The organism is Burkholderia cepacia (genome assembly GCF_001718835.1).
In the GTDB taxonomy this organism is placed as follows: Bacteria; Pseudomonadota; Gammaproteobacteria; order Burkholderiales; family Burkholderiaceae; genus Burkholderia; species Burkholderia cepacia_F.
This window is the reverse complement of record NZ_CP013444.1, coordinates 1,554,728-1,611,896: the sequence shown is the minus strand read 5'-3', so window position 1 is coordinate 1,611,896 and position 57,169 is coordinate 1,554,728. Positions and strand designations below refer to the sequence as shown.

The 57,169-nt window shown below is 66.3% G+C and carries 53 protein-coding genes (2 of these 53 cut by a window edge); 20 read left to right on the top strand and 33 right to left on the bottom strand.

The genetic code is table 11. The features are described from left to right. The 4 genes in view from tssM to tssJ are tightly spaced (at most 15 nt apart) and all read right to left on the bottom strand, a layout consistent with a single transcriptional unit that may run on beyond the window. Positions 1-514, bottom strand: partial view of a type VI secretion system membrane subunit TssM gene (gene tssM, locus WT26_RS27350; protein ID WP_059522070.1) — the start only. Its footprint begins 3,116 nt before the window's first position; only the first 514 of its 3,630 coding nucleotides appear in the window; it begins with the start codon at positions 512-514; its stop codon lies beyond the left edge, outside the window. A gap of 1 nt (position 515) precedes the next feature. Then, the gene (locus WT26_RS27345; RefSeq protein WP_059666863.1) at positions 516-1,838 is read right to left on the bottom strand and encodes a DotU family type VI secretion system protein; all 1,323 of its coding nucleotides are present in this window, start codon (positions 1,836-1,838) and stop codon (positions 516-518) included. Positions 1,839-1,853: 15 nt separating this feature from the next. Next, positions 1,854-3,269, bottom strand: coding sequence for a type VI secretion system baseplate subunit TssK (tssK, locus tag WT26_RS27340; RefSeq protein ID WP_059522072.1), 1,416 nt, complete (start codon positions 3,267-3,269; stop codon positions 1,854-1,856). Beyond that, positions 3,266-3,784, bottom strand: a complete 519-nt coding sequence (gene tssJ / locus WT26_RS27335; RefSeq protein WP_069274388.1) for a type VI secretion system lipoprotein TssJ — start codon at positions 3,782-3,784, stop codon at positions 3,266-3,268. Before tssJ ends, tssK begins: the two co-directional genes overlap by 4 nt. Positions 3,785-3,993: 209 nt before the next feature. Here tssJ and WT26_RS37665 point away from each other — a divergent pair, with 209 nt between their 5' ends. From WT26_RS37665 to WT26_RS27320, 4 genes are all read left to right on the top strand, one after another. After that, positions 3,994-4,350, top strand: coding sequence for a hypothetical protein (locus tag WT26_RS37665; protein WP_155774698.1), 357 nt, complete (start codon positions 3,994-3,996; stop codon positions 4,348-4,350). A gap of 56 nt (positions 4,351-4,406) precedes the next feature. Further along, positions 4,407-4,808, top strand: coding sequence for a TssQ family T6SS-associated lipoprotein (locus WT26_RS27330; RefSeq protein WP_069274387.1), 402 nt, complete (start codon positions 4,407-4,409; stop codon positions 4,806-4,808). A gap of 44 nt (positions 4,809-4,852) precedes the next feature. Beyond that, positions 4,853-6,250, top strand: coding sequence for a type VI secretion system-associated FHA domain protein TagH (gene tagH / locus WT26_RS27325; RefSeq protein WP_069274386.1), 1,398 nt, complete (start codon positions 4,853-4,855; stop codon positions 6,248-6,250). Positions 6,251-6,617: 367 nt separating this feature from the next. Next, complete coding sequence (locus WT26_RS27320) at positions 6,618-6,953, top strand: response regulator transcription factor (RefSeq protein ID WP_069271241.1); 336 nt, start codon at positions 6,618-6,620, stop codon at positions 6,951-6,953. A gap of 48 nt (positions 6,954-7,001) precedes the next feature. Here WT26_RS27320 and WT26_RS27315 read toward each other — a convergent pair whose 3' ends face one another. Next, positions 7,002-7,382 (bottom strand): hypothetical protein, encoded by a 381-nt coding sequence (locus WT26_RS27315; RefSeq protein ID WP_059893641.1) that lies wholly within the window; start codon positions 7,380-7,382, stop codon positions 7,002-7,004. A 585-nt stretch (positions 7,383-7,967) separates the two neighbouring features. Between WT26_RS27315 and WT26_RS27310 the strand changes: the two genes are divergently transcribed. Continuing rightward, positions 7,968-9,020, top strand: a complete 1,053-nt coding sequence (locus WT26_RS27310; protein ID WP_069271240.1) for a hypothetical protein — start codon at positions 7,968-7,970, stop codon at positions 9,018-9,020. Between the two features lie 81 nt (positions 9,021-9,101). On the opposite strand, the gene WT26_RS27305 is transcribed toward WT26_RS27310, so the two are convergent. From WT26_RS27305 to WT26_RS27215, 19 genes are all read right to left on the bottom strand, one after another. Next, entirely contained in the window at positions 9,102-10,547 is a 1,446-nt protein-coding gene (locus WT26_RS27305) for an NAD-dependent succinate-semialdehyde dehydrogenase (RefSeq protein WP_059666865.1), read from the bottom strand. Between the two features lie 85 nt (positions 10,548-10,632). After that, positions 10,633-11,949 (bottom strand): c-type cytochrome, encoded by a 1,317-nt coding sequence (locus WT26_RS27300; protein ID WP_069274385.1) that lies wholly within the window; start codon positions 11,947-11,949, stop codon positions 10,633-10,635. A gap of 14 nt (positions 11,950-11,963) precedes the next feature. Then, complete coding sequence (locus WT26_RS27295) at positions 11,964-14,183, bottom strand: xanthine dehydrogenase family protein molybdopterin-binding subunit (RefSeq protein ID WP_069274384.1); 2,220 nt, start codon at positions 14,181-14,183, stop codon at positions 11,964-11,966. Between the two features lies 1 nt (position 14,184). Further along, positions 14,185-14,640: a (2Fe-2S)-binding protein gene (locus WT26_RS27290; RefSeq protein ID WP_069274383.1), complete on the bottom strand. Its 456-nt coding sequence runs from the start codon at positions 14,638-14,640 to the stop codon at positions 14,185-14,187. A gap of 61 nt (positions 14,641-14,701) precedes the next feature. Then, a complete protein-coding gene (locus tag WT26_RS27285) occupies positions 14,702-15,004 on the bottom strand; it encodes a putative quinol monooxygenase (protein ID WP_069274382.1) in 303 nt (100 codons plus the stop codon). Positions 15,005-15,090: 86 nt separating this feature from the next. Then, entirely contained in the window at positions 15,091-16,134 is a 1,044-nt protein-coding gene (locus WT26_RS27280) for an NADP-dependent oxidoreductase (protein WP_069274381.1), read from the bottom strand. A 154-nt stretch (positions 16,135-16,288) separates the two neighbouring features. Further along, entirely contained in the window at positions 16,289-16,912 is a 624-nt protein-coding gene (locus WT26_RS27275) for a TetR/AcrR family transcriptional regulator (protein WP_069274380.1), read from the bottom strand. 126 nt (positions 16,913-17,038) lie between these two features. Continuing rightward, positions 17,039-17,476: an Lrp/AsnC family transcriptional regulator gene (locus WT26_RS27270; protein WP_045565477.1), complete on the bottom strand. Its 438-nt coding sequence runs from the start codon at positions 17,474-17,476 to the stop codon at positions 17,039-17,041. Continuing rightward, positions 17,476-18,402 (bottom strand): homocysteine S-methyltransferase family protein, encoded by a 927-nt coding sequence (locus WT26_RS27265; protein WP_069271237.1) that lies wholly within the window; start codon positions 18,400-18,402, stop codon positions 17,476-17,478. Before WT26_RS27265 ends, WT26_RS27270 begins: the two co-directional genes overlap by 1 nt. 104 nt (positions 18,403-18,506) lie before the next feature. Further along, positions 18,507-19,676 (bottom strand): trans-sulfuration enzyme family protein, encoded by a 1,170-nt coding sequence (locus WT26_RS27260; protein ID WP_042587928.1) that lies wholly within the window; start codon positions 19,674-19,676, stop codon positions 18,507-18,509. A gap of 44 nt (positions 19,677-19,720) precedes the next feature. Then, a complete protein-coding gene (locus tag WT26_RS27255; RefSeq protein ID WP_080485746.1) occupies positions 19,721-20,416 on the bottom strand; it encodes an ABC transporter permease in 696 nt (231 codons plus the stop codon). Between the two features lie 13 nt (positions 20,417-20,429). After that, on the bottom strand, positions 20,430-21,107 hold the full coding sequence (locus tag WT26_RS27250; RefSeq protein ID WP_059884897.1) for an ABC transporter permease: 678 nt from the start codon (positions 21,105-21,107) through the stop codon (positions 20,430-20,432). A 72-nt stretch (positions 21,108-21,179) separates the two neighbouring features. Then, positions 21,180-21,959, bottom strand: a complete 780-nt coding sequence (locus WT26_RS27245; protein WP_045564997.1) for a transporter substrate-binding domain-containing protein — start codon at positions 21,957-21,959, stop codon at positions 21,180-21,182. Positions 21,960-21,990: 31 nt separating this feature from the next. Continuing rightward, complete coding sequence (locus tag WT26_RS27240; protein WP_059714304.1) at positions 21,991-22,788, bottom strand: ABC transporter ATP-binding protein; 798 nt, start codon at positions 22,786-22,788, stop codon at positions 21,991-21,993. An 80-nt stretch (positions 22,789-22,868) separates the two neighbouring features. Beyond that, complete coding sequence (locus WT26_RS27235; protein WP_069274379.1) at positions 22,869-24,299, bottom strand: aldehyde dehydrogenase family protein; 1,431 nt, start codon at positions 24,297-24,299, stop codon at positions 22,869-22,871. Further along, entirely contained in the window at positions 24,296-25,375 is a 1,080-nt protein-coding gene (locus WT26_RS27230) for a homoserine dehydrogenase (protein ID WP_059954905.1), read from the bottom strand. The genes WT26_RS27235 and WT26_RS27230 overlap by 4 nt, the downstream gene beginning before the upstream one ends. A gap of 151 nt (positions 25,376-25,526) precedes the next feature. After that, positions 25,527-26,024, bottom strand: a complete 498-nt coding sequence (locus WT26_RS27225) for an Lrp/AsnC family transcriptional regulator (protein WP_042587934.1) — start codon at positions 26,022-26,024, stop codon at positions 25,527-25,529. 31 nt (positions 26,025-26,055) lie between these two features. Continuing rightward, positions 26,056-26,736: a hypothetical protein gene (locus tag WT26_RS27220; protein WP_059640343.1), complete on the bottom strand. Its 681-nt coding sequence runs from the start codon at positions 26,734-26,736 to the stop codon at positions 26,056-26,058. Positions 26,737-26,963: 227 nt separating this feature from the next. Continuing rightward, on the bottom strand, positions 26,964-27,884 hold the full coding sequence (locus tag WT26_RS27215) for a LysR family transcriptional regulator (protein ID WP_069274378.1): 921 nt from the start codon (positions 27,882-27,884) through the stop codon (positions 26,964-26,966). An 81-nt stretch (positions 27,885-27,965) separates the two neighbouring features. On the opposite strand from WT26_RS27215, the gene WT26_RS27210 reads away from it, so the two are divergent. The 8 genes from WT26_RS27210 to WT26_RS27175 all read left to right on the top strand — a co-directional run bounded on the left by WT26_RS27210 (position 27,966) and on the right by WT26_RS27175 (position 35,135). Then, on the top strand, positions 27,966-28,916 hold the full coding sequence (locus WT26_RS27210) for a ketopantoate reductase family protein (RefSeq protein WP_059727429.1): 951 nt from the start codon (positions 27,966-27,968) through the stop codon (positions 28,914-28,916). Then, the gene (locus WT26_RS27205; RefSeq protein WP_059727428.1) at positions 28,913-29,305 is read left to right on the top strand and encodes a VOC family protein; all 393 of its coding nucleotides are present in this window, start codon (positions 28,913-28,915) and stop codon (positions 29,303-29,305) included. The genes WT26_RS27210 and WT26_RS27205 overlap by 4 nt, the downstream gene beginning before the upstream one ends. A 2-nt stretch (positions 29,306-29,307) precedes the next feature. Beyond that, a complete protein-coding gene (locus WT26_RS27200) occupies positions 29,308-29,766 on the top strand; it encodes a MaoC family dehydratase (RefSeq protein ID WP_059524040.1) in 459 nt (152 codons plus the stop codon). Beyond that, complete coding sequence (locus tag WT26_RS27195) at positions 29,766-30,986, top strand: CaiB/BaiF CoA transferase family protein (RefSeq protein ID WP_069274377.1); 1,221 nt, start codon at positions 29,766-29,768, stop codon at positions 30,984-30,986. Before WT26_RS27200 ends, WT26_RS27195 begins: the two co-directional genes overlap by 1 nt. After that, positions 30,986-31,819 (top strand): shikimate dehydrogenase, encoded by an 834-nt coding sequence (gene aroE, locus WT26_RS27190; RefSeq protein WP_059666805.1) that lies wholly within the window; start codon positions 30,986-30,988, stop codon positions 31,817-31,819. The genes WT26_RS27195 and aroE overlap by 1 nt, the downstream gene beginning before the upstream one ends. Before the next feature lie 19 nt (positions 31,820-31,838). Continuing rightward, positions 31,839-32,282, top strand: coding sequence for a type II 3-dehydroquinate dehydratase (gene aroQ / locus WT26_RS27185; protein WP_069274376.1), 444 nt, complete (start codon positions 31,839-31,841; stop codon positions 32,280-32,282). A 46-nt stretch (positions 32,283-32,328) separates the two neighbouring features. Continuing rightward, positions 32,329-33,756: an MFS transporter gene (locus tag WT26_RS27180; RefSeq protein WP_069274375.1), complete on the top strand. Its 1,428-nt coding sequence runs from the start codon at positions 32,329-32,331 to the stop codon at positions 33,754-33,756. Between the two features lie 128 nt (positions 33,757-33,884). Further along, on the top strand, positions 33,885-35,135 hold the full coding sequence (locus tag WT26_RS27175; RefSeq protein ID WP_069274374.1) for an MFS transporter: 1,251 nt from the start codon (positions 33,885-33,887) through the stop codon (positions 35,133-35,135). An 8-nt stretch (positions 35,136-35,143) separates the two neighbouring features. Here WT26_RS27175 and WT26_RS27170 read toward each other — a convergent pair whose 3' ends face one another. From WT26_RS27170 to WT26_RS27155, 4 genes are all read right to left on the bottom strand, one after another. Then, positions 35,144-36,172 carry a DNA-binding protein gene (locus tag WT26_RS27170; RefSeq protein ID WP_069274373.1) on the bottom strand — a complete coding sequence of 343 codons (1,029 nt, stop codon included), beginning with the start codon at positions 36,170-36,172 and terminating at the stop codon, positions 35,144-35,146. A gap of 173 nt (positions 36,173-36,345) precedes the next feature. Then, positions 36,346-37,530 carry a porin gene (locus tag WT26_RS27165; protein WP_069274372.1) on the bottom strand — a complete coding sequence of 395 codons (1,185 nt, stop codon included), beginning with the start codon at positions 37,528-37,530 and terminating at the stop codon, positions 36,346-36,348. Positions 37,531-37,587: 57 nt separating this feature from the next. After that, complete coding sequence (locus WT26_RS27160) at positions 37,588-40,002, bottom strand: TIM-barrel domain-containing protein (protein WP_069274371.1); 2,415 nt, start codon at positions 40,000-40,002, stop codon at positions 37,588-37,590. A gap of 19 nt (positions 40,003-40,021) precedes the next feature. Continuing rightward, positions 40,022-41,317, bottom strand: a complete 1,296-nt coding sequence (locus WT26_RS27155) for an MFS transporter (protein ID WP_069275157.1) — start codon at positions 41,315-41,317, stop codon at positions 40,022-40,024. A 472-nt stretch (positions 41,318-41,789) separates the two neighbouring features. Between WT26_RS27155 and WT26_RS27150 the strand changes: the two genes are divergently transcribed. Then, complete coding sequence (locus tag WT26_RS27150; RefSeq protein WP_059948218.1) at positions 41,790-43,298, top strand: sensor domain-containing diguanylate cyclase; 1,509 nt, start codon at positions 41,790-41,792, stop codon at positions 43,296-43,298. 22 nt (positions 43,299-43,320) lie between these two features. Here WT26_RS27150 and WT26_RS27145 read toward each other — a convergent pair whose 3' ends face one another. Continuing rightward, on the bottom strand, positions 43,321-43,989 hold the full coding sequence (locus tag WT26_RS27145) for a nitroreductase (protein ID WP_069274370.1): 669 nt from the start codon (positions 43,987-43,989) through the stop codon (positions 43,321-43,323). A 379-nt stretch (positions 43,990-44,368) separates the two neighbouring features. Between WT26_RS27145 and WT26_RS27140 the strand changes: the two genes are divergently transcribed. After that, positions 44,369-44,824, top strand: a complete 456-nt coding sequence (locus tag WT26_RS27140) for a CHRD domain-containing protein (protein ID WP_060016705.1) — start codon at positions 44,369-44,371, stop codon at positions 44,822-44,824. 99 nt (positions 44,825-44,923) lie between these two features. Here WT26_RS27140 and WT26_RS27135 read toward each other — a convergent pair whose 3' ends face one another. After that, positions 44,924-47,677: a UPF0182 family protein gene (locus WT26_RS27135; protein WP_069271228.1), complete on the bottom strand. Its 2,754-nt coding sequence runs from the start codon at positions 47,675-47,677 to the stop codon at positions 44,924-44,926. A gap of 215 nt (positions 47,678-47,892) precedes the next feature. On the opposite strand from WT26_RS27135, the gene WT26_RS27130 reads away from it, so the two are divergent. After that, positions 47,893-48,312, top strand: a complete 420-nt coding sequence (locus tag WT26_RS27130; protein WP_069271862.1) for a DUF1810 domain-containing protein — start codon at positions 47,893-47,895, stop codon at positions 48,310-48,312. Positions 48,313-48,324: 12 nt separating this feature from the next. Here the strand turns inward: WT26_RS27130 and WT26_RS27125 are convergent, their stop codons facing one another. Both WT26_RS27125 and WT26_RS27120 read right to left on the bottom strand, forming a co-directional pair. Next, positions 48,325-48,777 (bottom strand): hypothetical protein, encoded by a 453-nt coding sequence (locus WT26_RS27125; protein ID WP_069271227.1) that lies wholly within the window; start codon positions 48,775-48,777, stop codon positions 48,325-48,327. 238 nt (positions 48,778-49,015) lie between these two features. Further along, the gene (locus WT26_RS27120; protein ID WP_059633440.1) at positions 49,016-49,594 is read right to left on the bottom strand and encodes a class I SAM-dependent methyltransferase; all 579 of its coding nucleotides are present in this window, start codon (positions 49,592-49,594) and stop codon (positions 49,016-49,018) included. 432 nt (positions 49,595-50,026) lie between these two features. On the opposite strand from WT26_RS27120, the gene mdtD reads away from it, so the two are divergent. From mdtD to WT26_RS27105, 3 genes are all read left to right on the top strand, one after another. Next, entirely contained in the window at positions 50,027-51,430 is a 1,404-nt protein-coding gene (gene mdtD / locus WT26_RS27115; protein WP_069274369.1) for a multidrug transporter subunit MdtD, read from the top strand. Positions 51,431-51,441: 11 nt separating this feature from the next. Next, positions 51,442-52,635 carry a tyrosine-type recombinase/integrase gene (locus WT26_RS27110; protein ID WP_069274368.1) on the top strand — a complete coding sequence of 398 codons (1,194 nt, stop codon included), beginning with the start codon at positions 51,442-51,444 and terminating at the stop codon, positions 52,633-52,635. Positions 52,636-53,151: 516 nt separating this feature from the next. After that, positions 53,152-54,213 carry a PHA-depolymerase-like protein gene (locus WT26_RS27105; RefSeq protein WP_230461754.1) on the top strand — a complete coding sequence of 354 codons (1,062 nt, stop codon included), beginning with the start codon at positions 53,152-53,154 and terminating at the stop codon, positions 54,211-54,213. A 111-nt stretch (positions 54,214-54,324) separates the two neighbouring features. Here WT26_RS27105 and WT26_RS27100 read toward each other — a convergent pair whose 3' ends face one another. Next, a complete protein-coding gene (locus tag WT26_RS27100) occupies positions 54,325-55,911 on the bottom strand; it encodes an isocitrate lyase (protein WP_069274367.1) in 1,587 nt (528 codons plus the stop codon). A 442-nt stretch (positions 55,912-56,353) separates the two neighbouring features. Between WT26_RS27100 and WT26_RS27095 the strand changes: the two genes are divergently transcribed. Further along, positions 56,354-57,169, top strand: the beginning of a protein-coding gene (locus WT26_RS27095) for a purple acid phosphatase family protein (protein WP_069274366.1). 870 nt of this gene lie beyond the right edge of the window; the window shows 816 of its 1,686 coding nt (coding positions 1-816); it begins with the start codon at positions 56,354-56,356; its stop codon lies beyond the right edge, outside the window.

Genomic DNA, 57,169 nt, shown 5'->3' with positions numbered 1-57,169 from the left:
GCGGAAAGCTGAGCCCGGAATTCACGAGCGCGGTGGTCTTGCCCGAACCCGGCGCGCCGATGAACACGTACCACGGCAACTGGTACAGGTACTGGCGCGACATCCGGTCGAACCAGCGCGGCAGGCCCTTGCGTACGGTGTCGGCCTGCCCGAAGCGGACTTTCTTCAGCAGCGTCGCGGCTTCGTCGAAGCGGCTGCGCAACTCGTCGAGCTGCGCTTTCGCCGGATCGTCGGCGGTGGCCGGCCCCGGCGCCGCTTCGCGCAGCTGGTTCAGCAACTGCGCGTTGAGCTGCCCGGCGCGCCAGCTGCGCCACACGACGCGCGCGCCCCACGCGACGAACAGCACCGCGATCGTCAGCCCGCGCGCCCAGCCGCTTTCGAGCGGGCGGACCTCGGCGAACGCGAACAGCGGGCCGGCGAGCCACACGAAGCACGCGAGCACGACGAGACCGGCGAAGGTCCAGATCTCCCGCGACGGCAACGGCCGGACGAAACGCGCGACAGCCTGGTTCATGTCAGTGGGCCCCCTGCGTCGCGCTCGCGCCGACGGCGGCGCTGCCGGGCGCCGGCAGCAGCGTGATCTCGACGCGCCGGTTCAGCGCGCGATTCGCGGGCGTATCGTTCGGCGCGACCGGGTCGAGCGTGCCGCGCCCTTCCGCCGCGAGCCGTTCCGGACGGTCGAGCCGCGCGGCGATCATGCCGCGCACGGCTTCCGCGCGTTCGCGCGACAGATCCCAGTTCGACGCGAAGCGCGCGGTATGCACGGGCGTGTCGTCCGTATAACCGGTCACGCGCACGTTGCCGGGCACCTTGTCCAGCGCATCGGCCACACGGGCGAGCACCGGCACGTAGCGGTCGATCACCGACGTCGAGCCCGACTTGAACAACCCGTCGCCGCGCAGCACGATCACGCTGCGATCGGCGGCGTCGCGCACCGACACGAGGCCGGCCGCGATTTCCGGTTCCAGGAACTTCGCGATGCGCGGGGCCGGTGCCGGGCGCGGCGGCGCTTGCGCGGGCTGCAGCTTCGGCACGTGCAGCGCGTCGATCGACGCGAACAGCCGGTCGGAATGCCCGGCGAGCGCGATCCGCAGCCCGACGAACACGCCGAAGCCGATCAGCAGCGCGAGCGCCACGCACACCCACAGCGGCACGGCGAAGCGGCGCGCGACGTCGCGCGTGACGACGTCGCGCCAGTGCGGCGACAGCGCCGGCTCGAATTCGCCGCGCACCGAGCGGATCGTGAGCGCGAGCTGGTGGCGCAGCGCGTCGAGCTGCGCATGGCCGTTGTCGAGCACGCGATAACGGCCCTCGAAGCCGAGCGCGAGGCAGAAATACAGCAGCTCGAGCAGGTCGAGATGCTGGCGCGGCTGCTGCGACAGGCGTTCGAGCAGGTGGAAGAATTTCTCGCCGCCCCAGGTTTCGTTGTGGAACGACACGAGCAGGCTGTGCGACGACCACACGCTGCCGCCCCACGGCGTCAGCGCGGCCGCCTCGTCGAGCGCCGTGCACAGGCAGTAGCGCGCGCCGATGATCGCTTCCGACGGCACGCCCGCCTCCTGCGCGCGCGCCTCGAACTGCCGGATCTCGACGACGAGATGCTCGCGCAGCCACGCGGGATTCGGGTGATGGACGGTCGACCGGATCTGCGGCACGAGGTTGAGCAACGGATTCGCGGCCGCGACGAGCGGGTTCGTGCCGCTCGCGGCCCAGCGCCCGGGGCGCGGCTGCGTGGCGGTCGGGCCGGCCGCTCCCGCCGCGGCCGGATGCATGCCGCCCGGATTCGGCGGCACGAATCCGCCTGCGCCGGGGGAGATCGAATCGGAGGAAGAATTCATCGCGTCGCCCCGCCCTCACCCGCGTATCGCCCAGAACTCCATCGAGAGTCCAGGGAATTCGCCGGCGAAATGAAAAGCGAGACCGCCGGAGCGCGCCAGCTGCTTCCACAGGTCGCTGCCCTTGTCGATCTCGAAGTACGTATGGCCCGCGTGATACGGAATCTGCCGCGGCGCGACCGGCAACTGGCGCATCGTGATGCCCGGCAGCTGCAGCTGCACGAGATCGCGGATCCGCTCGACCGGCCCGAGCTTGGCCTGCGCGGGAAAACGCGCGCGCAGGCTGTCGGCCGGCACGTCCGCGCGCACCGCGAGCACGAAGCCGGCCGTGTCGCGCAGCGCCGGGTCGGCCAGCGTCGCGACGCGGATGCCGTTGCCCGCATCGCGCAGCTCGATCTGGATCGCGTTTTGCTCGAGCACCGTCGACAGCGACCGCCGCAGTTCGGTCATCAGCGCCGCGAAGCTCGTGCGCAGGTCGTCGTGCACGTAGACGGCGAGCGACTGCGGGCGCCGGCCGGCCGCCGTGAACGTGCTCAGGTCGCACGCGAGCTTCAGCCAGTCGCAGAACAGCGTCTCCGGATGCGTCGACACGTGCTGCTGCGCGTGCCAGGTCAGCGCGAGATAGCGGTTCACGAGCTGCAGCAGCAGGAAGTCCGCGACTTCCGACACGCCGCCGCGCCCGGGCTCCGACAGCCGTTCCGCGAGCGCTTCGCTGCGTTGCGTGAGCAGCCCGTGCAGTTCGCGCGTGTAGGCCAGCAGCACGGCGTCGTGCTGCGCGACGAGGCGCGGCGGGATGTAGCCGTCGTCGACGAGCAGCCGCGCATCGGTGCGCCGCTCGACGATCCGTGCGACGCCGAGTGCGTGCCAGTCGCCGGTCAGCTCGGCTTCGAGCATCAGCCGCACGTTCAGGCGCCCCGTCTGCAGCAGGGCGGGACCGAGCGCGACCGCGTTCGCGTCGGCCACTTCGTATTCGCGCACGACGTAGCGCGCGACATCGGCGCCGCTGTTCGTGCCGTTCGTACCGTTCGCGCCGTGCGCGGCATGGCCGCCGCCCGCACCGAACGACACCTCCTCGCCGCCGCCGCGCCACAGCGGCAGCGCGAGTACGACGAGCTGGTCCTTCGCGTCGGCCGGCACGTCGAGCGGTTCGGGAAGATCGTCCGGATGGGACAGGTCGAACGGCGTGCCGTCGCGCATCACGCCCGACGCGGTGCGCAGCGCGACCTTGCCGAGCGCCAGTTGCTCGCGATCGAGCTCCAGCGTGTCGAAGCCCCAGAAGAAGCCTTGCAGCGGCAGGCAGCGCAGCGCGACGTAGCGTTCCCAGTGCCGTTCGAGCTGCTGGAAATGCTGCGGCCGCAGGAACATCCCCTCGGTCCACACCACCCGCTGGCGGAGCGCCGCGACCGGTGTCGCGGACATCGTCGGTTCGGTCATGGGCGCCCCCGTGCATCGCCGCCGAGCCCTATCCCGCCGTTGCGCACCGCGATCGACAGCTTCAGCTCGCCCGGCGACGTCTGCCAGAACTTGTAGAGATTGAGCTGCTTCGCGCGCGGCAGCGGCACTGTCAGCCGCCAGCGGTTCCTTTCGAGCATCCGGTATTCGGCGACCACGCCGATCGCGCCGGCTTCGACGTTGCCGCGATAGTGCAGCGTGCGCGACTCGCCCGGCCGCAGGATCACGCGATCGGTGCCGAGCAGGTCCGTGCCGAGCACGTTCTCCGGCTTGTCCTGCAGCGAGAAGAAATCCGCGCTGTCGAACGACGATGCCGCGCGGAGCTGGAACACCTTCAGCACGATCGGCGCAGGCTTGCGGTTCGGGTCAGGGTTGACGTCGGGCGCAACGTCGACCGTGATCGCATACGGCACCGCCGCGGCGTGCTCCGTCGCGCCGCACCCCGGGAGCAGCAGCACGCACCCCAGGACGATGAAACCACCGGACCGCCGTCGCATATTCGATCCTCGCAGCGCAATCAGTCTCCACCGGTTTCCCGACGACGGAAACCGGCCCGATCGGTGAATCAGGCGCAATGATTCATTCGGTAATTATGTAATTCCGTTTTCCTTTCATCGCGATCCAATTCGGCAATTTATTCATTTGAAAAGCCGGGTCGAATCATCCTCGCTCTCCGAAAAATCCTGAATCGAAAAACGGAAATCAATTGGAATCGATTCCCGACCGATTCCCGGATGCGTTGCTTGCCGACGCGGCACGAATCTCGTACGCGAACACCCATCAGACGGACGCGCGGCGCCGTCCTCCGGCCTGGAAGCCGGCGGCGGCATGCGACTCGGGTGACGTGCCAAGCTGTTCACGCCGCCGGAATAAACGGCCCGCTTTTACGCACTGGGATGAGCGCTGCAAAAAACTGACGAAACCAAAAAGCACACCGAACTATAGGTTCGATTTTCCGGATTCACAAGGCGCATTCCGGATCAAATCAGGCGCCCGCCCGGGATTATTGTTTCAAGATGAAACAAAACGTAACAAGCGATTCGGTGCCGATGATTGGCACTAGAATCCAACAGCACCGCGCGTCACCCGTCCAATCACCGGAACTCGTCCATACAAAGAATGAAAGGCCGTCCGTCGCTGGTTGCCTGCGTTGGCCTCGTGTTGCTGGGCATGAGCGGCTGCAGCAGCACGTCCACGAGCACATCGCCGACCCAGTCGGCCGCGCGTGCCGCGGTCGACGGCGCGCGCGCCGCGTACGCCGCGGGCGACTACGGCCGCACGATTTCGATCCTCGGCCGTGCGCGCGAAATCGACGGCGCCGACCCCGACACGCAGGTTGCCGCGCACAAGCTCCTCGCGTTCAGCTATTGCGTGACGAACCGCATCACGCCGTGCCGCGCCGAGTTCTCGAAAATTCTCGACCTCAACCCGCGCTTCGACCTGTCCCCTGCGGAGAAGGGACATCCGATCTGGGGGCCCGCGTTCGAATTCGCGCGCCGCAGGCATGCGTCGTCGTCCTGAACGAACCGGCCTGCGCGCGCGCACTTCACCGAGCGACGTATGACATGCAACTGATCGTGATCGAACATGCCGGCGAGCCGGTCGAAAACGACTCCTACGACGCCGTCGTGTTTCATCCGCCGGGCGGCACCATCGGCCGGGCCAGCGACAACCATCTCGTGTTGCGCGACGACACGCGGCAGATTTCGCGGCTGCAGGCGCTGCTGCAGGTGGGCGACGACGCCTGCCTGCTGAAGAACCTGAGCAGCGTATCGACGATCGAGGTGAACCGCGAGCCGGTCGGCTATGCGCAGGAGCGCACGCTCAACACCGGCGACATCATCCGCATCGGGCCGTACGTGCTGCGCGCGGAGCGCGAGGATGCGGCCGGGCGCAACGATGCGGCCCCGGCGCGCACGGTCGATATGACCGACGGTGCACACGATCCGGCTGCGCCGCACGACGATGCGAAAGCGACCGGCAACCGCCTATGGGGCCGGCTGCACGACCGCTTCGCACGCGGCAAGACGTCGGACGAAGCCGCGCCGCGTGCGCCTGCCGGCCAGGACGTCGAGCCTGCCGTGCACTCCGCAGCAGCGCCGTCGTCCACGCCGCAGCGCGACCTGCATCAGCTGTCGACCGATCCGCTCGACCTGTTCGCGCAACCGTCGGGGGGCGCCGGCCCCGACGATGCGCACCATGCGGCCGAAGGCTCGCAAAGCTCATTTACACAGGCCGACCATGCGCCCGAGTGGACGCAGCACGTGCGCGTGCAACCGGCGGCCGAAGCCGCCGAAGCGCCCGATGTCGACGCCGATGCCGACGCCCCGCCGCCCGCGGCACCCGCACCGGAACCCGCGACGCCGGACGCGCTGCTGAGCGCGTTCTTCGAAGGCGCGGGGCTCGACACGGCCGCCGAATCGCATCAGTGGTCGGCCGAGCAGCTGTACATCGCGGGCCAGTTGCTGGCGCTGTTTGCGAACGGCACGGTCGAGCTGCTGTCGTCGCGCAGCATCCTGAAGCGCGAGGTGAAGGCGCACATGACGATGCTGCTCGATCGCGAGAACAACCCGCTGAAGCTGCTGCCCGACGGCGGCGCCGTGCTGCGGCAGATGTTCGGGCTGCCGCTGCCGGGCTTCATGTCGCCGCAGAGCGCGGTCAGCGACGCGTTCCAGGATCTGCACGCGCACCAGATCGGCATGGTCGCCGGCATGCGCGCCGCGTTGATGGACCTGCTGACGCGCTTCTCGCCGCAACGCCTGCGCGAGCGCGACGACGCGATGCGCTGGTACGAGAAGCGCGTGCCCGTGCTGTACAAGGCGAGGATGTGGGATCGCTACGCGGCGACCCATCGCGACACGGTGTTCGCGATCGAGGACGATTTCGCGTCGGTGTTCGGCAAGGCGTTTCTGGCGGCGTACGACGCGGAAGTGGAAAGCTATCGCGGCAGCGGCCGGCATTGAATGGACGGATTTTTTGCGATTTTATTTCGCTCCCCTGCTACAGTTTCCGGCATGACTGCGGCATTAGAAAATATCTGATCCGCTCAGATGCTTTCACATTTCACGACGAATCTGGGCGATCCATCCAAAACAACGCCGCAACCATGGAAGCCGCCCCATGACGCGCCGCGGTCACGATCAGTTATTCCTTTGCAATTTTAAAACAATATCGTTAATTGAAAACGGAATATCCATTGCATGCGCACCCACATTTTTCGCTGATCGTCAGCGATATTGCCTATGATATATTTCTGAAGTCGCCATGTAGATTGATAATTTACGCCGCTCTTTATTAAAGAATGAATTGTTGCTACGGGGGCACAACTTCATGCAAACGCATGATGACGAGGCGTTCACAACCGCCACCTCTGAGCCGGGCGCGGGGAGCTCACGCTCTCGCGCGGTGGATCTGTCACCGCGCGAGAGCGAAGTGCTTGCCCTTATCTCGAAGGGATTCTCACTCAAAGAGTCTGCAAAACTGATGGAGGTCTCGCGCAACACAGTCGCGACCTTCATGCGACGGCTGTACGTCAAGCTGGACGTCCATTCGAAATCCGAAGCGGTCTTCGAGGCACACCAGCTCGGGCTGCTTGACCTGAAACGCATTGACCCCGCCGCTCGCGCGAGCGCTACGCCCCCGATATCCGCGGGGCCAACGCGATGACGTAATTGCATCGAGCACGCGCTCGCGGCGATCACGTCCTTGCCGTCATCAACAGGCGTGGCTCAGGCGCTTCCAGACGCTGGTCGTGTAGTAGCCGCCGCTTAGATTGTTCGAATACCAGCTCTCGTTGAAACCCGTCATTAGATCATCGCTCACGATGGTGGCGAAGTCCGCTCCCGTCCCCACCCCCGCCGTATATGTTTCTCGCGCCATCATGTTGCTCCCTGATTGCGATAGCGCCCAATAGCCGCTCCAGTTGGTCTGGTGAAAAGTGCCGTCGGCGTTCAGGCAGACTTCCACGGTATTGATGAGCGTGCCCTTGACGAAGTCGTAGTGCGTGACCTGCCAATTGCCGACAGGGGTAGCGAGTGCGCTGCCGCCGGCGGCAAGACTCAAGACAGCAGCAATCAGCGGGATGGCCTTTTTCATGCTGTTTCTCCTCGGTTGGTCAGTTGGGTGTCGAAGCGCCCGGCGCGGCGTGCAGCCCCGTCGCCGCGCCGCCGCGGGCGCCGGAGTGATCTTTCCGCGCAGCGCGCTCACCGTCTGTCGCATAAATGTGCGACGCCGGCAACTTGTCGGAGGTGAAGTGGCGCGCGCGTCGGCACGGCCATGCAGCACGTCACGGCGCACGTTCGTATCGACGGCTGCAGTCAATTTTTGAAGCCGCCGCCACGCCATTCGCCGCGGAAATTGCCCATCGTCGTGCCCCCCGGTTTCCTGACCGACGAATCCGGCGGTTCGTTGTTGAACACGTCCGCTTCGAGCAGCACGTCGGCCAACACCGTCGGGAGATGCACACCTGCCCCGTGTTGCGGAATTTCGCGCCGCCAGCCCCCTCCGCTCCCCGCGCAGGTCACAACTGCTCGCCCCGAGCGTCCCTTCCTCCTGTGTCCTTCATCCCATGACGTCGGGCAGCGCTTTCGGCCCATAGGCCGTCTGCGTGCGCCTGCTTATCGTTGACGCAAGCCCGCTCGTGGGGCCTCCTCCCATCCACGAAATCACTGGAGCCCGTTCATGGATATCGATCGTCACCGTATCGGCGGCACCCTGGGGATCGCCGCATGTTCGTTTGCCGCCGCACTTTCTTTCGCCACGCAGGCGCAGGGGGCGACCGACTGCTATGCCGTCGACATGCGCGGAGCGCCGCTCTACGTGACGTCGAACGTGTTGCGCGAAGCCGCGCTCAAGATCGCAAACGATCGAGTCGCCTCCGCCCGGACTATGGGGTTGGACCGGGCAGATCCCCCGCCCGCCCCGAAACGTTGCGACGGCGCGAACGATCACCTTCCTGCGGCGGGCCCCAACAAACACAACTACTTCGGCAACGTCGTGAGCCCGTTGAAGTTCCTGCGTCTCGCGGCCTATCAATGCGCGGGGGCAGACGGCCAGAGCCAGTTCTTCTCGATGAACCAGGCCATTTATTATCGCCAGTGTGGCGGCGGGCAATACTCGAACTACATTCACTTCTGGGGACGCGCGAACGGGAACCCGAGCACGTGTTTCGCCAGCGACTACCCGACGATGTTTGCCAAGGCCACCAAAGACAGGAAGAAGCCGGCGGACCTGCTCAACGCAATGAAGACGGTTTACTCGGGCGGCCTGAGCGGAACCGCCGCAAACGATCAGGCGCTCGGCAACGCGATGGCGGCGATCCTGATCGCCGAAAGCAATCGCGATTATCTCGTCAATCTCGAGAACTACATGCTGATGGACCTGGCCGACGTGAAGAAAGCCACGCCGGAGCAAATCATCGGGGGCCACTGCGTGCCGAATGCCGGCTCCTGCCAAAACCGCGGCGAGTCGCAGAACGGCAAGCACCCGATCGCGTGGGGCGGCGCGCAGGAAACCATGATGGTGAACGGCTGGGGCCAGGCGGCAGGCGCCAATAGCCCCTTCGGCATGACGTTCGAAGGCAATCTGTCGTCCGAGTGGGCAGTCGCGAAAGGAAAGGCCACAAGCGCGAAGGTCGCCCAATGCGGCGCGGTTCCGCCAACCTACGGAAATCTGCCCCCCGACCAGCAGAGCGCAGTGAGAGCCGTCTTCGAGGGCATTCTGCCGGCCCGCTGAGGTTCGCCGCCGGTCGACGCGCCACGAACACGCCGCCGCCCCCTACGCGGAAGCGGCGGCGTCACCACGCTCTACCGGTTGTCAAACCGCCATCACCGTCACCGACTTCGTGACGAGGTACGGTTCGAGCGCTTCCGGCCCGCCTTCCGATCCGTAGCCCGAGTCCTTCACGCCGCCGAACGGCATTTCCGGCCACGGCGTCGCGGGCTGGTTGATCCACAGCATCCCGACTTCGAGGCGCTGCGTGAGCAGGTGCACGTTCGCGAACGAACGGGTGAACGCGTAGCCGGCGAGACCGAACGGCAGACGGTTCGCTTCCGCGATCGCGTCGTCGAGCTTGTCGAAACCGCGGATCGCCGCGACCGGGCCGAACGGCTCGTTGTTGAACACGTCCGCTTCGAGCGGCACGTCCGCGATCACGGTCGGCGCGAAGAAGTTGCCTTCCGAGCCGATCCGTTCGCCGCCGGTTTCGATGCGCGCGCCGACCTTGCGCGCGTTGTCGACGACGGATGCCATCGCGGTGAGCCGGCGCGGGTTCGCGAGCGCACCGAGCGTCGTGCCTTCCTCGAGGCCGTTGCCGACCTTCAGCCCTTCGGCATGCTTGACCAGCGCGCGCGTGAATTCGTCGCGGATGCTGTTGTGCACGAGAAAGCGCGTCGGCGAAATGCAGACCTGCCCCGCGTTGCGGAACTTCGCGCCGCCGGCGGCCTTCACCGCGAGCGCGACGTCGGCGTCCTCGGCGACGATCACCGGCGCGTGACCGCCGAGCTCCATCGTCGCGCGCTTCATGTGCTGGCCGGCCATCGCGGCGAGCTGCTTGCCGACCGGCGTCGAACCCGTGAACGTGACCTTGCGGATCACCGGGTGCGGGATCAGGTACGACGAGATTTCCGCCGGATCGCCGTACACGAGGCCGATCACGCCGGACGGTACGCCCGCGTCGACGAAGGCACGCAGCAGCGCGGCCGGCGACGCCGGGGTTTCTTCCGGCGCTTTCACGAGGAACGAGCAGCCGGTTGCGAGCGCGGCGCTCAGCTTGCGCACGACCTGGTTGACCGGGAAATTCCACGGCGTGAACGCGGCGACCGGGCCGACCGGCTCCTTCACGACGGTCTGCTGCGCGCCGAGGTTGCGCGGCGGCACGATCCGGCCGTACACGCGGCGGCCTTCGTCCGCGAACCATTCGATGATGTCCGCCGCCGACAGCACTTCGACGCGCGCCTCGGTGAGCGGCTTGCCCTGTTCCTGCGTCATCAGCTGCGCGATCGCGTCGGCACGTTCGCGCACCAGCGCGGCCGCCTTGCGCATCGTCGCCGCGCGCTCGTGCGCGGGCACCTTGCGCCAGGCCTCGAAGCCGCGTTGCGCGGCGGCGAGCGCACGGTCGAGATCGGCGATGCCCGCATGGGCCACCTTGCCGATCGGCCGGCCGGTCGCCGGGTTCACGACGTCGATCGTCTTGCCGCTCGCGGCGTCGACCCACTCGCCGTCGATCAGCAGTTGCGTATCCGTATAAGTCACGTTAGCCATCCAGACACCCCTACGTTTGCGTCGAAAAAGGTGCGCCGCCTCGCGAACGAGCGCGCACCGGTTAAGCGAAATCCGACCCGCGCGCTCAACGCGCCGCCTGGGTCGCCTTGCGGAGTTTCGCGACGTCCGCCGCCTGCACGGCCGGCGCGCCGTTGTTCCAGCCAGCGCGCATGAAGGTCAGCACGTCGGCGATCTGCCGGTCGTTCAACTGGTTCGAGAACGCCGGCATCGGATACGCGGACGGCACGCCATCGATCACGAGCGTCTCGCTGCCGTTCAGCGTCACGTTGATCAGCGACGCGGCATCGCCTTCGAGCACGTTCGGGTTGCCGGCGAGCGGCGCGAGCAGCGGCGCGTAGCCGCGCCCGTCCGCGCCGTGGCAATGCAGGCAGTAAGCGTTATACACCTTCGCGCCCGGATCGGCTGCCGGCCGGCCCAGTGCGACCTGCGTCGCCTTCGGATCGTAGCGGTACGGCGGCGCGCCCGTGCCGCCCGCCGCCGGCAGCGATTTCAGGTAACGGGAGATCGCCGCCAGATCGTCGTCCGTGAGCGCCTGCGTGCTGTGGTTGATCACGCTGACCATCGAACCGAACGCGGTCGCATGGCGGTTCGCGCCGGTCTTCAGGAACTGCGCGACCTCGGCCTCGTTCCAGCGGCCGAGCCCCGTGTTGGGCTCGCCGGTCAGGTTCGATGCGAACCAGTTGTCGATCGGCGCACCCGACAGGAACGCCGCGCCGCCTTCGTCGAGCGCCTTCTCCTGGAAGCCGACGCCGCGCGGCGTGTGGCACGACCCGCAGTGCCCGAGCCCCTGCACGAGATACGCGCCGCGGTTCCACATCGCGTCCTTGGCCGGCTTGTCCGCATAGGCGGCCGTGTCGAGGAACACCATGTTCCACAACGCGAGCGGCCAGCGCATGTTGAGCGGCCACGGGATGTCGGACGGCCGGTTCGCCTGCTTCACCGGTTCGACGCCGTGCATGAAGTACGCGTACAGCGCCTTCACGTCGTCGTCCTTCAGCTTGGCGTACGACGGATACGGCATCGCAGGATACAGGTTGTGACCGTCCTTCGCGACGCCCTTGCGCAGCGCGCCGGCGAACTCGGCTTCCGTATAGCCGCCGATACCCGTGTCCGGGTCGGGCGTGATGTTGGTCGTGTAGATCGCGCCCATCGGCGTGACCATCTTCAGGCCGCCGGCGAACGGCGTGCCGCGCGGCGCGGTATGGCACGCGACGCAGTCGCCCGCTTTCGCGAGGTATGCGCCGCGCGCGACGAGCGCCGCGTCGGGCGCCGCGGCCGGTGCGGCCTGTGCTGCGGTGGCGGCCGCCAGCGCGACGGCGACTGTGACGGCGGCCGCACCGAACGCCTTCGCGGCGCGCGCCAGGGGTGTGATTCGAATCATCCGGGTCCTCGATGTCAGGCGGTTTTCAGCTGGTCGCCGACCGGCAGCTTGCGCAGCCGCTTGCCGGTCGCCGCGAAGATCGCGTTCGCCAGCGCGGCCGCGAGCGCCGCGGTGCCGGGCTCGCCGATCCCGCCCGGCGCTTCGGCGCTCTTCACCAGATGCACCTCGATCGGCGGCGTCTCGTTGATCCGCAGCATCCGGTAGTCGGTGAAATTGCTCTGCACGACACGGCCGTCCTCGATCGTGATCTCGCCGTACAGCGCGCCCGTGATCCCGAAGATGATGCCGCCCTGCACTTGCGCCTCGATCGTGTTCGGATTGACGAACATGCCGCAATCGACCGCGCACACGACGCGCTTGACCTGCACTTCGCCGTCATCCACCGCGACGTCGATGACGATCGAGAAGAAGCTGCCGAACGCATGCATCACCGATACGCCGCGCCCTTGCCCTTTCGGCAGCGACGGGCCCCAGCCGGCCGCCTTCGTCGCGACGTCGAGCACGTTGAGCGCGCGCGGCGTCTTGCCGAGCAGCGCCCGGCGGTATTGCACGGGGTCGGTCTTGGTCTGCGCGGCCAGTTCGTCGATGAAGCTCTCGACGACGAACGTGCTGCGTGTCGGCCCCACGCCGCGCCAGAACGCGGTCGGCACGTGGCGCGGCTCCTGCCGCACGTAGTCGATCAGCTGGTTCGGCAGGTCGTACGGCAGGTCGGTGGCCACCTCGACCGCGTCGGGATCGACGCCGTGCTGGAACGCGGGCGGCGCGAAGCGTGCGAGGATCGACGAGCCGACGATCCGGTGCTGCCACGCGATCGGCTTGCCGTTCGCGTCGAGCCCGGCCGAGATCCGGTCGTAGTAGTACGGGCGGTACATGTCGTGCTGGATGTCTTCCTCGCGCGTCCAGATCACCTTCACCGGCGCGTTGACCTGCTTCGCGATCTTCACCGCCTGGCCGATCATGTCCGTCTCGAGGCGCCGGCCGAAGCCGCCGCCGAGCAGGTGGTTGTGCACGACGATCTTCTCCGGCGGAAAGCTCGTGAGCTGCTGCACGGTATCGCGCGCCCGCGTCGGCACCTGCGTGCCGACCCAGATCTCGCACCCGTCGGCGCGCATGTGCACCGTGCAGTTCACCGGCTCCATCGTCGCGTGCGCGAGGAACGGCTGCTCGTACACGGCGTCGATGCGCGTCTTCGCATCCGCGAAACCCTTGCCGACGTCGCCGTCCTTGCGTGCGACGGCGCCCTTGCCGTTCGCCGCGGCCTGCGCGAGATCGGCGACGATGTCCTTCGTCGACACCTTCGCGTCCGCGCCTTCGTTCCATTTCACGACGAGCGCCGATGCACCGCGCTTCGCGGCCCACGTGTGATCGCCGACGACCGCGACCGCGTTGTCCGCTCGCACGACCTGGCGCACGCCGGGAATCTTCTTCGCGGCGGTATCGTCGACGCTCGCGACCGTGCCGCCGAACACCGGGCTGTTCACGATCACCGCGTACAGCATGCCGGGCAGCCGCACGTCGAGCCCGAACTGCGCGGTGCCGTCGACCTTCTCCGGCGAATCGAGCCGCTTCGCGGGCGTGCCGATCAGCTTGAAATCCGCCGGCTTCTTCAGCGCGACGTCCTTCGGCACCGGCAGCTTCGCGGCGGCGTCGGCGAGCTGGCCGTACGACGCGCGCCGGCCGCTCGGCGGATGCTGCACTTCGCCGTTCGACGCACGGCAGGATGCCGGATCGACGTTCCATTGCTTCGCGGCGGCCGCGACCAGCAGCGTGCGCGCGGTCGCGCCCGCGCGACGCAGCGGCTCCCATGCGTAGCGTACCGACGTCGAGCCGCCGGTGAGCTGGCCGCCGAGCAGCGGATCGAGAAAGAGCTTCTCGTTCGGCGGCGCATGGTCGAGCGTCACGTTCGACAGCGGCACTTCGAGTTCCTCGGCGATCAGCATCGGCAGCGCCGTGTAGACGCCCTGCCCCATCTCGACCTTCGGCATCACCAGCGTGACCTTGCCGGCGCGGTCGATCTGCACGAACGCGTTCGGTGCGAACACGCCTGCGCGCGCGGTTTCATCGCCGTCGCCGCCGATCACCGAACGGCGCGCATCGTCGCCTGCCGCCGGCAGGCTGAAACCGAGCAGCAGGCCGCCGCCCGCCGCCGCGCCCAGCGACATGCCGAGCTTGAGGAACGAACGGCGCGACACGCCCGCGCCTGCCTGGCCTGCTTCGATCAGTCCTCGAGACATGTCAGGCCTCCTTCGCGGCTTGCCTGACCGCCGCGCGAATCCGGTTGTACGTGCCGCAGCGGCAGATGTTGCCGGCCATCGCCGCGTCGATGTCGGCATCGCTCGGGTTCGGGTTCGATGCGATCAGCGCGGTGGCGGCCATCACCTGCCCGGACTGGCAATAGCCGCACTGGACGACGTCGAGCTCGCGCCACGCCTGCTGAACCTTGCGGCCGGCCGGCGTCGCGCCGACGGCTTCGATCGTCGTGATCTTGCGGCCCGCGACGGCCGCGACCGGCAGCACGCACGAGCGCGCGGCGACGCCGTCGAGATGCACGGTACACGCGCCGCATTGCGCGATCCCGCAGCCGAACTTCGTGCCGGTGAGGCCGACGACGTCGCGCAGCACCCAGAGCAAGGGCATGTCGTCGGGGGCGTCGACCGTACGGGTTTCGCCGTTGATGTTGAGGGTGACCATTCAGCCTCCGGGCTGGCGTAGTGTGGGGACGGCGCGACGCGCGCGCCGGGGGGCGGACCGCTTACGACTGCACGGCGTCGAGCGCCGCCAGCACCTTCACGACCGGCCGCTGCGCGAGCCACTCGCCGGCCTTGGCGCGATAGGCGATGTAGTGCGGGCTCGCGCGGTGCGCTTCGAGCGCCGCCGCGTCCTCATAGACCTCGAACAGGTCGAAGCCCGGCGAACCGTCCGCCTGGCGGAACAGGTCGTAGCGGCGGTTGCCCGGCTCGGTGCGCGTCGCGGCGACGAGGCCGCGCAATTCGGTCTCGACCGTCTGCGCATGTTCGGGTTTCGGGATCAGGCTGGCGATGACGTAGACAGGCATGTTGTTTCCTTCTTTCCTTCGTTGAATCGGGATGAACGATGCCGCGCGCCGGAGCCGGCGCACGGCGTGGGACATGGGGCGCGGGCTCAGGCCAGTTCGTCCGGGCCCACGCGCACGACGACCTTGCCGAAGTTCTTGCCGGCCAGCAAGCCGATCAGCGCTTCCGGCGCGTCCGCCAGATCGGGGACGACGTCCTCGAGCGTCTTCACCTTGCCGGCGGCGACCCACTCGCCCATGTCCTTCAGGAACGCGGCATAGCCCTCCGCAAAATGATCGAGGATGATGAACCCCTGCATCCGGATGCGCTTCGCGAGCAGCGCGTACGTCAGCAGCGGCAGGCGATCCGGGCCCGCCGACAGCGCGGTGTCGTTGTAATGCGCGATCAGTCCGCACACCGGCACACGCGCGCCGATGTTGAGCAGCGGCCACACCGCGTCGAACACGGCCCCGCCGACGTTCTCGAAATAGACGTCGATGCCGTTCGGGCAGGCGTCCTTCAGCTTCGCGGCGAATGCCGGGTCGCGGTGATCGACGCACGCGTCGAAACCGAGCGTATCGGTCACGTACGCGCACTTGTCGGCGCCGCCCGCGACGCCGATCACGCGGCAGCCCTTGAGCTTGGCGATCTGGCCGACCACCGCGCCGACCGCGCCGCTCGCCGCCGCGACGACCACGGTTTCGCCGGCCTTCGGCTCGCCGATTTTCAGCAGCCCCGTATAGGCGGTGAAGCCCGGCATGCCGAGCACGCCGAGTGCGTACGACGGATGCGCGACGTCGCGGCCGAGCGGAATCAGGTCGCGGCCGTCGGACAGCGCATAGTCCTGCCAGCCGCCCATGTCGACGACGAGATCGCCCGCGCGATACGCCGGCAGGTTCGACGAGACGACCTGGCTGACGGTGCCGCCGACCATCACGTCGCCGAGCGCCACGGGCGGCGCATAGGACGGTGCGTCGCTCATCCGGCCGCGCATGTACGGGTCGAGTGACAACCAGACCGTGCGCAGCAGCACCTGGCCGGCGCCGGGCGTCGGCACGGCACCGGTTTCGGTGCGGAAATTACCCGGCGTCGGCGCGCCGACCGGGCGCGAATTCAGGACGATCTGGCGATTTGCGGTCTTGCTTTGCGACATGAAACCTCCGTCAATGGGGATGCGTGCTCTCGCACGATCCGGTCAGGAAAGGAACCCGGCGACACAGCAGGCGACGCCCGCGCGCCGATTCGAGTAAAGTAGACCAGTCGTCTATTATCGGGACATAAAACAAGGCGCGCAACGCGCGCCTCGCTTACTGCCACGCTCCGTTGCCGGCCGACTGCGGCAGGTTCAGCATGCGCCGCGTTTCGACCATCGCTCTTTCGAGCGGCTTGCGGTCGCGGTGAATCTTTTCCAGCAGCGTCGCGCCCAGCCACAGCTCATACAGCGTCGCGGCGGTGTGAGACGGATCGTCGATCCCGTGCAGCGAACCGTCGGCGAGCCCCGTTTCGATGCCGCCCGCGAGCCGCTCGATGATCTGGCTCGTGCCCTGCCGCAGCACCGCGCGCATCGCTTCCGACAGGTCCGACACTTCCGCGCCGAGCTTCACCGCGAGGCACTTGCCTTGCGGATCGTCCGCGCATTGCGTGTGCAGCCAGTTGCGCCAGTACGTCATCAGGCGCTCGGCGCCCGTGCCGGCCGGCTGCCGGACCAGCAGGTTGTCGAGATGCGCGTGATAGCTGTCGAAGTACGCTTCGAGCAGCGCTTCGCCGAATGCCTCTTTCGAGCCGAAGTAATGGTAGAACGAGCCCTTCGGGATGCCCGCCGCAGCGAGAATCTCGTTCAGGCCGACCGCCGAAAACCCCTTGTGGAGCATGATCGGCTTGGCGATATTCAGGATGTGCTGGCGGACTTCGGCGCCCGAAGATGCATTCATGGTGGCGTATGTTAGCAACGATTAGACCGGTCGTCTAGCAATGTGCGACCGGCATTTTGAGTCGCACTTTACCTGATCCCCGATTGGTTCCCAATGCCCCGCGCCGTTCTTATTGCGCCGGTTTAGTCACCGCTTGTGGACAACCGGGTCGAGCACGAAGCTAGTCGTCATGTTTTGCACACCGTCCATCGCACTGATCGTCGCCCAGATGTCGCTGATGCGCTCGTGTGTGGCCGCCTCTATCTGCACCAGCAAATCGACCTCGCCGCTGAGGACCGCGCAGTCGCGCACCTCGGCGATCCGCTCGAGTGCGGCAAGCACGTCCGCGCCGCGCATCCGGTCCTTGCGATAAACGAGCATCACGGCACGCACGGGCACGATATCGTCGGGCAACGCGAGCCGCACCGTATAGCCTGCAATGATCTTCAGCGCTTCGAGCCGGTCGATCCGGTTCCGGACCGCCTGCCGGGACAGACCGATCCTGTCGGCCAGCACCGCGAGCGGAATCCGCGCATCGGCACACAATGCGTCGATTATTTTCTGGTCCAGACCGTCGATCTTCATCAGCCGCACCCGGTGTGCCCGGCGCCGCGCGCGTCGACCGCGTCGCGCAATGCCGCGATGTGGTCGGGGCCAATTCCGCAACACCCGCCGACAACCCACGCGCCCAGCGCAAGCCACTGCTCTGCCCATCTTGCATAACCGGGCGGATCGATGTCGCCGCGCAAACCGTGGAGCTCCTCGTTCGCGCGCGCGTCGGCGCGCTGAGGCGGAAACGCGTTCGCATATGCGCCGATCACGAGCGACGTTCCCGTTCGCGCGAGCATGCGCTGCACCGTCCCCATCGCCGCACCCATCGCTTCCGGCTGGCTGCAATTGAACAGCAGCGCGGTCGCGCGCGCGGACACGGCGGCGTCGATCGCTTCGTCGAGCGTCTGTCCCGATCGCAGTACCGGCGTGGCGCCCGCGTCGACGTCGTCGCGCAGCGTGAACGAGACCCAGAGCGGCTTCGGATTTTCACCTAGCGCGCGCCGGACCGCGCCGATCTCGTCGGTCAGGCTCTGCGTCTCGGCCAGCCAAAGGTCAACGTAGGGATCGAGCCCATCGACGAGCGTCGCCAGGATCGCCTCCGCGCGCGCCGCGTCGAACAGGTCGGGCCGGTAGGAGCCGCCGGTCGGCGGAAGCGATCCTGCGACGCGCACGGGCCGTCCCGCGCGATCGGCGGCTTGCCGCGCGAGTTGCCCGGCAAGTGCCGCGAGCGCGACACCGTCGCAACGGAACCGCTCCTCGCCGATATGGAACGGCACGACCGCATAGCTGTTCGCGGTGATCACGTCGGCACCCGCCGCGACGAATGCGTCATGTGCAAGGCTGACGTAATGCGGCGCTTCCATCAGCGCGAGCGCTGACCATTCCGGCTGTCTGAACGGCGCGCCCATCCGCGCCAGTTCGCGCCCCATGCCGCCGTCGAGTACTGTGATGTCATGCATAGTCCGTGCTCCGTCGTTGCAATCCGCGCATCTCGCGCCCGAATCGATTCAAAGGCCGACGCGCCGCGCGTGGGGCGTCGATCGAGCGTGCGCGCGGGTCCGTGTCAGATCTGCTCCAGTGCTTGCGCGATATCGCCAATCAGGTCGTCGATGTGCTCGATGCCGACCGAATAGCGGATGAAATTGAGCGGGATGTCGGCCGCGCGCATCTGCTCCGCCGACATCGTGCCCGCCCACATGGATGCCGTATGGATCGCGAGCGAATCGACGCCGCCGAGATTGCCTGCATTCAGCGGCAAGCGCAGCGCCTCGACAAAGCGCTGCGCTTCGTCATAGCCCCCCCGCACGCCGAACGCAACCACGCCGCCGAAACCACGCATCTGCCGGCAGGCGAGCCCATGCTGCGGATGGCTGCGCAGGCCCGGATAGAACACGCGCTCGATCTTCGCGTGCGCTTCGAGGAATTCGGCGAGCGCCTGAGCATTCGCGTTGATTCGCTCGATGCGCATCGGCAGCGTGCGCAGCCCGCGCAGCAGCAGCCACGCGTCCATCGGGGACAGCACCGAGCCGAGCGTAATGTGCGTATGCCAGATCTGGTCGGCGAGCACGCGGCTCGTGCAGATCACGCCGCCGGTCAGGTCGTGATGGCCGCCTAGATACTTGGTCGCGCTGTGCACGACGATGTCGACACCGAGCCGGTGCGGCTGCTGGTTGACCGGCGACGCGAACGTGTTGTCCGCGAGTGTCAGGATGCCGCGCGCCCTTGCGATTTCAGTCACCGCGGCGATGTCGGTCACGAACAGCAGCGGATTGACCGGCGACTCGAGCACGATCAGCCGCGTGTTCGGCCGAATCGCCCGATCGAACGCGGCCGCATCGGTCTGGTCGACGAACGTCACCTCGACGCCGAACCGGCGCAGCATGTCGTCGAGCATTTTCGTCGTGCTCATGTAATGACGCGTCTGCCCGACGACGTGATCGCCGGCCTTCACGACACTGAGGATCGCGGTCGCGATCGCGCCCATGCCGGATGCCGTGACGAGCGCGGTCTCGGTGCCCTCGAGCTCCGCCATGACCGCCTTCACGCGCTCGTGAACCGGATTGCCGTAGCGGGTGTAGTTGCGCGGATGCTGCGGCACGCTCGACATCTCCGCGAATTCCTCGCTGCCGGCTGCCTTGAACACCGCCGAATAGTGGATCGCCGGCGCGACCGACTTCTCGTCGGTCACGTCGCGGTCCGCAGCCAGAGCCAGCGTTTCAAGCCTGTATCCCATTTCGTCCTCGGATCGTTCGTTGTGTCGCGTTCATGCGGCGCCCGTCAAGCACGCACGCTGCCCAGATGGCGATTCAGCCGACCTTCGACGCGTTTGAGCACGGTCGAAAGCACAGCCGTGATACCGACGTACACGATGCCGGCCAGTATCAGCGCGTCGGTCGTGTAGGTTTCGATGGAGATGCGTCGCGCGACACCGGTCAGGTCGAGCACGGTGATCGTGCTGGCGAGCGCAGTCGACTTCAGCTGCAGCACGATCTCGTTGCCGAGCGTCGGTGCGACAATGCCGATCGCGCGCGGGACGATCACGAACCAGGTGAGCATGAAGCGGCTCATCCCGAACGCGAGCGCGGCTTCCTTCTCGCCGGCGGGGACGCCGGCGATCCCGCCCCGGATGTCTTCCGCCATGTAAGCCGCGAGGTTGAGCGTCAGCGCGCACAACGCACACGAGAACGATCCGCCGACCAGCAGCCACAGAGGCGATGCACGCACGAAAGAGAACTGCGCAAGCCCGTAATACAGCACGAAAATCTGCACCAGCAGCGGCGTGCCGCGAAACACCGACATGAACAGGCGGCTCGGTGTCGACAGCCACCGGCACGCTGACGTACGCGCGACAGCCAACGGCACCGCGAGCGCGAACGCGAGCGTGCATGACAGCACCAGCAGCTCGAGCGTGATCCCTATGCCGCGCGCGACGTCCGGGCCGGACTGCACGATGAGGGAAAGAAAGTCGTTCATCACATGGCCCTCGTCAGGTGCGTTTTGCGTAACCGCGGCCCGCGATACGCTCGAGCCGCGCGAACACGGGGTTTGATGCGGCGAGAAAGCCGAAATAGACGATCCCGACCGTCACGTAGAAGACGAATGGCTGCTTGGTGAACTGCGCGGCGATGTTGGCCTTGCGCAACATGTCCTCGAGCCCGACGATGGATACCAGAGACGTGTCCTTCAGCAAGTTCTGCCACATGTTGTTCAGGCTCGGCAGGCAGATGCGCCACGCCTGCGGCAGACGCACGCACCACAGTGTCTGCAGGCGTGTCATCCCGTACGCGCGCGCGGCCTCGATCTGTCCGGCCGGCACCGCGATGAACGCGCCGCGGAACATCTCCGACGAGTAGGCGCCGAACACCACGGCGAGCGCGATCACGCCGGCGGAGAACGGGCTGATGACAAAGGCGCCATCGAATTGCGCGTTGAGCAGATGCGACAGCCCGAAGTAGCAGATCAGCAGGATCAGGAACTCGGGAATGCCGCGCAGGAAATTGGTCAGCGCATACGTCGCATGTCTGAGCCAGCCCATGCTCGACAATTTTGCCGATGCCCCGGCGATGCCGAGCAGCATGCCGACGCACAGCGCGGCGACTGCAAGCTCCAGCGTGACGAGCGCGCCGGCCGCGATCTGCGCGCCGTAGTTCACCAAGATGTCCATCGTGATATCGCTCCGTGTGAGGCCCGGATCGCGCAGGTCGCCGTCCGGCGACCGCGCGGTCCCGATGCGCGGTTATTGCGGCGCGATGCTGAACGGGAAATAGCGCTTGTTGGCGGCGGCGAATGTGCCGTCCGCCTGCACCTGCGCGATGCCCTTGTCGAACAGCGCCTTCAGCGGCGCGTCGCCCTTGCGTACTGCGATCGCCGTACCGTCGCCGAAGATCTCCGCATCGGCGATCGGCTTGCCGACGAAGTCGAAGCCTTCCTTCCTGCCGGCCTTCGTCAGCCAGTCGTACGCGACCGTGTTGTCGGCAATCACCGCGTCGACACGCCCCGCCTCGAGATCGAGCCACGCCTCGTCGAGCGTCTGATAGACCTTCACGTTGATCCCCGACTTGCTCGCCGGCAGGCGGCGGCGCAGATAGGATTCGTGCGTCGATGCCGTCTGAACGCCGATCGTCTTGCCACGCAGCGCGGCGGCGTTATCCGTGATACCCGAGCCCTGCTTCGCGACGAGCTGCACGGGCGCCGTCGTGAAAATGCGCGTGAAGTCCACCGACTGCTCACGCTCCGGCGTCTTCGACATTTGCGCGAGTACCGCATCGATCTGCTTCGCCTTGAGCGCCGGAATCAGCGCGTCGAAATCCATCGTCACCCACTGACACTTGACCTTCATCGTGTCGCACATCCTCTTGCCGATGTCGATCTCCATGCCCTGCAGCTTGCCGGACGCATCCTTGTATTCGAACGGCGCGTAATCGGCGAGCGTGCCGATCCGCACGACCTGCTCGGCATGCGCGCCCGATCCGAGCAGTGCCGCGCCCACGCACAGCGACTGAAGCAGCTTCTTCATGGTTTCCCCTCCGGTTGGCATTGAATCCGCATCAGATGATGCTGGACAGAAACTTCTGGAAACGCGGCGATTTCTGGCTCGCGAACACCTCATCGGGACTGCCGTCTTCCTCGATTCGTCCCTGATGGACGAACACGACGCGGTTCGCGACTTCGCGCGCAAATCCCATCTCGTGCGTGACGACGAGCATCGTGCGTCCCTCATCGGCCAGCGAGCGCATCACTTTCAACACTTCGCCGACGAGCTCGGGATCGAGCGCCGACGTCGGCTCGTCGAACAGCATCACGTCGGGATCGGTCGCGAGCGCCCGTGCAATCGCGACGCGCTGCTGCTGGCCGCCCGAAAGCTGGTTCGGATAGTGATCGCACTTGCCGGCGAGGCCGACCCGTTCGAGCATCGCGATCGCCTTGTCGCGTGCGTCGCGCTTCGGCACGCCGAGCACGCGCACCGGCACGAACATCACGTTCTGCAGCACGGTCATGTGGGCCCAGAGATTGAACTGCTGGAACACCATCGCGAGCTTGCGGCGCACGCGCATCACCTGCTGCGCATCGGCCGCGACGAGCGCGCCGTCGCGGCTTGCCCGCTTCAGCGCGAGCGTTTCGCCGGCCACGCAGATCCGGCCACGGTCGGGCATTTCCAGCAAGTTGATGCACCTGAGGAACGTACTTTTGCCCGACCCGCTGCTGCCGAGGATCGACACGACCTCGTGATTCTTCGCGGTCAGCGAGATGCCCTTCAGCACCTCGACACCGCCGAACGACTTGTGAATATCCTCGACCACCAGCGCGTCCGCCGCCGGCTTGCATGCAGGAATTGCTGCTGGCATCCTCGACTCCTTCCTCGATACGTTGCTCACACTGCTCCGGTTCGCGCCGCGCCGGCGCGCCAGGCGCCGGCGCTTGCGCATCAGCTCGACAGCCGCCGGTTGCGCCTGAAGCAGACCACCTTCGGCTGCGTCATTTCCGTCATCGCGAACCGAACGCCTTCGCGGCCCAGCGACCCATGCTTGAATCCACCGAACGGCATGCCGTCGAAGCGGTAATCAGACGAATCGTTGATCATCACGCCGCCCGCCTGCAGGCGCTCGGCCGCGCCGAGCGCCACCTCCAGGCGGCTGGTGAACACGCCTGCATGCAGGCAGCTCTCTGACGCGTTGGCCGCGTCGAGCGCCTGCTGCAGGTCGGTGAATTTCTCGATCGTCACGACCGGCGCAAATACCTCATCGGTCCATACACGCGCGTCGTGCGGCACATCCGCGAGCACCGTCGGTTCATACAGCGCCCCGCGCCGCCGATGGCCGCTCAGCACGGTCGCACCGCCCGAGACTGCTGCGTCGACCCAGCGTTCGATACGGATCGCCTGCTCCTCGCCGATCATCGGCCCCATGTCGGTCGCATTGTCCAGTGGATCGCCGACGACCATCCTGCCGGTCAGTTCGACGAAATACCGGACGAACGGCTCGTACGCGGCCTCGGCGACGAAGATCCGCTGCGTGCCGATGCAGTTCTGACCGGCCGCCCAGTACGCGCCCGACACGCAGGATTCGGCGGCATCCTTCAGGTCGCAGTCGGCCATGACGATCACCGGCGCATTTCCGCCCAGGTCCATCGCGACCTTCTTGAGTCCCGCATCGCGCGTGATGGCTTCGCCGGTCTGCGGGCCGCCGGTAAAGGTCACCATCCGGATCCGCCGGTCGCGCACCAGAGCGGACGCGATATCCGCGCCGCCATGCACGATCTGCAGCGCGTCGCGCGGCGCACCGGCTTCCCACATGACCTCGACGAGCGCCTGTGCGGACAGCGGCGCGAGCAACGAGGGCTTCAGGATGACCGCATTGCCGGTTGCGATCGCCGGGCCGAGCTTGTGCGCGACCAGGTTCAGTGGATCGTTGTACGGCGTGATCGCGAGAATCACTCCCAGCGGCTCCAGTGTGTAGTAGCCGCTGCGATCCTCGGAGCCCGGATACCCGTCGAACGGGATCGTCTCGCCGGTGAGTCGTTTCGCTTCCTCGCCTGACAGGCGCAGCGTGTTCACGCAGCGCGCGACTTCCTTGCGGGCCTGCCGCAGCGGCTTGCCCGCTTCGAGCGCGATCGTGCGTGCAAATTTCTCCGCTTGCGCCTCCACGCTCACGGCTGCGCGAAACAGGATGTCGGCCCGGCGGCTGCGTGGCATGGACGCGGCTGCACGCGCGCCTTCAAGCGCGCGCTCGACGAGGACCGGCGCCGCATCGGCACGCGACAGGCGAACCTGGCCGACGATCGAGCCGTCATACGGCGACCGAACATCGGCTACGCCGGCTCCCGTGCAGTCGGTCATCACCGCATCGCGCGCGCTCATGCGGCCACCTCGTGCGAGGCTGCGCCAATCCTGTCCGCCAGCTCGATCAGGTCGGAGAGGATCGCAAACGCCGTTTCCTCGCGCCCCGCACCGGGCCCGCTGATCGTCACCCCGCCGAGCACGTCGGTGTCGAACGTGATCGCGTTCGTCACGCCGCTCGCGGCAAGCAACGGATGGCCGGCCGGCAGCTTGCGCGGTTCGACGCTCGCGGTGACGGTGCCGTCCGGATGGCGGATGGCCGATCCGATCAACCGCCAGGACATGCGCTCCGCCGCCGCTGCGCGCACGTCGTGCTCGGTCAGCTCGACGATGCCGCGGCACCTCACGTCGCCACGCTTGAGGCCGGCATTCCACAGCGCGTTCGCCAGAATGACGACCTTCAGCTGTACGTCCGAACCGTTGACGTCGGCCGCCGGGTTCGCCTCCGCATAGCCGCGCTGCTGCGCATCCCGGATCGCCGCATCGAAGCTCGCGCCGGCCTCGACCTCACCGAGCACGAAATTCGACGTGCCGTTCAGGATGCCGGCGAAGCCGTTGATGTCGCAGCCGCGCAGCGCCGTCGCGAGCTGCCGCAGCACCGGCGTGCCGCTCATCACCGTGCCCTCGTACATCACGCAAGCACCCGATTGCGCGGCGATCCGCGCCAGTGCCGGCTGTGCGAGCGCGATCGGCCCCTTGTTGGTCGTGATCACGTGCTTGCCGCATTCGAGCGCGGTACGGCAATGCGACAGCGCCGGCTCACCGGTGTTCGGGTCAGTGAAGGTCGCCTCGATGACGACATCCACGTGTTCCGATGCAATAGCCTTCAGCACGGCACCGAGACTGACATCCGGCGACACCAGCGTGCCGGGATCGCGGCGCAGTGCCTCGGCGTCGACGCCCCGCCGAGCGGTTTCGTCGAGGACGTCCAGCGCGATGCCGCGGGGATTCGTCGCGATCCCGAGCCGCAGGTCGGCGACCATCGTCACCGACACGTCGAGTCCCGTCGCACACAGCATCGCGCGTTTCTTCTTGAGCAGTTCGACCAGTCCCTGATTGACTCCGCCGAAACCGACCAGTGCCAGTTTGAGTTCCATCTCGATCATCTCCTGTTCATTGACTACAGGACATAGATTAGTTATGCGAATCGATCATCAAATTAGACTTTTTGACCAATTCAGGTGCTCACCCGTTGCGGTTTGTCACGCGGGACGGGCGGATCGACCGTCGCCGCGCGAACCGCCCGCGTCAGGCGGCAGACGGATCGTCGTCGCTGTCCTTGTCGACCGGCACGAACATCCCGACCTTGACCGCGCTCAGCACGACATTCGTGTTGATCCGCCGGATCATCGGATTGCTCTGCATGATCCGCGCGGACAGCCGGTCGTACGCCTCGACGTCGGGTGCGGTGATGATCGCGATCAGGTCGACGGAGCCGGTCACGTAGTAGATCTGCTGGATTTCGTCATGCGCCTTCGACCACTCGCGGAACCTGGCGACCGTCTCGTAGTTTTCGCGTTCGATCTCGATCGCGGCGATGAATGTCATGGGTCGGCCGACCGCCGCGCGATCGACCACCGCGATTTCCGCAGAAATGATCTTTTCGGTGCGCATGCGCTTCAGCCGCTTCTGCACGGCCGACGTGGACAGACCGATCCGTTCGGCAATGGCATCCGCAGTCGCGGTGCAATCGCGTTGGACGATAGTCAGGATCTTGCGGTCGAAGGTGTCGAGTGCGTCGGTCATGGCGTGGCCTGCCGGAGAACGGGTGCTTGCGTCAAAGATAGAAAGGTCGGACCGATCTGAGCCCGACCAGATGCCGGACGCGGTCGAACGCGGTGACGAGCGTTTCGCGCCACTGCGCCACTGGCCCGCGGATGCATACGGGTGCGAAATGGATCGTATCCACACCTGCGGGAATACGGAACGGTCGCTCGATGCCATCGTCCGATTCGGTCACGAGTGCAGTGCCGTCGACTTCTGTCAGGCTCATCAACAGATGAGCGGGTGCAGTCGCACCAAGCAGGTCGCGCAGAGGCGACGCGTTCGCGGACAACTGCTCGAGCAGCGGCAGTTCGTACGCGCCGGGCCACCAGGTGTCGTGCTCGTCCAGCCACGGGCCGACGCCCGGCATTCCGACCATCTCGAGTATCCGGTCCGCGCCGAGATGCGCATAGGCTCGACACCGACCGGTCCCGTCGGTCGAAGAACGCGCCAGCCAACCGCCGGCGCTCGCGACAGGGTCCGTCAACACGACGTTCGCAGGCTTCAATCGACCGAGCATTCCAGCCGCGCTTGCAGCGGATCGGTGCCCTTCGCAGGACCTCTGCGCGTGATCCGGGACGATCCGGCACACCCACTTGGGCCCATCCTGCAAGGCGGCGGGGACGTCGCCGGCCCGGACTTGAGCGGTTCGCCTGCGGGCGTGTTCAACGATGACGATTGGCGTGTCCGGCATACAACGCGCTCGTGCTTGCGGGGCCGCGTCGCAGCGATGCTGGCGCGCTTCGTGGATTGGCTGACGATGTTGGGGCTGGAGAAATCATATCGTCTCGATGCGACCAAAAAAATCTCAACCGCATGGAAAATCGACGAAAAACGTCGAAAAACACTACTCTCCGGACGTTTCGCATCCAATCAGACGCCGGCCGGTCCGGCGTCTATCGCGAACGCCGAAGCCGCAGGTCAATGCGAAGCACCGAACAATCGAATCACGACACCACGCAGCCATCGATTGCCGGCCTCATGGTGATAGCGCGCATGCCAATGCTGCCGGACCGCGAAGCCTTCGACCGGGATCGGGCACGCATGAACCGCCAGGTCGCTCGCCTGAGCCAGTGTCTGGCCGATATGACGGGGGAGCGTCGTGATCAGGTCGGTCGTCTGGACGATCGCACCCAATCCCAGGAAACCCGGCAGCTCCAGCACGACGTCTCGCTCGATGCGCGCCTGCCGCAGCGCCTGCTCGAGGAGTTGCGCGCCCGTTCCCGCCGTAATGGCGACATGGCCTTCGGAACGATACTGCTTCGCCCCGAGGCGACCGCGAATCCTCGGGTGATGCCGGTTGGCCAGGCAGACCCAGTCCTGGTCGTACAGCTTCTGCTGATAAATGCCGCCGCCCAGCCACGGCACATAGCCGATCGCGAGGTCGGCTTCGCCGGATTCGAGCGCGCGCTCCGTATTGCCGTCGATCCGCGCGGCTTCCAGCCGGACGCCGGGCGCCTGCGCCCGGACATGGGCCAGCAGCCGCGGCAGCAGCGTGATGTGGCTCGCGTCGGTCATGCAGATGCGAAAGCGTCGCTGGGCCGTCGCGGGATCGAACGCGATCTCCCACGCCGTGAAGCGCCGCAGGGATTCGAGAATTTCCCGGCATGGGCCGATCAGCGCGTCGGCTTGCGGCGTCGGCGCCATGCCGCCGGGCGTCCGGATGAAGAGCGGATCGTGCAGGTGTTCCCGCAGGTGCCCGAGCCAGATGCTGACCGTCGGCTGGCTCTGGCCCAGTTGCTCGGCGACGCGCGTGACGCTGCGCACGTCGTACAGGAGATCGAAAAGCTGAAGCAGCTTCAGGTCGGGCAGGTCGGCAGGCATCGCAGCGTTATTGTCCATGGCAATGACGTCATTGTATCCATTGCATTGTCGGCATGAGCGGCGACTCCTATCGTGAGGCCATACGTCAAGGAGACACCATTGAAAATCGCGATTCTGGGAGCGGGCGCACTGGGCTGTGCGATCGGCGCCACCCTCACCCAAGGCGGCCACGAGACCTGGCTGATCGACCGCTCGCCCGCGCATGTCGATGCGATGCGCGGTAACGGCCTGCGCGTCGACGACGCTCGTGGCACCCGGTACGTCCCCGTTCACGCGACGACCCGGGTCGCCGATGTCGGCGTAGCCGACCTGGTGGTGGTGCTGGTCAAGTCGTTCCAGACCGACGCGGCCATCCGCGGCGCCCGGTCGCTGGTGGGGCCGGATACCGCCGTGCTGTCGCTGCAGAACGGCCTCGGGCACGAGGACATCCTGATCGACGCCGTCGGCCGAGAGCGCGTCCTCGCGGGCAAGACCTACGTCGGCGGCGTGCTGCGCGGCGCGGGTCATATCGAATCCGGCGTGATCGGCAAGACCACCTACATCGGCGAACTCGACGGCCGCATCACGCCGCGCGTGCAGGCGATCGCCGACGCGTTCAATACCGCCGGCCTGGCCACGACGATCAGCGACAACATCGTCGGCACGATGTGGGACAAGCTGCTGGTCAATGTCGCGACCGGCGCGCTGACGGGCCTGACCGGGCTCACCTACGGGCAGCTTTACGAGGAACCGCTGCTGAAGGCGACATCGCTCGCGGCCGTGGCCGAGGCGATCGCGGCAGCGCAGGCGGCCGGCGTGAAGCTGTCGATGACCGATCCCGAACAGGCCTGGACGTTGGCCGCCGAGGGGCTGCCCGCGACCTTCAGGACGTCGATGCTGCAAAGCCTGGAGAAGGGCTCGATCACCGAGATCGACTTCATCAACGGTTCGGTCGTGCGCTGGGGGCAGCGCTACGGCGTGCCGACCCCGGTGAATGCCACGCTCGTCGCCTGCATCAAGGGGCTGGAACGCGCGATGGCCGATCGCCAACGGCAGGAGGCCGCCGCATGAATGCCACGAAAGCCTACCTCGAACACGTCGCGATCTGGGTCAAGGACATCCGCTGGCACATCCGTTTCTTCGAGGACGTGCTCGGCATGACCCTGCGCGAAGCGGACGGCCCGCTCGACGCGCCGCGGCAGTACTGGACGCTCGGCGGCCTGCAGTTCATCCACGCGCCGGAACACGATGGCCCGGAAGGCCGGCTCGCGCATCTCGGCGTGATGTGCGAAGACCTGGAGGCCGCGCTGGCCGCGGCCCAACGATTCGGCGTGACGGAGATGCCGCAAGGGCGCAACTGGCTTCGCCTGCCCGACGGGCTCGCCGTCGAACTGATCCAGGCCCGGCCGGCTTCCTGCGTCGCGCAGGCGCTGGCGATCAACCCGCGCGCGGAGGCATGACCATGACGATCGTCGAAAAATACTGGGACGACGCCCGCGAGGGCGACACGTGCACGAGCCCGACTTATCTCGTGACCAAGGCACGCATTCTCGCGTATGCCGACCTCACCGGCGACCACACGCCCGTCCACGTGGACGAGGCATACGCGAACGCCAGCCATTTCGGCTGCCTCGTCGCGCACGGGCTGTTCGGCCTGTCCATCGCCGACGGCCTGAAGACCCAGAGCGACTACCGCTTCCTGCCGGGCATGTCGCTCGGCTGGAACTGGGATTTCCTGCTGCCGATCAAGGTCGGCGACGTGCTGCACGTGACGTTCCGCGTCGGTTCGATGCGGGCCAGCAAGAGCCGCCCGGACTGGGGCATCGTCGTGCTGCCGTCGGAACTGATCAATCAGGACGGCCAGGTCGTTCAACGCGGCGAACATCGCCTGATGGTGCCGCGCCGCCCGGAGGCACTGTGATGCAGGCTCGCCCGCTCGAAGGCATTCGCGTCGTCGACTACAGCCATTTCCTTGCCGGCCCGTATGTCGGGCGCTGTCTCGCGGCGCTCGGCGCCGAAGTCATCAAGGTCGAGCGCCCCGGCTCGGGCGACGCCGGACGCCAGCACGCGACCGTGCTCGACGACCAGCAAAGCGGCTACTTCCTGCAGCTCAACATGGGCAAGCGCGGCGTGAGCGTCAACATGAAGGACGCGCGCGGCAAGGCGTTCATGCAGCGGCTGTGCGATTCGGCCGACGTGTTCATCGAGAACTATCGGCCGGGCGCGCTGGACAAGCTCGGGCTCGGCTACGAAGCACTGTCGGCGCGCAATCCGGGCCTCGTCTACTGCTCGATCTCGGCGTACGGTCACACCGGCCCCGACGCGCATCGCGCGGGCTTCGGGCTGATCGCCGAAGCGAAGAGCGGGATCATGCAGATGGTCGGCACGCCGGGCGAGCGGCCGCCGCTGCTGCGCATTTCGCTCGGCGACATGTACACCGGCATTCATGCGGTCGCCGCGATCAACGCCGCGCTGCTGGGGCGCGTGAAGAGCGGCCGCGGGCAACACATCGACATGGCGTTGTACGACACGCTGGTATCGATGCACGAATACGCGGTGCAGTGCTACACGCTGAAAGGCGTGCTGCCCGAGCAGACCGGGCACGACATGCCGACCTCGACGCTCTACGGCGTGTTCCGCGCCGCGGACGGCGACCTCGTGATCGCCGCGCAGGTCGACGACGCGTGGAAACGCTTCGCCGAGCTGATCGCGACGCACGGCGGCCCGGCCGGCTTCGGCGCCGACACACGGTTTCACGACAGCACCGGCCGCAACGCGCACCGCGCGGAGATTCTGTCGGTGGTCGAGCCGTGGGTGGCCGCGCGTTCCGTCGCATCGGTACTGGACCTGCTGGACGGCATCGACGTGCCCTGCGCGAAGGTGCAGCGCATCGACGAGGTGTTGAACGATCCGCAGATCCAGGCACGAGGCATGGTCGTCGAGCAGCAGCATCCGCGCTACGGGACGCTGCGCCTGCCCAACCTGCCGTTCCGGTTTTCCGATTGCGATACGACGATTCGCGACGTCGCACCCGATCTCGGGCAGCACAATGCGGACGTCGCGCGTTCCCTCGGGTTCGATCCGGCCGAAATCGACGCGATGCAGGCCGACGGCGTTCTCTATTCGAAAGCGAGCCAATGATGACCGACCAATACGCGGTGATCGGCAATCCGATCGGGCACACGAAATCCCCGTTGATTCACGGTCTCTTCGCGCAAGAAACGCGGCAGGACATCCGCTATACGGCGATCGAGGGGCCCGTCGAGCCGCCAGGCGCTTTCGCTGCCGCGGTTCGTGCGTTTTTCGAGGGCGGCGGCAAGGGCGTCAACGTCACCGCGCCGTTCAAGCTCGACGCGTTCGCGATGTCGGACGAACGCAGCGAGCGCGCGCAGCTCGCGGGCGCGGCCAACGCGCTCAAGTTCGACGGCGGCCGCATCCTGGCGGACAACTTCGACGGCATCGGGCTGGTGCGCGACATCGAGGCGAACCTCGATCTGCCGATGGCCGGCAAGCGCGTATTGGTGCTCGGTGCCGGCGGCGCGGCACGCGGCGCGCTGTTGCCGTTCCTCGAAGCGGGACCGGCCGAACTGGTCATCGCGAATCGCGACGTCGACAAGGCGCGCGCGCTGGCCGCGCAGGTTGCCGGACGCGGCCCGCTGGTCGCCTGCGGCTACGCGGACCTCGCACGGATGGGGCGTTTCGACCTGGTCGTCAACGCGACGTCGGCCAGCCTGACCGGCGACCTGCCGCCGGTCCCGCCGAGCGTGTTCAGTCCGGCCGGCACGGCCTACGAACTGGCCTACGGCAAGCGTCTGACGCCGTTTCTGCGGCTCGCGAAGAACGCAGGCGTACACGGGATCGCGGATGGCGTCGGCATGCTGGTCGAGCAGGCGGCCGAAGCGTTCGCGTGGTGGCGCGGCATCCGCCCCGAGACCAGTTCGGTGATCGATCGGCTGGCCGTGCCCTTCGATTGAACACGCGACGGAGATTCACATGAAGAAGATCCTGATGCTTCACGGCATCAATCACAACATGTTCGGCAAGCGCGATCCGGCGCAGTACGGGACGATCACGCTCGCGCAGATCGATGCGCGGCTGCAAGCGTTGGCGACGGAACTGGGTGCACAGGTGGAATCGTTCCAGACCAACAGCGAGGGCGCGATGTGCGAGCGCATTCATCGCGCTTTCGAGGAACGCCAGGACGCGGTGCTGATCAACGCGGGCGCATGGACGCACTACAGCTACGGCATTCGCGACGCCCTCGCGATCCTCACGTGCCCGATCGTCGAACTGCACATGTCCAACATTCATGCACGCGAGCCGTTCCGGCATCACTCGGTTTTCGCCGAGATCGTCAGCGGGCAGATTTGCGGTTTCGGCGTCCAGAGCTATCTGCTGGCGCTGAGGGCCGCCGTCTCGGCGCTCGGCGAGGATTAGCATCGGCTGCATTGCCCGGCACACATATCAATATCTGGAGACGACGATGACCACGACCTTGCGGGACGAGCCCAGGGGCAGGCACCAATCGAGAAAAGCCGCCGTCAGCGGCTGGATCGGCTCGGTGCTCGAATACTACGATTTCTTCATCTACGCGACGGCATCGGCGCTGGTCTTCCCGCAGATATTCTTTCCGCACGGCAGCCCCACGACGGCCATCATCGCGTCGCTGGCCACTTACGGCGTCGGCTACGTGTCCCGCCCGATCGGCGCGTTCGTGCTGGGTCATCTCGGCGACACGCGCGGACGGAAAACCGTCCTGCTTTTCTGCATGTTCCTGATGGGCATCTCGACCGTCGGAGTCGGCCTGCTGCCGACCTATCAGCAAGCCGGGCTGATGGCGCCGGCATTGCTGGTGACGCTTCGCCTGCTGCAGGGTTTCGCCGTGGCCGGCGAGATCACCGGCGCGAGCTCGATGATCCTGGAACACGCGCCGTTCGGCCGACGCGGATACTTCGTCAGCTACACGCTGCAGGGCGTGCAGGCCGGGCAGGTGCTGGCCGCCGCCGTGTTCCTGCCGCTCGCCTACACCATGCCGTCCGCGCAGTTCGACAGCTGGGGCTGGCGCATCCCGTTCCTGCTGAGCGCGCTGGTCATCGTCGCGGGCCTGATCATTCGCCGCGAGGTCGACGAGTCGCCGGCCTTCGACGAAGCGGTACGCAACCGGTCGCAAGCCGGCTCGCCCGTGGCCGAAGCCTTCAGGCACCACTTTCCCGACATGTTGCGCGTCGCCTGCATGTCGATGATGAACGTGATTCCGGTCGTCGCCACGATCTTCGGCGCGGCCTATGCGGTTCAGCCTGCCTATGGAATCGGATTCCAGAAGGATGTCTATCTCTGGATCACGGTGATGGGCAATATCGTTGCGATGATCGTGATTCCGTTCGTCGGCAACCTGTCCGACCGCGTCGGCCGCCGGCCGCCGATCATCGTCGGCTCGCTGGCCGCCGGGCTGCTCGCGTTCGCGTACCTGTATGCGATCAGCATCCGGAACGTGCCGCTCGCATTCGTGATGTCGATGCTCATGTGGGGTGTGGTGTACCAGGGCTACAACGCGGTATTTCCCGCCTTCTACCCGGAACTCTTCCCGACCCGCACGCGCGTCTCGGCGATGGCCATCGCGCAGAACCTCGGTACCGCGGCCACGGCGATGCTGCCCGCGCTTTTCACGGCGGTCGCGCCGCCCGGCGCACGTCACGTCTGGCTGATCGTCGGTGCGATCGCGTTCGGCATCACCGTGATTGCGTCGCTCGCGGCCTTGAGCGCCCGCGAGACCCATCGTGTCCATATGAACGACCTGGGGCGAGCGAGCGCTCAACCGGTCGGCAAGGCAGAATACGACCGGCTGCGCGCCGAAGCGATGTCGCGCAATCGCATCGCGCGCAAGCAAGTGCCGGTATCGTTGCGCGGCTAGAGTCCGCGGCGTCGGGCTCGGCGCCGTCTCTGTCGGAATTTCAGCTGACAGCGGCCGTTCGCACCGGCAAAGCGACCTTGCCTTGCCGCTGTCCTCACCCGACGCCCGATACCGTGTCGAAAACCGTCATGCAGGACACCACGCGACCCGCTCGCCTGAACTTCGCGCTCATGTTGCCGCTTCTGCTGGCGGCCCAGCCGGTGGCGACCGACAGTTATCTGCCGGCGCTGCCCGAAATCGCCGCAACGCTGGGCTCCGCGAGCGTCAGCCTCACGGTTTTCGCATTGATATTCGGTATCGGACAATTGCCGATGGGTAGTCTTTCCGACCGATTCGGCCGCCGTCCGGTGTTGCTGAGCGGCCTTGCGCTCTATGCGCTGACCGCGCTCGCGGCCGCGGTCGCTTCGACCTCGGCGATGCTGGTGGCCGCTCGCGCAATGCAGGGCCTGGCAATGGCCGCGATCCTGGTATGCGCCCGTGCGACGGTGCGTGACCGGTATTCGGCGGGCGACGGCCCGTACGTGATGGCGCGCGGTTTCATGGGGATGGGGATGATGGCGTTCCTTGCCCCGATTCTCGGTGCGTATGTCGCACAGCAAGCCGGATGGCGATGGGTGCTCGCGGGGATGAGCTTGTATGCGTTCGGGTTGCTCGTCATGTGCTGGTACGGCTTCGAGGAAAGCTTCGCCCGAATCGCGCCGAGCCGGGCCCCGACCCGCGAGGTGCGCGAGATACTCGGCAATGCCACGTTCAGGGTGTGGACACTGTTGGCCGCGTCGACGTACACCGGCATGTTCTGCTTTCTCCTGCTGTCTCCGGCAATCTACATCGGGCAGCTCGGCATCTCGCCCCAGCGTTACGGCTGGATACCGGCGGGCGGTACGCTCGTCTATGTCCTGAGCACGTTCGGCTGCCGCGTGCTGCTGCGCCGTCAAAGCATGTTGCGAACGGTGCGACAAGGCGCAACGCTGAGCCTCTGCGGCGCGGTGATCCAGGCATTGGGGTGCGCGCTGCTTCCCGGCAGCATCTGGCCGCTGCTCGCCGGGCATGGCGTGTACTGCCTCGGGCACGGAATCCATCAGCCGTGCGGGCAGGCAGGGGCAGTCAGCGGCCTGCCTCACCTTGCGGGCCGCGCCGTCTCCTGGTCCGGCTTCATCATGATGTTCTTCGCGTTCAGCGTGGGACAGACGGCAGCGGGATTCGCCGATCCGCGTCATCAGTCGGGCGCGTGGCCGATGGTGGTGCCGATGCTCGTCGTCGGCGTGACGCTGGTAACGATTGCGTATGCGTGGCTGCCAAAAGTCATCCACGCGACTTCGGTCGCTGCAACGGTTCCGGCACGTGCGGCCGCGCCGGCGCGCGCATTGAAACGACGGTAGCCACGCCGTCAGCTCGACGCTGCGTCGACGCGCTTCCTCGCACGCGGCTTGCGCTCGCCCTCGGCCGCAGCGGGCGTTTTCCTGGCGGCACGCCCCGGCGGCGTGCGGCTCGCCATCGCCAGCGCCCCGATCTCCCGCCTCAGCGTATCGAGTTCGTTCCCATATACCGCATCGGTCGCCTGCGCAGCGTCGAGCTGCCCCTGAAGCACGCCGCATCGATGCAGCGCGTCGCCCAGTTGCGCCTGCAGCGCGGCCACGTCCTTCCGATACTGGACGTCGCGCTGCTCGGCGCGCGCGGACAGCGCGTCGAGCTCCTTGTGCAGCCGCGCGGCCGTCACACGCTCGCGGTCGATCTCCTGGAGCGCCCGCCTCTCCGACGCACGCAAGCGTTCCTCGGCCCGGCCGGCGTCGTCGCGCAGCCGGTCGAGCTGGGTGGTGAAATCCGCGCGGGCCTGCGCGAGCGCACGGTCGCCTTCCGCGTTGTCGGCCGTCAGGCGCTCGATCTCGGCCATGAGCGCGCGCTGCGATGCGCTGTCGGCCGCACGGGCTTGCTCGAGCTCCTGAATGCGCACCTGCGCGGCCAGCAGCGCGGCCGTGCGTTGCTCGAGCGCCGTCTCGGTGCGCACGAGTTCGGCCTGCAACGCGACGACCTCGTTCTTCGCCGCGGCCCGCTCCGCCTCCACCTCGGCGCGCAACGCATCGAGCGACGTCGTGGCCGCGGCCGTCGATCGGCTCCACAACGCCGCGACCAGTTCGCCGGCGGCCGCCTGCAGATCGGCCGGCAGGTCGGGATGCTCGATGCGGACGCGGCTCTTTTCCCGCAACTCGGCCCAGAACTCGCCGAGCACGGCCGTCGGCGTGCTCATGCTGCCCTTGCGAACGAGCTGGTACAGGCGGTTCGCGGTGGGCGTGATGCCGAAGCGGAAGAACAGCAGCGCGCAGGCTTCGCGATACAGGTCGCGGGTTTTCGGGAAGTCGGCCTTGAGCCGCTCGATTTCGGCGGTCAGGCGGGATTCGTCGGCGGCGAGGTCGGACATGGTCGGAATTTGCGAGAGATTTCGTTAATAATATAACGTAAACCGTTAAATATCCAACCAAACACTCACACATATTTGACATTATTTCTATAGTGTCAAATATTGACCTCCACGCCACGGGATGAAGTTGCCCGTGTAATGATGGCCGGCCAGCCCGCTGCGTCATGCGCGATTCAGAATGCGTGGCGCAGCCCCACCATGCCCACGAACTGCGAGGGCCCGGACGACGGCGTCGTATTCTGCGAGTCGCCGACGACCGCCACCGCGTCCGCGATGCGCGTACCCGCGCCCGACGCGATCAGCGACTTGCCGCGCGCGTGTTGATAGGCTTCCAGCGCATAGATCGTCGTGCGCTTGGACAGGCTATAGGTCTGCTCGAGCGAAACCTGGTGATAGCGCGCCGGGTCGGTGATCCCGTTCGACTTGCTCGCCATCGTGTAGCTGTATCCCGCGCCGACCGTGATCGCGGGCGTGAAGCGGTACGTCGCGATCACGCCGTACGTGTTGAACACGGCCTCGTTCGCGAACAGCGACTTCGAGCCCGGCGCGTACTGCACGTTCGAATAGTTCACGCCGACCATCAGGCTGTTCATTTCGTAGCGGGCCGCGGCGGCGATCAGCTGCACGCCGCGTGCCGTTGCATAGCCGTTGTTGACCGGCGAATTGGCCGCGAAGCTGCCGAGCGCCTGACTCGTCGCAATGTCTTTCAGCTTCACGTAACCGGCCGCCACCGAAAAGGGCCGGTAGTCATAGCGCAGCGCCGCGCTGAAATTGCTGCCGCTCGCGACGCTGCCCGGCACGCCGCCGAGCGCGTACTGGCCGCTGAACACCAGGCCGCCGAAGGTCGGCGACACGTAGGTGATCGAATTGTTGAAGCGCAGCGTCGTATCGAGCGCATCGACATCACCCGGGTGCGCGCCCGTCGCACCGGTCAGCACGCCTGTCGGCCCCAATGCGCCGACCATATTGAAGTACGGCGTGTACTGGCGGCCCAGCGTTACCGTGCCGTACTTGTTGTCGCTCAGGCCGACGTAGGCCTGCCGGTTGAACATCACGCCCGCGCTGCTTTGCGCGCCGGTCAGCGAGTTGAAACCGCTTTCGAGCCGGAAAACGACCTTCGTGCCGCCGCCGAGATCCTCGTCGCCAAGCAGGCCGAACTTGCTCGCCTGCAGGTTGCCCTGGCTCATGTAGAAATTCGAATGCCCGCGCTGGTTGCTCGAATAGGCGAAGGCATTGTCGACGACGCCGTACAGCGTCACGCTGCTCTGCGCGAATGCGCCCGTCGACAACGGTGCACCGGCCAGCGGCAGGCACGAGAGGACAACCGCACGCGCACGCGTGCATCCGGTTTTTTTCATGGTTCGAAGATCTCCAAAATGTCATGCGGCCGGTCGATCCGCCGGTCGATGTTGATATCAACGGGAAAGAGAAATGGTCAGGTGGCGCCAGCCGTCGGCCACGCGCTCGTCGGCGATGTCGCCGTGCGTGCAAACGACTTCACGCCGGTCGGCGGACGGCACGCTCACCCGCACGTGCGTCTGGTTGCCGCGCATCGGGCCGACGAGATCCACCGAGATGCGCAACGTGGCCGTATCGCTCGCCACGGTGACGTTCCATCTCCCCTGCTCGCCGTCGCGCCATGCTTCCGTCTCGCCGTCGTCCTCGACACAGCCGCCCATCGCGACGCCGCTGCCCGCATGCGGCACGACGACGAATGCGCGCTCGTCCGCAGGGCGATTGAAATGCTGTTCGGCGACGTTCAGCGGCAGCACGCGGCCCTCGCGCAGCAGCATCACGGGCTGCTCGAACGGCGCCGGCAAGGTGACCGTCCGGCCGCCGTCGAATGCCTCGCCGCTCCAGTACGACACCCAGCGCGTGCCTGCCGGCAGATACACTTGACGCTCGCGCTGCCCTTTCTCGACCACGGGCGCGACGAGCAACGACGGGCCGAGCATCATGTCGTCGCCGTCGACGAGGCACTGCGGATCGTGCGGAAACTCGGCGAAAGTCGGCCGCAGCACGGGCTCATACGCGCTGTGCGACTGCCACAGCAGCTCATACAGGTAAGGGATGAGTCGATAGCGCAGCTTGATCAGCCCGGCGATCTGGCCGGTCACGTCCGGGTACATCCACGGTTCGTTGACGGTGCCGTCGTCGTTCCACGAATGGATGCTGAAGCGCGGCATGAAGATGCCGAACTGCACCCAGCGCAGCAGCAGTTCGGGCGACGGCGCGGGCCCGGAGAAGCCGCCGATGTCGTGGCCGATGTTCGACACGCCCGACAGCGCGAGCCCGAGGCCCATCTTCAGGTTGTAGCGCAGCGTTTCCCACGACGTGTAGTTGTCGCCGGACCAGGTCTGTACGTAACGCTGCATGCCGGCACCGCCGGAGCGCGACACGAGGAACGGCCGCTGCGCCGGCGCATGCGCGCGCTGCGCGTCGCGCGACGCGCGCATCATCAGCATCGTCTGCAGCACCTTCGCCTCGCGCGCGGGAAACGGCTGGCCGAAGCCGTGCGCGATCGCGTCGGGCGACCAGATCTCGTACTCGTTGTTGTCGTTCCACGTCGCGGCGATGCCGTGACGCAGCAGGCTTTCCTTCACGCGCGCCTTCCACCAGTCGATCGTCGCGCGATTCGTGAAGTCGAGATACGCACCGACCTCGTCCCAGAACTGCACCCATGCGGGATCGCCGTCGCGCGCTTCGATCAGCAGGCCCGCTTCGGCGGCCTCGTCGAAAGCCGGATGGTCCTGCAGCAGGCACGGCTTGATGTTCGCGCACAGGCGAATGCCGTGATCGAGGTAGCGCCGCACGAAGCCGTCGACGTCCGGGAACTTGTCGCGGTTCCAGTTGAACACGTAGCGCTTCGCGCCGATCGACGTATAGCCCGACGACAGGTGGAACGAATCGCACAGGATGTCGTGCTCACCGCACCGCGCGAGGAATTCACCCATCCGCTCCTGCGCGTCCGGCGCATCGGTGTAGCTCATCGTCGAGCCCGAGTAGCCGAGCCCCCATTTCGGCGTGCGCGCGGGGCGCCCCGTGAGCCACGTGAAGCGCCGCGCGGCCGCGAGCGGCGTGTCGGGCGACGCGATGAAGTAGTAGTCGAGATCGCCATGCTCGGCGACGAAGTAGCGGTACGGGCCGTGATAGTTGTCGAGTTCTCGGCCCATGTCGAAGCGGCAATCGGCGAGCGTGTCGTAGAACAGCCCGAACCCTGTCGCCGCCTGAGGCTGCCACGTCACGTAGAACGGGATGTGCTTGTACAGCGGGTCCGTGTGCTTCGCGCTGTAGCCCATCGCGTCGATGTTGCGCATCTCGAAGCTCTGGTTCGCGCGATCCAGCGCACCCGCACGCTCGCCGAGGCCGACATACATCTCGCCCGGGCGGCGCTCGACGTAGTGATACGCGCGATCGTCCCACCAGCCGAAGTTGTACGCCTGGGTCTTGCGATCGTTCATCACGCGCTGCCATGCGCCGTCGTGCAGGATGTCCCACGCGCAGAAGCCGCCGTCGAGCGCGACCGTGAGCCGCACGCGCGCGGTTTCGATCGTCACGCGATCGGCATCGACCGCCGTCGCGTACGGCACCGCGTCGAAACCGCTCATGTCGCGCCGGTCGCGCCCGTCGAGCGGTACGTCGTCGAGGCCGGGCGCGATCGACCACGTGCGCGGCCCGCGCAACGCGCCGTCAGGCAGCACGAGGACGCGGATGATGTCGTCGGCGAGGACGAACAGTTCGATCCGGCAGCCGTCGGCGGCCGTCAGGACGAGGTGATTGCCCTGCCGGGCGGACAACGCGAAGCGCGGTCGATTTTTCAAGGTGGCCATGATGGATGTCGAGGTCAGGTCAGGCGGCGGAATGCGCGCCGTTGTCGATCTTTTGCGGGCTCGCGTCGCGCGTCACGCCGCGCATCAGGAGCACGAGCAGCGTCGCGCCGATCAGGTCGAATGCGCCGAGCGCGCCGAACAGCGGCCCGTAGCCGAGCTTGTCGGCCAGCGCGCCGACGAGCAGCGAGAAGCCGAGCCCGCCGGTCCATGCCGCCATCCCCGCGAAGCCCGCGGCGGTGCCGACTTCCTCGGAATCGAACACGTCGGCAGACAGCGTGTTGACGAGCGCGGAGATCATCTGGTGCGCGAAGCCGCCGACGCAGAACAGCGCGATGGCCGTGTACGGCGACGACACGAGCCCGATGCAGGCCGGGCCGATCATCATGAATGCGCCCAGCACGACGCCGGCGATCCGCGACCAGATCAGCGGCATGCGGAACCGCTTCATCAGGAACGGCGACAGGTAGCCGCCGAACAGCCCGCCAAGGTCGGCCGCGAGAAACGGCATCCACGCGAAGATCGCGATCTGCGTGAGCGGCATGTGGCGCTCGGTCGCGAGGTACAGCGGAATCCAGAAGCTGAAGGTCTGCCATGCAGGCTCGGCGAAGAAACGCGGCAGCGCGATGGCCCAGAAGCGGCGCGTGCCCAGCACTTCGCGCACGCGGCGCTTGTCGCGCGCACCGGACGCCACCGGCGTCTGGCCGCCGACGATCGCGTCGCGCTCCGTCGTGCTGATGCGCGCATGATCGGTGGGCGAGCGGTAGAACAGATACCAGATCGCGGCCCACACGAAGCCGAGCGCGCCCGTGACCGCGAACGCGCTCTGCCAGCCGAACCGCATCGACAGGAACACGACGAGCGGCGGCGCGATCGCGGCGCCGAGCGACGTGCCCGCGTTGAAATAGCCGACCGCGACGGATTTTTCGCGATCGGGAAACCATTCGGCAACCGCCTTCATCCCCGATGGAATCGCGACGGCCTCGGATAGCCCCATCAGGCCACGCAGCGCCGCGAGCGACAGCCAGCCGCCCGCGAAACCGTGCAGCACGCCCGTCAGCGACCAGAGACACGCGAACACCGCAAAGCCGATGCGCAAGCCGATCAGGTCGATGATCAGTCCGCACACCGGCTGCATGATCGTGTAACCGACCTGAAATGATGCGACGACATATGAGTATTGCTGCGTGTTCATGTGCAGCAGGGTCTTCAATTCGGGCGCCATCACACCGAGCGCGTTGCGCGACAGGTAATTGACGATGGTCCCAACGCATACGAGCACGATGATCCACCAGCGCAAGCCCATGATTTTTCGCAAGATTGTCTCCATCCATATACGGGACTGCGGCCGGCCCCGCTCGGCGACGTGGCGATCGCCCGATGCTCGAATTCGAACATCGCATCGATATCCCACGTCGGTCATCGTATCACTCGAAAACTCGGCCGACATCAGGGAAAACCATGCCGGCAAGCCGGCGGATGGCCGGCAGGCCTTGCTGGATTAGGCAATCGTGTCGTCTGGGCCGAGCGGCGGTCGGACCTCGCACGCCCCAAGGCTTGTTCGTTTTGATGTTCGAATCCGGCTTCATGTGCGAATTGGAACCTTTTCGAAATGTAATGCCCCGGGTTCGCGTGGCGCGAGGGGCCAAATTGATGCAAAAAGCCTTTGCATTAATTTGTTCTTCCAGCTCGCAACCGTGCGCCTCGATTTTCCACCGGACCTGCCGTTAACTCGGCTTTCGCCTCCCCGCCCGGACTAACCAGACCGGCCACCCGACACCCGTTCAAGCATGTCCGCATCCATTTCAATCGAGAAAATTGCCGACTGGGCCGGACGACACCATCTCGTCGTCGGCGCGCTGGGTACGTTGATGTCGTTGGCTGCCGTCGGTGTCAGCATGATCACGCTTTGGGCCGCGAGAAGCGAAGTCGTCGCGCATGCGCACGAGACGTCCCGGAACGTCACCGCCGTCCTGGTCAGCGAGATCGAGCGGACCGTGGAAACGGCCAATAGCGCCCTCGTCGTCCTCGCGTCCGAAGTCGACAATCCCGCCGTTCGGCGCATGGATCCTCTATTGCGCCACGATTTGCTGTTCCAGCGCACCGCCGCACAATACGTTACCGGGATGGGCGTAACGGATCTCTACGGTCAGCTGATCGACGGCTGCTGCAGCACACCGCATATTTGGGATTTCAGCGATCGCGACTATTTCACCGTCCATCGCGCGTCGGCGGACGTCGGTCTTTACGTATCGGAGGCCTATCGGGCCCGTTCGCGCGACGGCAAGGCATCCATCGCGCTGTCAAGGCGAATCAACCGGCCGGATGGTTCATTCAACGGCATAGCTGTCGTCGCCATCGACCTGAACTACTTCGGCCGACTCCTTTCCAGGCTGAACGTAGGGCCCCACGGCATCAGCGCAATCATGCGTGCGGACGGCACCATCCTGGCCAGGAATCCCCCTCTCAGCGAGCACCAGTCGAACCGGCTGCGCAGCTCGAAGGCATTCGAGCGGATGGTCAGCCGCGATTCCGGGTTCTATGCCGCCCACTCGCCCATCGACGGAATCTTGCGGCTGTATACGTTCCAGCGCGTTCCGGGTACGCCGCTCATCGCCGTCGTTGCGCCGGCCGAGCGGGACGTGCTGGACAACACCACGCGCATGTCCTGGAAAGTCGGCATTTCCGCTTCCCTGATCGCGGCATTGTTCTGCGCGGTGGTCTGGTTGCTGGCATTCGCATTGCGAGACAACCTTCGCAAGCAGCGCCTGTTGACGGATCTCACCCGGACCGATCCGCTGACCGGCCTGCGAAATCGCCGCGCACTCGACGCGGCTCTCTCGGACGAGTGGGAAAGACTCCGTCGCAGCAGCAGCGGCTGCCTGTCCCTGCTGTTTATCGACGCGGATCATTTCAAGCAATACAACGACCGTTACGGACATGCGCAAGGCGATACGGCATTGAGATATCTCGCCGAATGCATCCGGAAGCATACGCGGCGCCGCAGCGATATCGCAGCGCGCTACGGCGGCGAGGAATTCGTCGCCGTCTTGCCGGACACCGACGAAATCGGGGCCGCGAAGGTTGCGGAAGCCATTCGCGACGAAGTCGAACGCAATCGGCTGTCCGGATTTCCTGACGCCGTGCCCCCCTTTACCGTCAGCATCGGCTGCGCGACCGCCCGCAACTCATGGCCTGCTTCGCTCGACGCGTTGGCGAGTCACGCGGATTCAGCGCTGTATGCCGCCAAGCGCGAGGGAAGAAACCGGGTTTCGAGCAGCAAAAACACACTATCCTGAACCCCGGAAAATCGAGAGCGGATTACGACGCAGGTTCGCAATCCGTCCAATACGCAAAGGGATCACGATGATCGGGGTAGTGCTCGTCCAGCCATTTCAGCAATGTCGTTCGCGCACGGTCCAGATCGGCTTTCAGCGACGAGGTCGTCAGTTCGTGCACTTCGACGGACTTCTCGCGATCGATCACGAAGCAGTTCCAGTCGGGGCCGTCCAGTTCAGGATCATCGGCAGCGATCGATGATCGTCCCCAGGCAAACCCCTTGCGTGCGTCGATATGGTATCGAGGAAGCACTTTCAGATACGACATCTCGCCGCCCTGCAGGCTGCTCTCCGCGCGCAGCACGTCGTGCCCGTCGACGATCTGCGTGACGCCCGGAAGCTGGCGGAATCGCCATCCGGCTGGCAGCCTTGCCACGGCCTGAACGCTGTCATATGCGCCCCAATCCAGCCCCCACGCTTCGGCCATGCGCTTCATGAATGCATCCGCATTCGGATAACCGCGCAGCTGAATCCGGGTCGACAGCGTGACTTCGACTCTGCCGCGAACGCCTGGATCGACATCGGCGCCGTCATCCGGTGCGTCGAACGGACTGCCGGAACGTGACGCGCGATTCGTGTCCCCGGGCGGAACGCCCGAAAACAGTTGGTCAAGTGCCGCGCGTGCTTTTGCCGACTTGTCTGACCGCTCCATCACTCACCTCTCGCTCACATGGGGAATCTCGCTTCGAAACACTAGCACGCATTTCCGTCCGAGCGTCTCAATGCGGACCTTGCAATGCCCCCTCCGGCGGCGGCTGCCTGAACCATCGCGTAAGCCACGCCAGACAGGCGACCCTGATCGCGAACCACGCGCCCCCGAGCGCGATCGCCGCACCCGCGCACCGCAGGCAAACCCGACCGGCTGACCTAGAATGGTTTTCGGGCTTTGTCCCTTTCTCGCGGTCGTGCCGTTGCCGCGGCAAAGCCTGCATTTCCCTTTCCACGTGTTCTTGCTTCCGGTGCTCGCGCCCCGGTCGAACGACGGCGAAGGGTCGCCGTCCGGCCCGGCGGAACCGGATCGGAGATAGCAGATGCCTACTTCAATGTCGCGGCGCGCCTCTGTGGTACTCGTCGGGCTCGCGTGCGCGGGATCGATGACGCTCGCGCAGGCGGCGCCGATGTCGTTTTCCGTGCCGCTGGCCGGCTCGCAGGAAGTCCCGCCCGTGCAGACCCAGGGCACGGGCACGGCCGACCTGACCTACGATCCGGACACCCGCGTCGTCAAGTGGACGGTCACCTTCAACGGCCTGTCGAGCGCCGCCATCATGGCGCACTTCCACGGCCCGGCTCCGGTCGGCAAGAATGCGTCGCCCCTGGTCTGGCTGTCGCAGAAAGGCGTGATGTCGGCCGAGAGTCCGCTCACCGGCCAGGCGACGCTGTCGCCGTCCGACGCGCAGGCGTTCCTGGCCGGCAACCTGTACGTCAACGTGCATACCAAGGATCACCCGGCCGGTGAAATCCGCGGTCAGGTGGTGCCGCCGAAGTGAAGCTGAAAGGCAACTGACGCCCGCCGCAACGAGGAACGGCAGCGCTCGTCCCGCCCGCGCCGGCCGCGGCGCGGGAATCGCGCATTCGACGCGTGCCGCTCACTTGCGCGTTGCGGCAGGGCCGCCCCCCATCGATTCGAGCAGCGGCCGCAGCGCGTCGAGCTCGGCGCCGAAGCCGGCCCAGTCGCCCGCCTTCAGCCGTTCGAGCGCGCGCGCGTAATGCGCGAGGGCCTCGCGGGCGCGCGCATCCGCCGCGCCCGGCGGCGGCGCGCCCGCCGACGCCGCCTCCTTGAACAGCGCCGCGAGCGCCGCGCTCAACGTGTCCTCCATCACGACGCGCTCGCCGTACGCGGCGATCACGCGCTTCAGTTCCGGCAGCTGTCCGGACGCCGCGCGCAGATAGAGCGGGGAAACGTAGAGGATCGAGTGCTCGATCGGCACCACGACGAGATGGCCGCGGATCACGCGCGAGCCCATCTGGTTCCACAGCGAGATCTGCTGCGAGATCTCGGTGCTCTGCTGGATGCGCGCCTCGATCTGAAACGGCCCGTAGACGAGCTTGTCCTTCGGGAACGTATAGACGATCAGCTTGCCGTACTCGGGCGGATCGCAACGCGCCGCCAGCCACGCGATCATGTTCTCGCGCTGGCTCGGCACCATCGGCAGCATCAGCACGAACTCGGCGCCCGCGTCGCCCGGCAGGCGCATCATCGTGTAATACGGCGCCATCCGCGTGCCCGCGGCATCGCCGCCGTCGATATCGCTCAGCTCGCGCGGGAACTGCCACAGGTCCTCGCGGTTGTAGAAGACTTCCGGCGTATCCATGTGGTACGCGCGGTACAGGTTCGCCTGGATCAGGAACAGGTCCTCCGGGTAACGGACATGCCGCCGAAGGTCCTGCGGCATCGCCGCGAGCGGCTTGAACATGCCCGGGAAGATGCGCGCGTAGGTCCGCACGAGCGGGTCGGCCGGATCGCTGACAAAGAAGTCGACCGTGCCGTTGTACGCATCGACCACCACCTTGACCGCGTTGCGGATGTAGTTGTCGCCGTCGCCGACGCCCGGCGGCGCATACGGGAACCAGCGGCTGGTCGTGTAGGCATCCTGAATCCAGAACAGGCGCCCGTTGCTCACGACCGGATACGGATCATGGTCGAGCGACAGAAACGGCGCGATCGTGCGAATCCGGTCGCGGATGTTGCGATGAAACAGGATCCGGCTGTCGCGCGTGACGTAGCGGGTCAGCAGGATGTTGGGATCGTCGAACTGCCACGCGAACAGGCTGCGCCGCGCGATGCCGCCGATCGCGACGCCGTCGCGCCCGCCGTACGTCGTGTAAACGTTGCCGTCCCCTTTCGGGTAGTCGAATTCGGGCACGCTGCCCTTCACGATCACATAGCCCTGCTCGCCTTCGCCGAAATAGACGCGCGGCTCGCTGATCGCCGGCCCGCCGTCGGCGACGGGCGGAATGTCCCGCAGATAGAGCGAAGGCAGGCCTTCCGCGGATTTCTCGGTGACCGGCGACATCACGACGCCGTTGCCGTGCGTGAACAGCAGGTGCAGGTTCACCCAGGTCCGCGCGTTCCCCGCGAGCATCGCCGGCTCCAGTTCGCGCGCCGACAGCATCACCTGCCGGTAGCCTGACGCGAGCGCGTAGCGGTCGATATCGACGGAGAAGAACTTGTAGTAGGTGCGAATCTCCTGCAGCTGCGCGTAGGTATCCATCAGCGGCTGCACGTCCCACAGCCGGATGTTGTCGATGGTCGCGCGATTGGCTTGGAGCGACGCAGGATTCAGGCCCTGCCCGGCGTCGAACGGCTGGACCGCGATCCGCGTGAGACCGTAGGCCTGCCGCGTCAGCGCGATGTTGTGCCCGAGATACGGCGTCTCGAGCTGCAGTTCGCTCGGCTTCACGTAGAAGCGCTGGAACAGCGCGGGATAGACGACCCCGAGCGCGAACCCGCCGCCGAACACCAGCAGCGCGGCGGCGGCCGGCAGCCGATAGCCGGGCCGCCGCAGGTTGACCGCCAGCGCGGCGGCAGCCGCGATCGCCACGCCGATGAGCAGCCACAGCGCCGGCAGCACGACGTGGACATCGGTATAGCCCGCGCCGACCACGACGTCGTTGTTGTCGTAGAGCAGCAGGAAACGGTCCAGCCACCACGACCACGCCTTCAGCAGGAACAGGAGCGCGAGCAGCACCGAGCCGTGCACCGCTGCGGCCGACGCCAACCCTTTCGGCGCCCGCAGCACGAGGTCGCCGCGCAGCCAGTAGACGGCGCCCGCGACGAGCGCGCTGCACACGAGCAGCTGCAGCAGCCAGTTCCTGATCGCGATCCACGCCGGTAACGAGAACAGGTAGAAGCCGATGTCCTCGCCGAAGATCGGATCGCGTTCGCCGAACGGCACCTGATGAACGAAGCGCAGCGCGATCGGCCAGTTCGACATCTCGTTGCCGGCGATCGCCAGCGCCAGCACCGCCGCGGCGACCGCGATCACGAAGCGCCACGGAATGCGCGCCAGGACCTGCCCGGCCAGCGCCCGGACGGCCTCCTCCGCGCGCGTCGACAACGCCTCCTCCACTTGCCAGATCTCGATGCGCGTCGCGTAACGATGCGCGAGCAGGCCCGACGCGCCGATCGTCGCCGCCGATGCGGCGAACGCGACGACGAACAGCAGCACCCGGGTGAGCAGGATCGTCCAGAACACACCCGCGTAGCCGACCGACGCAAACCACAGCCAGTCGACCAGCACGCCGGTGACGCGCCCGACGGCGATCAGGCCGGCGACGACGATCGCGGCCGCGATCGCATAACGTCTGACGCGTGACGCGGAAGTCGCTTGCGGGCGCATCGAGGCTCCTTTGCCGACCCGTCACGCGCGGCCGGCCGCGACCGGTCCGTGGTGCACGGCTCCCCCGCCAGGATCGCGGCTGGCCGGATTCCTCATGCTACGCCTGTCGCCGGCGCGCGGCCATCGGGCGGGACGCGGGGCGCGGCGCGCAATTGCATGCCCTCCGGACCCGGATCACAATGAACGTCGCCGCGGCGGGATGGACGGAGGCAGACATGGACGATCCCTATGACCTTCAGCGCTTCGTCGATGCGCAGGATCCGGTGTATGCACAGGTCTGCGACGAACTGCGCAGCGGGCGCAAGCGCAGTCACTGGATGTGGTTCGTCTTTCCGCAGATCGAAGGGCTCGGCGACAGCGTCATGGCGCAGCGCTACGCGATCGCGTCATTGCGCGAAGCCGACGCGTATCTTCGGCATCCGGTGCTCGGCGAACGGCTGCGCGAATGCATGCGGCTCGTCAACCACGTCGACGGCCGCTCGATCCAGGAGATCTTCGGCTATCCGGACTATCTGAAATTCCGGTCGTCGGTCACGCTGTTCGCGCACGCGACCTCGGACAACGCGGTGTTCGTCGAAGCGCTCGAAAAATACTACGGCGGCGAAGCCGACCACAGTACGCTGGCGCGGATCTAGCGCGTGTTCACGCTACGCCGCGCACTGCTCCGTCTCGCCCGCGGCGTCGCGCGACCTGCCCAAATACGCGTCGACCCGGTCGGCGACCTGCGCCACCGTCGCGCGCGGCGCAAGCCGCAACTGGCGATCGTAGAGCGCCAGCAGGCCGCCGATCGCGTCCGATGCCGCAGCGCTCGCCGGCACGCAGGCGCCGGCCACGGCCGCGGCCGGATCGCAACGGTTGATCGCGTCCTGGGCCGCGTCGAACGTCGCGCGGCGCTCGCGATCGTCGCTCACCCCCGCCTCCAGCAGGAAGTGCGTCGCGACCAGCGCGTGCGTCAGCACGGTCAGCGTATGGCAATCGCCCCGGCCGGAGCGGAGCGTGCACAACGCCATATAGCATTCGAGCGCGATCCTGTCCCGTTCCGCGGCGGGGATGGGCAGCAGATCGCCCTTGGTTCGAACGGCGGTCTTCGACGGTCTCATGTGAACAGAATGGCGGGCGCTATCAAACGTTTGCGATAGCCGGTGATAACGGCAGGTAAGCCCATAGCTTTAGGGTCGGCTTACCCTGGGCCCTGGGCCGGAGCGCTTCCGAATGCCCCCGCGCCTTCCTGCAGATACGCGCTGTCGAGCGCCGTGTACGTGATACCGTCCGCGTCCTTGTCATGTTTGCCCCAAGCGGGGGCGATGAACCTGCGCCCGGTCGCGCTCCCGTGCGGTTCTAGCGGTCTTGCTTATGCATCACGTCGATGCGCGCGGGCGGGATGTTTCTCCAGACGATAGGGCTGCGCGTGACCACGAAACCCGGGTATCGGGATGGGCGGTAAGCCGGCGACCGCAAGTCGTAGGTGAACTGAATCATGACGCCGTCACTGGACAGCGCCTGGTGGCATTGCCCGACGATGGTCGACACCACCTGGCGCGGCAGCGAGCGCAGCGGCAGGCACGACACGATCGCGTCGACCCGCGTATCGGGCGGCAGCAGGCGATCGAGCTCCGCCGCGTCGCCGTGCGCGATCGTCACGGCCGGGAACCGCGCCTGCAGGTGTCGTGCGAACACGTGCGAGCGCTCGACCACCACGAGCCGCTCGGGGGCGATGCCGTGCTCCAGCAAGGCGCGCGTCACCGCGCCGGTTCCTCCGCCGAGTTCGATCACGAGCCCTTCGCCGGCCGGCACCGCGGATGCGATCTCGCAGGCGAGACGCGGCGAACTGGGGCACAGCGCCCCCACCGCGGCGGGACGGTCGACCCATTCGCGCACGAACAGCGCGGACACGCGCCATGCGTTCGGCCAGATCACCGGATGTCCTTGGTCAGCCTGACCTTCACCTTCGTTGCGGAGCCCATGCGAGCGGGAACGGCCGGAGCAAGCGCGATGAATGTCACTTTCATGGGAGTCCTCCGTGATGAACAGGTCGCGCGCCGGGGGGAGCGGCGATCGAGCGAATTCTAGGAAACGCAAACTTAAGCCCACGTGAAGACGTCGCGCTGCCATGGTTGGGCGACAACCTTCGTCTCGAATGATAGCTTGCGACCGCGCGTCGACTTGCCCGGGTATGTCCGGAGAAATGGCCGCTTGCCGCCCGGCGGATCGGGCGCGCCAACCTTCAGACGACTTCACGATGACCGTGCAACCCGCTAACATTGCTCGTGGCACGCTCTTCCGGCCACGCCGCAAAAAGCTGACACAACGCTTTCAAATGGCGCGGCCGCGCGTCAATGAATCCCCGTCATGACCCGCACCACATCACACTCCGCGCTGCTCTGGATCGTCGCCGCTGCGTTCTTCATGCAGTCGCTCGACACGACGATCGTCAACACCGCGCTGCCTTCGATCGCGCAAAGCCTGCACGCGTCGCCGCTCGCGATGCAGCCGGTCGTGGTCGTCTACACGCTGACGATGGCGATGCTCACGCCGGCGTCCGGCTGGCTGGCCGACCGGTTCGGCACGCGTCGCGTGCTGTCGGCCGCGATCGTGCTGTTCGTGCTCGGCTCCGTGTGCTGCGCGGCCGCCCGCAGCCTCGACCAGCTGGTCGCCGCGCGCGCGCTGCAGGGTATCGGCGGCTCGATGCTGCTGCCGATCGGGCGGCTCGCCGTGCTGCGCCGCGTGCCGGGCGAACAGTACGTCGCGGCGATCGCATTCGTGTCGATCGCCGGCCAGCTCGGCCCGATCGTCGGGCCGACGCTCGGCGGCTGGCTGTCGGAAGCCGTGTCGTGGCACTGGATCTTCCTGATCAACGTGCCGGTCGGCGTGGTCGGCTTCCTCGCCGTGCAGCGCTACCTGCCGCACGACCAGGCGACGCAACCGCCGCCCTTCGACTTCGTCGGCTGTGCGCTGCTGTCGGTCGCGATGATCGCGCTGTCGCTCGCGATCGACCCGCCGGCGCAAGCGCGCCACGCCCTGTGGCCGGCGGGCTGCGCGGCGCTCGGCGTGGCCGCCGCGCTCGCCTACGTTCCGTACGCACGACGGCGCGCGCAGCCGCTGTTCCGGCTCGGGCTGTTCCGCGAGCCGAACTTCGGTTCGGGGCTGCTCGGCAACCTGCTGTGCCGGATCGGCACGAGCTCGGTGCCGTTCATGCTGCCGCTGCTGATGCAGGTGCAGCTCGGCTATACGCCGCTGCAATCGGGGCTGATGATGCTGCCGGCCGCGATCGCGGGCGTGCTCGCGAAGAACCGGGTCGCGCCGCTCGTGAAGCGCTTCGGCTATGCGGCGTTCCTGGTCGTCAACACGGTGATCATCGGCGTGACCATCGCCGGGTTCGCGCTCGTGTCCGGCCAGTCGTCGCCGCTGCTGGAAGGGGCGCTGCTGATCGTGTTCGGCGCCGCGAACTCGATGCAGTTCGCGGCGATGAACGGCGTGACGCTCAAGGGGCTGTCGCATGCCGACGCCGGCAGCGGCAACAGCCTGTTCACGATGATGCAGATGCTGGCGATGGGGCTCGGCGTGTCGATCGGCGGCGGCCTCGTCAACCTGTTCGCCGCACGCTCGGGCTCGGCAGCGAGCGGGTTCATGCTGGCCTTCGTGTGCGTCGGCGCGATCACGCTGCTGTCGGCGTTCGTGTTCCGGCGGATCGGCCTGCCCGCGCCGCAGCGCGGGCGCGCGAGCCGGCTGTCGGGCGGCACGACGGCGGAATAGGCCGGACTCCCATGACCACGCCCGTGCCCACCGATTCCGCGCTGCGCCCGCTGCCGATCGATGCGCTGACCGTGCCGGCCGCGCTCGACGGACGCACGGGCACCAACCGCTCGCGCACGGGTCACGCGCAAATCGCCGCGACCAACGACCTCGACGCGGTGCGCGCCTGGCTCGCGCGCTTCGTCGACACGCCGACCACGTTCCAGAATTACCGCAAGGAAGCCGAACGCCTGCTGTTGTGGGCCGTGATCGCGTGCGGCAAGCCGCTGTCGTCGCTCACGCACGAGGATCTGATCGTCTACCGGCAGTTCCTGCTCGCGCCCGCGCCGGCCGAGCTGTGGTGCGCGAACGGCGGACGCAAGCATCCGCGCGACGATCCGCGCTGGCGGCCGTTCTACGGGCCGCTGTCGGCGGCCAGCCAGCGGCACGCGCTGGTGATCCTGAACGTGATGTTCTCGTGGCTCGTGCAGGCCGGTTACCTGGCCGGCAATCCGCTTGCGTTGTCGCGCCAGCGGCAGCGCCGGCCCGCACCGCGCGTCACGCGCCATCTCGGGCAGCCGCTGTGGCAGTCGGTCAAGGACGCGATCGCCGCGATGCCGCGCGACGACGCGCGGGCGGGCTTCCATGCGGACCGCGCGCGCTGGCTCTTCACGCTGCTGTATCTCGGCGGGCTGCGGATCACCGAAGCGGCCGACACGACGATGGGCCGGTTCTTCTGCCGGCGCGACGCGGACGGGCGCGACCGCTGGTGGCTCGACGTGACGGGCAAAGGTGGCCGGCAGCGGCTCGTGCCGGCCACCGACGAAATGATGGCCGAACTGTCGCGCTACCGGCGCGCGCATCAGCTGCCTGCGTTGCCGGGCCCCGGCGAGGATACGCCGCTCGTACTGCCGGTCGGCCAGGCGCGCAAGCCGCTCACGCGCGCGGCGTTGCACCGGATCGTGAAGCAGGTGTTCCGGCACGCGGCCGACCGGCTGCGCGCGAACGGCGAAGCCGGCGAACTGCAGGCACGCGTGCTCGAACAGGCGTCCGCGCACTGGCTGCGCCACAGCGCGGGCTCGCACATGGCCGACGGCCGCGTCGACCTCCGGCTCGTGCGCGACAACCTCGGCCACGCGTCGCTCACGACGACGAGCCAGTACCTGCACGCGGACGACGACTGGCGGCATCGCGAGACGGAGGAGAAGCACCGGATCGGGTGGTGAGCGGTGATGTCGCCTGAGCCCCCGAAGCCGTCTGGCCGGCCCGGCAGACACTTGAAAACCGCACGCAATAAAAATGTCAGTTTTTGCGGCTCGCTTATCCATGTCGCAATATTTTTCAATGTTTCCATAAATGATGGTCCTGCACATATAGATCGCAAATGTTTCAATTTCCGATCATTCGCAAAACATGTGCCAAAAACCATCTTCGTTCTGCCCGGGAAAATACCGACCGTATTGAGCAAATACAGCCACTAATCTTGATTCTCATCACGGAATCATAAGAACAAGAGACTTTTACCGGACCACTGAACTTCCATCTCACTGTTCCTATTCAGGCGACGTCGTTCGCTCGTCGAGCGACGCCCTCTTGCGTGCCCGCTCCCGTGAATTTGCGCGCCTGTTGATTGCGCGGTCTTCCGCGAAAGAGCCCAACACTCGGTGACGTGTTGAGGCGATGTCACGCCCAACCAGTCCACGCCGTGCGTGGATATGTCACATAACCCAAGGAAACGAGACATGTCGCATTGCACAGTCTTTCGGCGGGCCTTGTGTACAGGCGGTCTGGTCGCGGGTTTGGCTCAGTCCGTGCCGCTCGGCGCTCAAGTTGCGAAGCTGCCCGCATTCAACGTCGATATCAAGCAAACGTCGGTTTCAGGCCTGTCGTCAGGCGGATTCATGGCGGTTCAATTCGACGTTGCCTACTCGTCGATCGTGAAAGGCGCCGGCATCATCGCCGGTGGCCCTTACGCGTGCTCCCAAGGTAGTCTGGTCCTCGCCATGATGGCTTGCATGAATTCCGTCATGCCGACCGACATTCCCACCCTGATTCGGATAACGAAAGCAAATGCGCGCAGTGATGCGATCGATTCGACCGCCAATCTTGCCAACCAGAAGATCTGGATGTTCTCGGGCAGTCAGGATTCCGTCGTCAAGCAGTCCGTGATGAACGACCTGCGGACCTATTATCGGCACTTCATCAGCGCCGCCAACATCAAGTACGTAAAAAATGTCCCGGCCGAACATGCGATGCCCACGGATTTCTTCGGGAATACCTGTGATTTCAAGGGCAATCCGTTCATCAACAACTGCCACTTCGACGCATCCGGCGAGTTGCTGAAGTGGATCTACGGCCCCCTGAATCCCAGGAACACCGGCAGCCTCGACGATCAACGCTTTATCGAGTTTGACCAGAGCGAGTTCATCGGCAACCCCCGTCAGCACAGCATGGCCGACACGGGCTGGATCTACGTGCCCGCCAATTGCGCCAATGGGCAAGCATGCCGGCTGCACGTCGTGTTCCACGGATGCTTGCAGTACCCCGCCTTTTCGGAAGGCGAAGCCACTTTCGGCACGACGTACGTCAGGAATACCGGCTACAACCGGTGGGCGGATACCAACAACATCATCGTGCTCTACCCACAGTTGTTCATCGGCCAAGGCGACCCGGAGACGTTCAACAATCCCAATGGTTGCTGGGACTGGTTTGCTTACGACGATCCGAACTTTGCCACCAAGACGGGAAATCAGATGAAAGCCGTCAAGGCGATGATCGACAGGATCACGAGCGGTGCTCATTGAGCGCCTCCAGCCAGCACGAGCTTCGCGACGCGTTCCCCGGTAATCCTCGATGAACCTAAAAAAAACGCCAACCCGTCATGGGTTGGCGTTTTGCCTGGGGTATGACCGGTATCAGGAGAACTGGTTCATCGTGTTGTCCTTGCCTGCCGCCTTCAGCGCTGCTTCGCCGCTGAAGTATTCCTTGTGGTCGTCGCCGATGTCCGAGCCGGACATGTTCTGGTGCTTCACGCAGGCGATGCCCTGACGGATTTCCTTGCGCTGCACGCCGGCCACGTAGCCCAGCATGCCCTGGTCGCCGAAGTATTCCTTGGCGAGGTTGTCGGTCGACAGCGCGGCGGTGTGGTACGTCGGCAGCGTGATCAGGTGGTGGAAGATCCCTGCTTCACGCGATGCGTCGGCCTGGAACGTGCGGATCTTCTCGTCGGCCAGCGTGGCCAGTTCCGTCTCGTCGTACTCCACGCTCATCAGCTGCGCACGGTCGTATGCCGACACGTCCTTGCCTGCCGCCTTCATCGCGTCGTACGCCTGCTGACGGAAGTTCAGCGTCCAGTTGAACGACGGGCTGTTGTTGTACACCAGCTTCGCGTTCGGGATGACCTTGCGGATCTCGCTGACCATGCCGCCGATCTGCGCGATATGCGGTTTTTCGGTTTCGATCCACAGCAGGTCGGCGCCGTTCTGCAGCGACGTGATGCAGTCGAGCACGCAGCGCGCTTCGCCCGTGCCGGCGCGGAACTGGAACAGGTTGCTCGGCAGGCGCTTCGGACGCAGCAGCTTGCCGTCGCGCTTGATGACCACGTCACCGTTGCCCAGCTGGTCGGCCGACAGTTCTTCGCAGTCGAGGAACGCGTTGTACTGGTCGCCCAGGTCGCCCGGCGTGTTGGTCACGGCGATCTGCTTGGTCAGGCCGGCGCCCAGCGAGTCGGTGCGGGCCACGATGATGCCGTCGTCCACGCCCAGTTCCAGGAACGCGTAGCGGATCGCGCGGATCTTGGCCAGGAAGTCCTCGTGCGGCACGGTGACCTTGCCGTCCTGGTGGCCGCACTGCTTCTCGTCGGACACCTGGTTTTCGATCTGGATACAGCATGCGCCCGCTTCGATGAACTGCTTGGCCAGCAGGTACGTGGCTTCCGCGTTGCCGAAACCGGCGTCGATGTCGGCGATGATCGGCACGACGTGCGTGACGTGGTTGTCGATCTTGTCCTGGATCGCGGCCTTCGCGGCAGCGTCCTTGGCGGCGTCGAGCTCGCGGAACAGGCCGCCCAGTTCGCGGGCGTCGGCCTGGCGCAGGAACGTGTACAGCTCGCGAATCAGCGCGCTGACCGAGGTCTTCTCGTGCATCGACTGGTCCGGCAGCGGGCCGAACTCGGAGCGCAGCGCCGCGACCATCCAGCCGGACAGGTACAGGTAGCGGCGTTCGGTGCTGTTGAAGTGCTTCTTGATGGAGATCATCTTCTGCTGGCCGATGAAGCCGTGCCAGCAACCCAGCGACTGCGTGTACTTGGACGGGTCGGCATCGTAGGCGGCCATGTCGGCACGCATGATCTTCGCGGTGTACTTGGCGATGTCCAGGCCCGTCTTGAACTTGTTCTGGGCACGCATGCGGGCGGCGTACTCGGGGCTGATCGCATTCCACGCGCTGCCGTGGTTTTCCTTCAAATCGGCAACTGCCTTGATGTCGTCTTGATACTGGGCCATGTCAATCTCCTGGGAGCAAAGCGCGTTTGAGTAACTGGTTGAGCGTGCCCGCTACGTCTGTCGCAGCGAACTGCATGACCAAATAGTAGCGCTGCCTCGCTGCATTGCGGCGAAGTCTTATATAAGACATAAGATATAAATTTCGCTTATTTTTCAATGATATAAGCGGCAGTTTTTGCGATGCAAAACAAGTTTTCAAGCGGCGAAAACGCGGCGGTGCGGGAAATCGGCGTGGATTCCGCAATACGAAACGCGCTTTCGGCTGCTGGAGGCCGGACGGGCACGTAGGCCACCGCCCCACTGTCACAACCCGGCAAAACTGCCCTTCGACAATGTCTGCCACCGGGATCCCGCTCGTTTCCGGCCCACGCATGCGCCAGCCCGTGTTGCGCGGACTGGGCCGCTTCGCGTCCTCGTGCTCCTTTCACCGAGAATCCCGACCATGTCGAACCAGGACAACGCCCCCGATCAACACAACGAACCGGTCGCCGCCGTCTCGCGCCGCGGCTTCCTGAAACTCGCCGGCGTATCCGGCCTCGCCACCGCCGCCGGTGGCCTCGCGGCGGCCCGAGCCGCCGCGTCGAACCCGGACGGCACGCCCGAACAGGTCCACCTGACGTGGGGCAACGACCCGACGTCGGAAGTCGTGATCTCGTGGGCCTCGCTCGCATCGGCCGTCAATCCGCGCGCGCGCATCGTCGCCGACGGCGAGCATCCGCGCGTCGTGCACGGCGTGCAGCGCCTGTACACGGACGGCCTGAACGGCGAGACCGTGTTCGCGTACCACGCGCGCGTGCACGGCCTCAAGCCCGGCACCCGCTACCAGTACGTGCTCACGGCCGACAACGACAGCAATGCCGCGCAGCCGTTCTCCGCGCATTTCTCGACGGCGCCGCGCGGCCGCGCGCCGTTCCGCTTCACGAGCTACGGCGACCTTGCGACGCCGAACGGCGCATGGGTGCTGTCGTCGCCGCAGAGCCGCTTCGCGGTGCAGGCCGTCGAGCAGTTCCAGCCGCTGTTCCACCTGCTGAACGGCGACCTCTGCTATGCGAACCTGAACCCCGCGCACCAGCCCGAGGTGTGGCGCGACTTCGGCAACAACAACCAGACGTCGGCCGCCAATCGTCCGTGGATGCCGTGCCCCGGCAATCACGAGATCGAGTTCAACAACGGTCCGCAGGGGCTCGACTCGTATCTCGCGCGCTATACGCTGCCGGAGAACGGCACGCGCTTTCCGGGCCGCTGGTACAGCTTCCGC

Excerpts from the sequence above, each read along its gene's own strand:
- WT26_RS27180 (WP_069274375.1), top strand. The coding sequence starts at position 32,329 with ATGACCACGACCTTGCGGGACGAGCCCAGGGGCAGGCACCAATCGAGA.
- WT26_RS27110 (WP_069274368.1), top strand. The coding sequence starts at position 51,442 with ATGACCACGCCCGTGCCCACCGATTCCGCGCTGCGCCCGCTGCCGATC.
- WT26_RS27240 (WP_059714304.1), bottom strand. The coding sequence starts at position 22,788 with ATGCCAGCAGCAATTCCTGCATGCAAGCCGGCGGCGGACGCGCTGGTG.
- WT26_RS27160 (WP_069274371.1), bottom strand. The coding sequence starts at position 40,002 with ATGGCCACCTTGAAAAATCGACCGCGCTTCGCGTTGTCCGCCCGGCAG.
- WT26_RS27315 (WP_059893641.1), bottom strand. The coding sequence starts at position 7,382 with ATGAAAAAGGCCATCCCGCTGATTGCTGCTGTCTTGAGTCTTGCCGCC.
- WT26_RS27255 (WP_080485746.1), bottom strand. The coding sequence starts at position 20,416 with ATGAACGACTTTCTTTCCCTCATCGTGCAGTCCGGCCCGGACGTCGCG.
- tssJ (WP_069274388.1), bottom strand. The coding sequence starts at position 3,784 with ATGCGACGGCGGTCCGGTGGTTTCATCGTCCTGGGGTGCGTGCTGCTG.
- WT26_RS27215 (WP_069274378.1), bottom strand. The coding sequence starts at position 27,884 with ATGGACAATAACGCTGCGATGCCTGCCGACCTGCCCGACCTGAAGCTG.
- WT26_RS27330 (WP_069274387.1), top strand. The coding sequence starts at position 4,407 with ATGAAAGGCCGTCCGTCGCTGGTTGCCTGCGTTGGCCTCGTGTTGCTG.
- WT26_RS27300 (WP_069274385.1), bottom strand. The coding sequence starts at position 11,949 with ATGATTCGAATCACACCCCTGGCGCGCGCCGCGAAGGCGTTCGGTGCG.
- WT26_RS27270 (WP_045565477.1), bottom strand. The coding sequence starts at position 17,476 with ATGAAGATCGACGGTCTGGACCAGAAAATAATCGACGCATTGTGTGCC.
- WT26_RS27250 (WP_059884897.1), bottom strand. The coding sequence starts at position 21,107 with ATGGACATCTTGGTGAACTACGGCGCGCAGATCGCGGCCGGCGCGCTC.
- WT26_RS27320 (WP_069271241.1), top strand. The coding sequence starts at position 6,618 with ATGCAAACGCATGATGACGAGGCGTTCACAACCGCCACCTCTGAGCCG.
- WT26_RS27165 (WP_069274372.1), bottom strand. The coding sequence starts at position 37,530 with ATGAAAAAAACCGGATGCACGCGTGCGCGTGCGGTTGTCCTCTCGTGC.
- WT26_RS27235 (WP_069274379.1), bottom strand. The coding sequence starts at position 24,299 with ATGAGCGCGCGCGATGCGGTGATGACCGACTGCACGGGAGCCGGCGTA.
- WT26_RS27175 (WP_069274374.1), top strand. The coding sequence starts at position 33,885 with ATGCAGGACACCACGCGACCCGCTCGCCTGAACTTCGCGCTCATGTTG.
- WT26_RS27265 (WP_069271237.1), bottom strand. The coding sequence starts at position 18,402 with ATGCATGACATCACAGTACTCGACGGCGGCATGGGGCGCGAACTGGCG.
- WT26_RS27135 (WP_069271228.1), bottom strand. The coding sequence starts at position 47,677 with ATGCGCCCGCAAGCGACTTCCGCGTCACGCGTCAGACGTTATGCGATC.
- WT26_RS27130 (WP_069271862.1), top strand. The coding sequence starts at position 47,893 with ATGGACGATCCCTATGACCTTCAGCGCTTCGTCGATGCGCAGGATCCG.
- WT26_RS27295 (WP_069274384.1), bottom strand. The coding sequence starts at position 14,183 with ATGTCTCGAGGACTGATCGAAGCAGGCCAGGCAGGCGCGGGCGTGTCG.
- WT26_RS27310 (WP_069271240.1), top strand. The coding sequence starts at position 7,968 with ATGGATATCGATCGTCACCGTATCGGCGGCACCCTGGGGATCGCCGCA.
- WT26_RS27205 (WP_059727428.1), top strand. The coding sequence starts at position 28,913 with ATGAATGCCACGAAAGCCTACCTCGAACACGTCGCGATCTGGGTCAAG.
- WT26_RS27285 (WP_069274382.1), bottom strand. The coding sequence starts at position 15,004 with ATGCCTGTCTACGTCATCGCCAGCCTGATCCCGAAACCCGAACATGCG.
- WT26_RS27170 (WP_069274373.1), bottom strand. The coding sequence starts at position 36,172 with ATGTCCGACCTCGCCGCCGACGAATCCCGCCTGACCGCCGAAATCGAG.
- WT26_RS27145 (WP_069274370.1), bottom strand. The coding sequence starts at position 43,989 with ATGGAGCGGTCAGACAAGTCGGCAAAAGCACGCGCGGCACTTGACCAA.
- WT26_RS27105 (WP_230461754.1), top strand. The coding sequence starts at position 53,152 with ATGTCGCATTGCACAGTCTTTCGGCGGGCCTTGTGTACAGGCGGTCTG.
- WT26_RS27345 (WP_059666863.1), bottom strand. The coding sequence starts at position 1,838 with ATGAATTCTTCCTCCGATTCGATCTCCCCCGGCGCAGGCGGATTCGTG.
- WT26_RS27245 (WP_045564997.1), bottom strand. The coding sequence starts at position 21,959 with ATGAAGAAGCTGCTTCAGTCGCTGTGCGTGGGCGCGGCACTGCTCGGA.
- mdtD (WP_069274369.1), top strand. The coding sequence starts at position 50,027 with ATGACCCGCACCACATCACACTCCGCGCTGCTCTGGATCGTCGCCGCT.
- WT26_RS27275 (WP_069274380.1), bottom strand. The coding sequence starts at position 16,912 with ATGAATGCATCTTCGGGCGCCGAAGTCCGCCAGCACATCCTGAATATC.
- WT26_RS27195 (WP_069274377.1), top strand. The coding sequence starts at position 29,766 with ATGCAGGCTCGCCCGCTCGAAGGCATTCGCGTCGTCGACTACAGCCAT.
- WT26_RS27220 (WP_059640343.1), bottom strand. The coding sequence starts at position 26,736 with ATGCCGGACACGCCAATCGTCATCGTTGAACACGCCCGCAGGCGAACC.
- WT26_RS27150 (WP_059948218.1), top strand. The coding sequence starts at position 41,790 with ATGTCCGCATCCATTTCAATCGAGAAAATTGCCGACTGGGCCGGACGA.
- tagH (WP_069274386.1), top strand. The coding sequence starts at position 4,853 with ATGCAACTGATCGTGATCGAACATGCCGGCGAGCCGGTCGAAAACGAC.
- WT26_RS27280 (WP_069274381.1), bottom strand. The coding sequence starts at position 16,134 with ATGTCGCAAAGCAAGACCGCAAATCGCCAGATCGTCCTGAATTCGCGC.
- WT26_RS27200 (WP_059524040.1), top strand. The coding sequence starts at position 29,308 with ATGACGATCGTCGAAAAATACTGGGACGACGCCCGCGAGGGCGACACG.
- WT26_RS27225 (WP_042587934.1), bottom strand. The coding sequence starts at position 26,024 with ATGACCGACGCACTCGACACCTTCGACCGCAAGATCCTGACTATCGTC.
- WT26_RS27140 (WP_060016705.1), top strand. The coding sequence starts at position 44,369 with ATGCCTACTTCAATGTCGCGGCGCGCCTCTGTGGTACTCGTCGGGCTC.
- WT26_RS27305 (WP_059666865.1), bottom strand. The coding sequence starts at position 10,547 with ATGGCTAACGTGACTTATACGGATACGCAACTGCTGATCGACGGCGAG.
- WT26_RS27125 (WP_069271227.1), bottom strand. The coding sequence starts at position 48,777 with ATGAGACCGTCGAAGACCGCCGTTCGAACCAAGGGCGATCTGCTGCCC.
- aroE (WP_059666805.1), top strand. The coding sequence starts at position 30,986 with ATGACCGACCAATACGCGGTGATCGGCAATCCGATCGGGCACACGAAA.
- WT26_RS27100 (WP_069274367.1), bottom strand. The coding sequence starts at position 55,911 with ATGGCCCAGTATCAAGACGACATCAAGGCAGTTGCCGATTTGAAGGAA.
- WT26_RS27260 (WP_042587928.1), bottom strand. The coding sequence starts at position 19,676 with ATGGGATACAGGCTTGAAACGCTGGCTCTGGCTGCGGACCGCGACGTG.
- tssK (WP_059522072.1), bottom strand. The coding sequence starts at position 3,269 with ATGACCGAACCGACGATGTCCGCGACACCGGTCGCGGCGCTCCGCCAG.
- WT26_RS27290 (WP_069274383.1), bottom strand. The coding sequence starts at position 14,640 with ATGGTCACCCTCAACATCAACGGCGAAACCCGTACGGTCGACGCCCCC.
- WT26_RS27230 (WP_059954905.1), bottom strand. The coding sequence starts at position 25,375 with ATGGAACTCAAACTGGCACTGGTCGGTTTCGGCGGAGTCAATCAGGGA.
- aroQ (WP_069274376.1), top strand. The coding sequence starts at position 31,839 with ATGAAGAAGATCCTGATGCTTCACGGCATCAATCACAACATGTTCGGC.